This is a genomic window from Sporosarcina cyprini (assembly GCF_022048975.1).
Classification (GTDB): domain Bacteria; phylum Bacillota; class Bacilli; order Bacillales_A; family Planococcaceae; genus Sporosarcina; species Sporosarcina cyprini.
In genome coordinates this window covers 1-57,671 of sequence record NZ_JAKMHX010000024.1, presented here as the reverse complement: position 1 = coordinate 57,671, position 57,671 = coordinate 1, and the positions used below count along the sequence as shown (strand labels likewise).

At 45.8% G+C, this 57,671-nt stretch carries 44 protein-coding genes and 1 pseudogene (1 of these 45 running past the window's edge); 36 read left to right on the top strand and 9 right to left on the bottom strand.

Annotation, left to right across the window (positions count from 1 at the left end; translation table 11 throughout):
- On the bottom strand, positions 1-5,305 hold the 5' portion of the coding sequence (locus L7D49_RS10035; protein WP_238080699.1) for an S-layer homology domain-containing protein. It extends 188 nt beyond the left edge of the window; 5,305 of the gene's 5,493 nt are visible here — the first part of the coding sequence; its start codon is at positions 5,303-5,305; the stop codon falls past the left edge of the window.
- A gap of 408 nt (positions 5,306-5,713) precedes the next feature.
- Here L7D49_RS10035 and L7D49_RS10030 point away from each other — a divergent pair, with 408 nt between their 5' ends.
- Positions 5,714-6,691, top strand: a complete 978-nt coding sequence (locus L7D49_RS10030) for an NAD(P)H-quinone oxidoreductase (protein ID WP_238080698.1) — start codon at positions 5,714-5,716, stop codon at positions 6,689-6,691.
- 135 nt (positions 6,692-6,826) lie between these two features.
- Complete coding sequence (locus L7D49_RS10025; RefSeq protein ID WP_238080697.1) at positions 6,827-7,123, top strand: enoyl-CoA hydratase/isomerase family protein; 297 nt, start codon at positions 6,827-6,829, stop codon at positions 7,121-7,123.
- A 303-nt stretch (positions 7,124-7,426) separates the two neighbouring features.
- Here the strand turns inward: L7D49_RS10025 and L7D49_RS10020 are convergent, their stop codons facing one another.
- Both L7D49_RS10020 and L7D49_RS10015 read right to left on the bottom strand, forming a co-directional pair.
- Entirely contained in the window at positions 7,427-7,765 is a 339-nt protein-coding gene (locus L7D49_RS10020; protein ID WP_238080696.1) for a hypothetical protein, read from the bottom strand.
- A 44-nt stretch (positions 7,766-7,809) separates the two neighbouring features.
- The gene (locus L7D49_RS10015; RefSeq protein ID WP_238080695.1) at positions 7,810-8,925 is read right to left on the bottom strand and encodes a hypothetical protein; all 1,116 of its coding nucleotides are present in this window, start codon (positions 8,923-8,925) and stop codon (positions 7,810-7,812) included.
- Between the two features lie 620 nt (positions 8,926-9,545).
- Here L7D49_RS10015 and L7D49_RS10010 point away from each other — a divergent pair.
- The 13 genes and pseudogenes from L7D49_RS10010 to L7D49_RS09950 all read left to right on the top strand — a co-directional run.
- Positions 9,546-10,040 carry a sigma-70 family RNA polymerase sigma factor gene (locus L7D49_RS10010; RefSeq protein ID WP_238080694.1) on the top strand — a complete coding sequence of 165 codons (495 nt, stop codon included), beginning with the start codon at positions 9,546-9,548 and terminating at the stop codon, positions 10,038-10,040.
- Between the two features lie 1,224 nt (positions 10,041-11,264).
- Positions 11,265-11,816, top strand: a complete 552-nt coding sequence (locus L7D49_RS10005; protein ID WP_238080693.1) for a competence protein ComK — start codon at positions 11,265-11,267, stop codon at positions 11,814-11,816.
- A gap of 191 nt (positions 11,817-12,007) precedes the next feature.
- Complete coding sequence (locus tag L7D49_RS10000) at positions 12,008-13,552, top strand: class I adenylate-forming enzyme family protein (protein ID WP_238080692.1); 1,545 nt, start codon at positions 12,008-12,010, stop codon at positions 13,550-13,552.
- Positions 13,553-13,929: 377 nt separating this feature from the next.
- On the top strand, positions 13,930-15,510 hold the full coding sequence (locus L7D49_RS09995; RefSeq protein ID WP_238080691.1) for a PucR family transcriptional regulator: 1,581 nt from the start codon (positions 13,930-13,932) through the stop codon (positions 15,508-15,510).
- Between the two features lie 161 nt (positions 15,511-15,671).
- Positions 15,672-16,319 (top strand): aspartate/glutamate racemase family protein, encoded by a 648-nt coding sequence (locus L7D49_RS09990; protein WP_238080690.1) that lies wholly within the window; start codon positions 15,672-15,674, stop codon positions 16,317-16,319.
- Positions 16,316-17,881, top strand: coding sequence for an OPT/YSL family transporter (locus L7D49_RS09985; RefSeq protein WP_238080689.1), 1,566 nt, complete (start codon positions 16,316-16,318; stop codon positions 17,879-17,881). Before L7D49_RS09990 ends, L7D49_RS09985 begins: the two co-directional genes overlap by 4 nt.
- A gap of 13 nt (positions 17,882-17,894) precedes the next feature.
- Positions 17,895-18,944 (top strand): DUF917 domain-containing protein, encoded by a 1,050-nt coding sequence (locus tag L7D49_RS09980; protein WP_238080688.1) that lies wholly within the window; start codon positions 17,895-17,897, stop codon positions 18,942-18,944.
- Between the two features lie 16 nt (positions 18,945-18,960).
- Positions 18,961-19,899, top strand: a complete 939-nt coding sequence (locus L7D49_RS09975) for a DUF1177 domain-containing protein (protein ID WP_238080687.1) — start codon at positions 18,961-18,963, stop codon at positions 19,897-19,899.
- A complete protein-coding gene (locus tag L7D49_RS09970; protein WP_238080686.1) occupies positions 19,899-20,570 on the top strand; it encodes an AroM family protein in 672 nt (223 codons plus the stop codon). Before L7D49_RS09975 ends, L7D49_RS09970 begins: the two co-directional genes overlap by 1 nt.
- A gap of 41 nt (positions 20,571-20,611) precedes the next feature.
- Entirely contained in the window at positions 20,612-21,481 is an 870-nt protein-coding gene (locus tag L7D49_RS09965; protein ID WP_238080685.1) for a DMT family transporter, read from the top strand.
- A complete protein-coding gene (locus L7D49_RS09960; protein WP_238080684.1) occupies positions 21,478-22,386 on the top strand; it encodes an aminopeptidase in 909 nt (302 codons plus the stop codon). Before L7D49_RS09965 ends, L7D49_RS09960 begins: the two co-directional genes overlap by 4 nt.
- Positions 22,387-23,137: 751 nt before the next feature.
- Positions 23,138-24,379, top strand: coding sequence for an S-layer homology domain-containing protein (locus tag L7D49_RS09955; protein WP_238080683.1), 1,242 nt, complete (start codon positions 23,138-23,140; stop codon positions 24,377-24,379).
- Between the two features lie 212 nt (positions 24,380-24,591).
- Positions 24,592-24,769, top strand: a pseudogene (locus L7D49_RS09950) (IS1595-like element ISSpps1 family transposase); the annotation flags it as partial.
- A gap of 68 nt (positions 24,770-24,837) precedes the next feature.
- On the opposite strand, the gene L7D49_RS09945 reads toward L7D49_RS09950, so the two are convergent.
- The 4 genes from L7D49_RS09945 to L7D49_RS09930 all read right to left on the bottom strand — a co-directional run bounded on the left by L7D49_RS09945 (position 24,838) and on the right by L7D49_RS09930 (position 29,921).
- On the bottom strand, positions 24,838-25,740 hold the full coding sequence (locus L7D49_RS09945; protein ID WP_238080682.1) for a hypothetical protein: 903 nt from the start codon (positions 25,738-25,740) through the stop codon (positions 24,838-24,840).
- A gap of 223 nt (positions 25,741-25,963) precedes the next feature.
- Entirely contained in the window at positions 25,964-26,440 is a 477-nt protein-coding gene (locus tag L7D49_RS09940) for a hypothetical protein (RefSeq protein ID WP_238080681.1), read from the bottom strand.
- A 78-nt stretch (positions 26,441-26,518) separates the two neighbouring features.
- A complete protein-coding gene (gene ggt, locus L7D49_RS09935; protein WP_238080743.1) occupies positions 26,519-28,213 on the bottom strand; it encodes a gamma-glutamyltransferase in 1,695 nt (564 codons plus the stop codon).
- A gap of 328 nt (positions 28,214-28,541) precedes the next feature.
- Positions 28,542-29,921, bottom strand: coding sequence for a purine-cytosine permease family protein (locus L7D49_RS09930; protein ID WP_238080742.1), 1,380 nt, complete (start codon positions 29,919-29,921; stop codon positions 28,542-28,544).
- A gap of 534 nt (positions 29,922-30,455) precedes the next feature.
- Between L7D49_RS09930 and L7D49_RS09925 the strand changes: the two genes are divergently transcribed.
- The 11 genes from L7D49_RS09925 to L7D49_RS09875 all read left to right on the top strand — a co-directional run bounded on the left by L7D49_RS09925 (position 30,456) and on the right by L7D49_RS09875 (position 44,974).
- Complete coding sequence (locus tag L7D49_RS09925; protein ID WP_238080680.1) at positions 30,456-31,781, top strand: hypothetical protein; 1,326 nt, start codon at positions 30,456-30,458, stop codon at positions 31,779-31,781.
- Between the two features lie 339 nt (positions 31,782-32,120).
- Positions 32,121-33,431 (top strand): CapA family protein, encoded by a 1,311-nt coding sequence (locus L7D49_RS09920; protein WP_238080679.1) that lies wholly within the window; start codon positions 32,121-32,123, stop codon positions 33,429-33,431.
- Between the two features lie 46 nt (positions 33,432-33,477).
- On the top strand, positions 33,478-35,040 hold the full coding sequence (locus L7D49_RS09915; protein ID WP_238080678.1) for an ABC transporter substrate-binding protein: 1,563 nt from the start codon (positions 33,478-33,480) through the stop codon (positions 35,038-35,040).
- 89 nt (positions 35,041-35,129) lie between these two features.
- Positions 35,130-36,080, top strand: coding sequence for an ABC transporter permease (locus L7D49_RS09910; RefSeq protein WP_238080677.1), 951 nt, complete (start codon positions 35,130-35,132; stop codon positions 36,078-36,080).
- Positions 36,081-36,095: 15 nt separating this feature from the next.
- Entirely contained in the window at positions 36,096-37,001 is a 906-nt protein-coding gene (locus L7D49_RS09905) for an ABC transporter permease (protein WP_238080676.1), read from the top strand.
- 39 nt (positions 37,002-37,040) lie between these two features.
- Complete coding sequence (locus L7D49_RS09900; RefSeq protein ID WP_238080675.1) at positions 37,041-38,057, top strand: ABC transporter ATP-binding protein; 1,017 nt, start codon at positions 37,041-37,043, stop codon at positions 38,055-38,057.
- The gene (locus L7D49_RS09895) at positions 38,044-39,069 is read left to right on the top strand and encodes an ABC transporter ATP-binding protein (RefSeq protein WP_418895873.1); all 1,026 of its coding nucleotides are present in this window, start codon (positions 38,044-38,046) and stop codon (positions 39,067-39,069) included. The genes L7D49_RS09900 and L7D49_RS09895 overlap by 14 nt, the downstream gene beginning before the upstream one ends.
- Positions 39,070-39,098: 29 nt before the next feature.
- Positions 39,099-40,913: a S9 family peptidase gene (locus L7D49_RS09890; RefSeq protein WP_238080674.1), complete on the top strand. Its 1,815-nt coding sequence runs from the start codon at positions 39,099-39,101 to the stop codon at positions 40,911-40,913.
- Positions 40,910-42,181 carry a M20/M25/M40 family metallo-hydrolase gene (locus L7D49_RS09885; protein ID WP_238080673.1) on the top strand — a complete coding sequence of 424 codons (1,272 nt, stop codon included), beginning with the start codon at positions 40,910-40,912 and terminating at the stop codon, positions 42,179-42,181. The genes L7D49_RS09890 and L7D49_RS09885 overlap by 4 nt, the downstream gene beginning before the upstream one ends.
- Positions 42,168-43,550 (top strand): M20/M25/M40 family metallo-hydrolase, encoded by a 1,383-nt coding sequence (locus L7D49_RS09880; RefSeq protein WP_238080672.1) that lies wholly within the window; start codon positions 42,168-42,170, stop codon positions 43,548-43,550. Before L7D49_RS09885 ends, L7D49_RS09880 begins: the two co-directional genes overlap by 14 nt.
- Positions 43,550-44,974, top strand: coding sequence for an aspartate ammonia-lyase (locus L7D49_RS09875; protein ID WP_238080740.1), 1,425 nt, complete (start codon positions 43,550-43,552; stop codon positions 44,972-44,974). Before L7D49_RS09880 ends, L7D49_RS09875 begins: the two co-directional genes overlap by 1 nt.
- A gap of 97 nt (positions 44,975-45,071) precedes the next feature.
- Here L7D49_RS09875 and L7D49_RS09870 read toward each other — a convergent pair whose 3' ends face one another.
- Positions 45,072-45,725, bottom strand: a complete 654-nt coding sequence (locus tag L7D49_RS09870) for a GntR family transcriptional regulator (protein ID WP_238080671.1) — start codon at positions 45,723-45,725, stop codon at positions 45,072-45,074.
- A 137-nt stretch (positions 45,726-45,862) separates the two neighbouring features.
- Here L7D49_RS09870 and L7D49_RS09865 point away from each other — a divergent pair, with 137 nt between their 5' ends.
- The 7 genes from L7D49_RS09865 (at position 45,863) to L7D49_RS09835 (ending at position 53,187) form a co-directional block, all read left to right on the top strand.
- The gene (locus tag L7D49_RS09865; RefSeq protein ID WP_238080670.1) at positions 45,863-47,041 is read left to right on the top strand and encodes a CaiB/BaiF CoA transferase family protein; all 1,179 of its coding nucleotides are present in this window, start codon (positions 45,863-45,865) and stop codon (positions 47,039-47,041) included.
- Between the two features lie 13 nt (positions 47,042-47,054).
- Positions 47,055-47,906 carry an HpcH/HpaI aldolase/citrate lyase family protein gene (locus L7D49_RS09860; RefSeq protein WP_238080669.1) on the top strand — a complete coding sequence of 284 codons (852 nt, stop codon included), beginning with the start codon at positions 47,055-47,057 and terminating at the stop codon, positions 47,904-47,906.
- A 12-nt stretch (positions 47,907-47,918) separates the two neighbouring features.
- Positions 47,919-49,229, top strand: coding sequence for a 2-hydroxycarboxylate transporter family protein (locus L7D49_RS09855; protein WP_238080668.1), 1,311 nt, complete (start codon positions 47,919-47,921; stop codon positions 49,227-49,229).
- A 282-nt stretch (positions 49,230-49,511) separates the two neighbouring features.
- The gene (locus L7D49_RS09850) at positions 49,512-50,861 is read left to right on the top strand and encodes an MFS transporter (protein ID WP_238080667.1); all 1,350 of its coding nucleotides are present in this window, start codon (positions 49,512-49,514) and stop codon (positions 50,859-50,861) included.
- A 15-nt stretch (positions 50,862-50,876) separates the two neighbouring features.
- Positions 50,877-51,653, top strand: a complete 777-nt coding sequence (locus L7D49_RS09845) for a sugar phosphate isomerase/epimerase family protein (protein ID WP_238080666.1) — start codon at positions 50,877-50,879, stop codon at positions 51,651-51,653.
- Between the two features lie 39 nt (positions 51,654-51,692).
- Positions 51,693-52,394 (top strand): MgtC/SapB family protein, encoded by a 702-nt coding sequence (locus L7D49_RS09840; protein ID WP_418895872.1) that lies wholly within the window; start codon positions 51,693-51,695, stop codon positions 52,392-52,394.
- 16 nt (positions 52,395-52,410) lie between these two features.
- Positions 52,411-53,187, top strand: a complete 777-nt coding sequence (locus L7D49_RS09835; protein ID WP_238080665.1) for an HAD-IIA family hydrolase — start codon at positions 52,411-52,413, stop codon at positions 53,185-53,187.
- Here L7D49_RS09835 and L7D49_RS09830 read toward each other — a convergent pair.
- Positions 53,182-53,745, bottom strand: a complete 564-nt coding sequence (locus L7D49_RS09830) for a glycerol-3-phosphate responsive antiterminator (protein WP_238080390.1) — start codon at positions 53,743-53,745, stop codon at positions 53,182-53,184. The two genes, L7D49_RS09835 and L7D49_RS09830, sit on opposite strands and share 6 nt — an antisense overlap.
- Before the next feature lie 213 nt (positions 53,746-53,958).
- Between L7D49_RS09830 and L7D49_RS09825 the strand changes: the two genes are divergently transcribed.
- The 3 genes from L7D49_RS09825 (at position 53,959) to L7D49_RS09815 (ending at position 57,578) form a co-directional block, all read left to right on the top strand.
- Positions 53,959-55,557, top strand: a complete 1,599-nt coding sequence (locus L7D49_RS09825; protein ID WP_238080648.1) for a glycerol-3-phosphate dehydrogenase/oxidase — start codon at positions 53,959-53,961, stop codon at positions 55,555-55,557.
- A 213-nt stretch (positions 55,558-55,770) separates the two neighbouring features.
- The gene (locus L7D49_RS09820) at positions 55,771-56,115 is read left to right on the top strand and encodes a thioredoxin family protein (protein WP_238080391.1); all 345 of its coding nucleotides are present in this window, start codon (positions 55,771-55,773) and stop codon (positions 56,113-56,115) included.
- A gap of 71 nt (positions 56,116-56,186) precedes the next feature.
- Positions 56,187-57,578: a TldD/PmbA family protein gene (locus L7D49_RS09815; RefSeq protein ID WP_238080392.1), complete on the top strand. Its 1,392-nt coding sequence runs from the start codon at positions 56,187-56,189 to the stop codon at positions 57,576-57,578.
- Positions 57,579-57,671 lie beyond the last annotated feature (93 nt).

Here is a 57,671-nt window from a genome sequence, read left to right as displayed (position 1 = left end):
CTTCTTGAATCAGCTCAGGATTCTTCGCTTCCAACGCACGGACTAGCATCGTTGCCATTTGCTGGCGGGTAATCATGGCGTCCGGATCGAAGGTGCCGTCCGGTTTGCCGTGTACGATCCCTGCGCGTCTTGCCGCTTCGATATGCTGGGTAGTTGCTTTTTTGGAGGTAGGCACATCTGTAAAGTCTCCCTTCACGTCCTCAAGCTGCAATTGGAATGCGGTGGACAACCATACCGTGAATTCTGCTCTTGTCAGTTTCGCGCTCGGTGCAAACCGCGTTTCACTTTTCCCGCTTGTTACGAGGCGGGATGACAAGGAGTGGATTTCGTATTTGGCCCAATGTTTGCTCGTATCCTTGAACGTCGGCTGTTTGCTCATGACGGTCATGCGAGTTGCTTCGGTGGAAGGGAAGATCCAGTAGCCATCCTTTTTATAGCCACCTGCATAGACCCACTTGCCATTCATATATGCTGCACCTGTCGTATATCCTTTTTCCACTTCTTTTGTCAGCTTCAATTGAACAACGACTGGAGATTTAACCTTCTTGCCATCTATCTTCATGTTGACATCTACTGTATCAGCATAGCGAACTGTCTGCTTTTCAATCTCCTCTTCTTCAACAACCGCAATCTCCACGGTCATTTGGTTTCCTTTGTTGGAAGAGAACACGCTAGCTGGAACGGTTACGGAATGGCCTGCGTTTGTTTGGAACACGACTGGCTTTTTCGAATTCTTGATTGTTTTAAGTATATCCGCAGATAAAATCCAAGCCGTATCTCCCTCATTCTTCGCTTGCAAAATCACTTGCTTTTCGTTTAGGTCGAGCATATCGACTGTCACTTGAATCTGTTTATCCTTGCCAGATGGTTCCTGCTTGTTGTCGTCTGGTTTAGACGGCCCTTTATCATTATCTGGCGGAGCCGGTTTCACTGGAATATGCGGCTTGTCAGGTTTGCCTGGCTTGATCGGCTTGCCGCCATTTCCTGGCTGCTGACCAGGTGGTGTCTCTTCCTCTACAGGCGGCTTCGGCTTACTTGGCTGTCCATTTCCGCCTGCGGTCATAAATGTCCAAACTGCCGAACGGGTTTGTCCGCCAAAACCATCTGCGACGTTGACGTACCAACCGTGCTTCTTAGCAGGGGCTAGGTCATTCCATGTCGTTTCCGCAAAGTCGGCGTGTGCCACGTTTTTCTGTTCGCCGAGTTTCGTATCGGTGAAGATCTCGACTTCGAAGAAATCTGTCGCCACTAGTTTTTCTTGTGGCGCAAGGTCCATGTCAATCGTAAACTCGTCTTTCCCCGGGTACTCTTCGGTGCTGTAGTAATTGTACTTCTCCAAATACGGGGAGTACGTTTGAACATGGATTTTATTCTCGACGGGATTCACTTTCAATAGGCGCATAAAGCCTTGTCCGCCTTCAGGTCCGCCTTGGTAGTCGGCAAGCATTTGATAGACTTTCCGATCCGGAACGCCATCTCCGTCATCGTCAATCGGATCGATTAGCAGTTCGCTGTCATGGTAATGACCGCAAAGCACTGCTACGACGTTCGGATTGTTCAAAATGACTTCATTGTAAATCTGATCGCCGATGGGACTGCGATTCCCCGAGACAAGTAAGTATTCGTGGAACGACAGGAATGCCATGCGATTCGGATGCTCCGCCAATATTTTATTCATCCAGGCGATGTCCTCGTCATCCACGCCCCAGCCCATATACAGCATGATGTAGTCGTTTCCGTTCACGCTGATCAAATCGTAGTGGCCGCGGTTGTTTTTGTAGGACTCTCCATAGGTAGGCTGGTCTTTGAAACGCTTCTCACCAAAATATTCGCCGTACTTGTTATAGTCGCCTGTCTTATGGCCGACATCGTGGTTCCCGGCAAGCACGCCATACGGAATGTTCGCGTTATCAAGTGTTTTCATGTATTCATCCGCACGCGTCCATTGGATTTCCTGATCGACTTTGTCCACGAGGTCTCCTGTGTGGAATACATATTTAATGTTCAAGTCTTTCTGTTTTTCCGCTATCCATTTCGTCATGCGATCGTAAATATGCGGATAGCTTTCCGAGTAATACTGCGTGTCCGACATCCAGACGAAGGAATAGTCGAATTCGGGAGAGGCTGAGATCTCGTCTTGGATCATGACCTGGACTTTGCCGTCAGTAATGTAGGAATGGCCTTTCACCGTTCCGGTCAATTTGAAATTCCCATTGTCCTTCGCGATTTTCCAGTCCCGCAGCTCCCACTTATTCACTTCGTTGTTCCATGTATACATGGACACTTTTCTGCCGATCAATGACTTGCCTTCCCAGTTCAAGACGATTTCGTCGGTTTCATCTACCGAATCGCCGACTTCCACTTCAAACCGCTGGTACGGGAACTGGCTAGTGGATGACGTTTCATAATAGACGCCATCTGCTTTGGCCATTTTGTCTTTTCGCTTAACGATGGTTTCACCGGCAGGGATCAGTTCATTCGGCGGCTCGACATCCGTGCTGTTTTCATACACTTTCACTTGTTCATCCGCCGCATTTATTTCATGCCCTTCATAGAAGCTGACGTCCATCGCATCTTCGGTAGGATCCGAGACACGGACTTTCAGAGACACACTTGCTGGGTCGACATTTACTGCACCATCTTTTGGCGTGATCGCTACAGGTTCGTTTGGACGTTCATCGATCACCGAAAATGTGACCTTTTGAATCGATTCATTCCCTGCCTTGTCGGTCGCTGTGAACACAGCCATATGCTCTCCCGGAGATAAAAGAGCTGACGATGTCGTATACGGAAGAGTAATCTGTTCACCGTCAAGTTGTGCTTCAAGGGAAGCGATGCCTGAGAATTCATCCGCAGCTTCAGCATCAATTACAAATTCTCCTTTGTACGCTTCGCCATTATCGATAGAAGGAGAAATTGTTGGTGCTTCGTTGTCCACTGTGACATCAATTTTGGCAGACGCCTCTCCGCGTGCTTCAATGGTATGCCTTCCGTTTGCGGCTTTGGTCGTATCCCATTTATAAGCTCTCGATTTAAACTGCTCCGCCGGTACGTTGAATGCGAATTCGAAGAACTCTGTAGCGCTCGCTCCGTCCCCGACAAGAAGTTCCTTGTCCAGATCCGAAAAGAGCGGATCATAGATTGTCGTTCCGTCATCGAGGACGAGTCTGACGTTTTTCACTTGGAAGTCATCACGGTTCTCTTCCGATTCTTGATCAAACGGAGACACTTTTGTGCCGGAACGGATGGCGATTTTTGTCGCTTCCCCTACAGTGAAATACTTTGGATCAATTGGTACCGTCAATGTTTGATACGTATTGATCGTATCATCGAAAATATGAATGATTTCATCTCCGATGGTCACGCCATTTTTAAAATAAAGATTCACCTTTTTGACGTCGAATGCGAAATACGCCTGTCCGGAAAGGGAAGGGGCAGTCAGGGCAGTTACGTCTTCATTATTAATCCATAACGAAGCATTGGCCCCATATGCTTTAAGAAGCGCAATCCGTTTTAATAGCGCGCCTTGGGTAACGTTCAAACCGGTCTGCTCTTTCGATTCACTTTTAATGTCGATGGAGGCAACATCCGTTTTAGTCACAGTTCGTCCATCCGACATTTCCAGGTAGTATTGGATCGCATCACTGCCGATTAATTCCGGAGAATAAATGATGTGCGAATAGATGCTATTTTTATGTGTTAAATAGATGGAACGGTAGTCCATTTCCGTCGATGTTTTATAGAAAAAGCGTACTGTTTTTACTGAAGGCTCGCTAATGCTAAATTTCATATTCAGATTTTGCTTGTCTTTGATTGGCTCTTTGGGCGTCAAATCTTCTGCGACCAGTGTTTCAGTGGAAACGGGCAATTGCACTTTCGCATAGGGCACTTGGACAGGGGAAACGGAGCCAGGCGTAGCCGCTTCGGTGCCTGCGCTGTACTTCACCATGGTGGTAGTACCAGCTTCACGCGGGAACGTATAGAAGATTCCTTTGTCGGCTTTCGTATCATCCACATTCGGTTCGTCGAAATAGTAGGCGACGGAAATATCATCTCCGGTATTCGTTGCGATGGCGACACCGCGCATACTACTATTGGCCATACCGCCATTATAGATTTTGACGATGTCTACATCTTCCACAAGGTTTACGCCATAATTCGCATTGAAATCGGCAACTGTCTTCTCGCCATTGTCGCTATTAATGACCCAGAACACCATCGTCTTCCCAGAAGGAATGATTAGATCATTTGCCGTATGGCGCCAGATTAAATCTCCCCCTGGTCCTTCCGCCGGATACCGGTAGCGAAGCGTATAGTCGTTCAGATTAATATCTTCGGTGGAGTTGTTATAGATTTCGATAAACTCATAGCCATCGAGCTTGCCGACATTTGTGCTGTCCGGAACAAGTTCAGTGACGAGCAGATAGGGAACTTGTTGGGCGTCGTATGAGTCTGTCTCTGTTTGAGAAGGTTCGGACTGCTCCTGTTCAGGGACAGTGGTTTCCGGTGTCTCTTCTTGTTCAGGGACAGTGGTGTCAGGCGTTGATTCCTGTTCAGGGACAGTCGAGTCCGGTGTCTGTTCCTGTTCAGGAGTAGTCGTGCCTGGTGTCTGCTCCTGTTCAGGAGTAGTCGTGTCTGGTGTCTGTTCTTGTTCAGGACTAGCGGAGTCTGCACCGGGTACTTGTCCAGCATGAAGGGAGCCTGGTGTTGGATCTGAAATCTCAGAAGTTACATTCACGCCAGTGCCCTCTGCTGTGTGCTTAAATGCAATACTCTTATGTTCAATGACTTGCTCCGGCGTATACTCGACTTTCGAGTACACCTCATTTGATATGGTGGCAACCGCGAGAGAACGGGCTTGGGTGTTATGCATGCCGGCCGTCTCGATGTACGTCAAATGACTTTCCGGTATGTCTGTTTCGTAGATGTGGTTAAAATCGTCACGAGTCAGCGTAGCATTGGCGGCATTTTTCACCCAAACCACCATTGTTTCGCCCGGCTGGATCACCTTCTCTTCGATGAAATTCCAGTCCGCTGACCTTCCATCCGGATAGGCATAGATAAGCTTGATATCTTTCAACGAAACAGGCTCGGACAGGGAGTTATAGAGCTCTATGTACTCATACGCATCCGACTTTCCGACATTCAAACTATTCGGCATGAGCTCCGTAATAAGAACGGCGTCCAATCCATTTTGAGATGCGGACCATTCAACAGGGGGATTGGCTTGGACGACCGCATACGGTGCAATTCCCGAAAATACTAAACTGCCCGCCAACGCAATCGACAGCATAGGCTTTTTCACAACAACATCTCCTCTTTATCTAGTAAACAACAATTCATATTGTAGAGATGGATTGTCAAGAGGGTGTTGAGGGATTGTAAAGAGTGAGTTAAGTTCGAATGAAATGGCGAAGGGGTCCAGTGGATAGTTAGGACTAGTGATCACTGAGTTCCAGGTTCATAATTAATTCAAAAATGTTTTAGAAGCTGGCTTCTCTCAGAAAGAACTTGCCATCCTTTTAGGGTAAGGTAATACGGGGGTTACGTTTTGCGGAGGATAGATCTGATTGAAGTTAGTCAATAATGTTGTTTTAGGGTATTTAAATTATATAAAATACAAAGGATAAAGGATAAATATAGTGTGCTTTAAATACTGAGAAGCATCTTTTTTTGTAATATAGAATCAAGTAAATACCACAGGAGGTTCAACATGAAAGCAATCATTGTAAAAAAACCTGGCGGTGCAGAGCAATTACAAATTATAGAACATGATAAACCAAACCCAAAGGATGGGGAAATATTAATCAAGGTGAAAGCATCAGCTGTTAACCGAACGGATATTATTAATCGTGAAAAGAGTTTGGGGTATTTGGATAATCCCATCTTAGGTGTAGAAGTTGCTGGAATTGTTGAAGAAGTAGGCGCAGGTTCAGAAATTGAGGTAGGTACGCGCGTTATGGGGCTTGTGAATGGGGGCGGTTATGCCGAATACGTTGTAATGCCGGCTGACAGAGCGATGGTGATTCCTGAACAGCTTACATATGAGGAAGGTGCTGCTATTCCTGAAGTGTTTTTAACCGCCTATCAAACGCTATTTTGGATTGGACAATTACGTGCAAATGAGAACGTGCTGATCCACGCTGGCGGGAGTGGAGTCGGAACTGCAGCGATTCAACTTGCGAAGGAACTCGGTCAAGCGAATGTCATAACGACAGCCGGATCGGAAGAGAAGCTGGATTTTTGCCGGTCCTTAGGGGCTGATATATGTATCAACTATAAGGAACAGAACTTTGATGAGGAAATATTGAATATCACTAAAAATCAAGGGGTTGATTTGATTCTTGATTTTATTGGTGCATCCTATTGGAATAAAAATATTTCGAGTATCAAAGTAGATGGGCGGTGGGTGTTAATTGGAATTTTAGGAGGGGCAAATATAGATAACGTTAATTTAATGGATTTATTGTCAAAACGCATTCAGCTGACAGGCACATTGCTTACACCAAGAAGTGATTCATACAAGGTAGCACTGACAAATGAATTTTCCACCAAAACGATAGACCTTTTTGCCAATAACAAGCTTCGTCCGATTGTTGATCAAGTTTTTCCTTTTAATCAAATCCAACAAGCCCATGAACATATGGAGAACAACAAAAATATTGGAAAGATTATTTTAAAGATAGATTAATACGAGTAGAGGATACTTGATACTGGTGACTTTTTTGGGGGTTTCTAGAACAGAGAAGGAAATTAACTAAGGAGCTTTAACATCATAAGCCTAATTCCTCGTTTAAGATACGGAGGAGTTAGGTAGGGCTACCACATGCCCCCCGGAGACACGCCGCGGCTCGTCCATCTAATCGGAGCTGCGAAAATAAAAGAGCTTATCATGCTGGCAGAACCGATTGGCGCGGACGAAGCACTGAGAATCGGTCTGGTCAACCGCGTAGTGAGCGGCACAAGGCTGTTTGACGAAGTGCAGCAGTTCATAGAAGCCTTGAACAAAAGCCCGGCAGCCGCCCTCCCAATGACGAAAAAGCTTATCAATTCAATGATACCGGTTGGCGGTAACACCTTAGCACTGGAAAGGAAAGAAAGTGACCGTACTTTTCCGTTGTGAGGGTCCGACGTGGAGTCCACGTGACAGGCCAACCAAGAGAACACCATCCTAACATTTGTCAAAAGCGTGAACGCTGGGTATGGTGGAAACGCGAAATGCTATATGTAGATTGGATGAGTATGGCTATTGGTAAATGTGTTTCGAAGAAGAACTTGCCTCAGCAGACATACTAGTATAATTTAATCTTCTGGTTATACCTCACACTCGTTCAAAACTAGATTCTGTAAACAATAATAAAACAGCAACCATTCATATGATCCTTGAATGATTGCTGTTTTATTATTTCGTATCTTATTTCAATAGTTATTGCAGCATATTACTTTGCGACAAACCAATCCCGTTTTGATAGATCATCAAATCAAAGGCCGACATACTCGGCAACGACAGGAGAAGGGCTTGAGCAGTACGGAAATCATTAAATGAGAAGGATTCCAGCTCCTTTACGTAATGATATTCACCGTCTACTAGTAGAAAGAAACAGACTCGGATAATGTGGGAAGCATGTGTCTTTAATTTATTCTCATCCATGTTGTCTCCTACTAGAACAATGGCGATCTCTTGCTGCTCGGGATGGATGAATTCTGCCAAACATATCTTGCCTTCAAGCAAACCATCTGGTATCTTGATTTTAATTTTTTTCAATTCTACTACTCCTGACTGCTTTCCGTTTTCTTCGACATTCCTTCTTATACATTCCTTGAAACAATTTCCTGTAAAAAGAGAAAGGCTCCCTCTAAGTCTTTTTGTTCTTCCGGCAGGCCGGTAAAGTATCGGTTTTTGTCATCGATATAACGATACATATCGCCTTCCCAACTAGTCGATCGCACATCCTCGACTGTCCAACCAGATTCCAGAATAGAGAAGTCCGTCCCTTTATTGTGATAACGTGCTTTCCTCGCTAACCGCTTAGCTAGCGAATAGCCCATGTCCTGCAACTCTTTATCACTTGACCGAATGAATTGCTTGAAGTCAATATTAAACTTTAACCCGAGCTGATACGGTGTGCGGGCTTGGCTGCTGTTATTCTCTTCTACTTTCACCCAGCCAATATGGATCCGTATCGGCTCACTGTAGATGGTTGGCAGATCGAAGCGGAATGCCTTGGGGTTGGCCGTATACTTACCGTTCCATCCCAGCTCCTGCATGAACCTTAAGATGGAAGTATAGGTAGGGATGACGTTATCTGTCAACAGTAGAGGAAGCCGCTCCGGAGTTGGTTTCACCGGTCCTGGTCGCTCCATAAGGGATGTCCATGTACCGTGTTTCCATTGGCTTCCAATGACGCCTGGATTCTTCTCAAGAGGCCCGTCCCTCCAAATCTTCGCCTCTCCAACCGAGAACATAATAATAGCCCGGGTCGTAACCGTATCGGAAGGCCGGTTATTCCAAATCTCTTCTTCATCCTGATCGGACAACAAGCAGTGAATGGCTTCCTTGTTCTTTATTTTCTGCATCGTCATTTCGTACAGGGCCAGGCCATCTATATATTTTTTTCCTAATGTCATGGCCCATTGCCCAAATGCATCAGAAAGCCCGCTTGTGGCGTGCGGTAGGAATGGTGGGTAGGGAAAGCTTTCGTTTACCTTTAGTAAATATCGCCTCGCACTTAAGACCAGTTCAGTCTCCGACCATTTCCGTATTGTATTGGCATAAGTATTGAGTAGGGACCAACCGTATTTTGAGTTGTCCTGATGGAATTCGTTCCTCTTCTTAGAGATAAGCCAAACGTTGCCGATTTCATCTGTACCAATCAAATCTAATGAATCACCGGTATACTTTCCATTTTGAACTGGGAGTTCCATTGAATTTCCCCATATAAAAATCCGTCTCTTTTTGCCATGAATGAGTAACGGATGAGTAAATGTGAAAATGAGAAAATCATTCAAAAGATGTCGTTCTGATGTAGTGTCCGTGAGAATCAAAAAATCCCCCTCCTAGTTCTATTTTCTCTTTACTTACTAATAGTACATTATAACTAAAAATATTTCCACAAATAATCCAATTAAGAAAGCGGATACATTTTAATGTATGGTAAAAAACTTGTTAAATAAAGATTTATTTCATTTTTAAATACAGAAATATGTATATAGAATTAATGGTACTAAATATCTACATATAGGGTTTTGAAGGAAGGTTTTGAAAGTATGGGTCCATGCTAATGCAGTTATCTATTAGTTGGTAATTGCAAGTTTTGATTTTTAGACAAATACAGAAAAGAGGTTAAGTAAGCAAGTAAACTAGGGAGGAAAATACATACACTTTTATTATGTACCCGTATTAGAAAGAATTGAAACCTCTGTTTAAAATGATGATATTGTCCGCCAAATGGTAAAAAATTCGATTGGTGTTCAAGACCACGCCCGACTATTCTAAAGGCACCTAGGAATAAGTGGCATCGTGCACGATCGGAAAGGCCAATAGATTGAAAGACTTTGAGGACGTGTTGAAACAGTACGAGCCGATGATATCGGCGAACATCCGAAAGCTGCATATCTATAGAGATTTTGACCAGTATCGGCAGATTGGACGGGTGGCCCTATGGCAAGCCTGGCTCCGTTTTGAGGAGGAAAAGGGCAATTTCACGCCGTTTGCCTATCGGTCAATTCGAGGTGCTATGCTCGATGAGTTAAAAAGAGAGAGCCGGTTTGAGGAGAATATGATCCCGACCGAAGATCAGATGCTTACGGAGTGGGTAGAAGCAAAGGAAGAATGGTTGGAACCGAGTAATGAGACTTTGCAGTTGGCGATTGAGGCGTTGAGCCTGCAAGAAAGAGAGTTGCTCAAGTGGTTGTTTACGGAAAGACGGACACAGGCAGAGTGTGCATGTCTAGCCGGTGTCTCGGTTCCCGCTATTAAGAAACGCAGGGAACGGATTCTGTTGAAGATGAGAGGATTATTGGCAGTGTATAAAGGATGACCATGCATGGGATGAACAAGGTTGTGCAAGGTGAATAAATATAGAAACTAAAAAGGGATCGAGTGGCTTTATAAGCCGCTCGGTTTCTTGTTTTTGAAATAAATAGATGTTATGGCTTATTTAATGAATACGTTAAGTGAGGGGAAAGTAAAAAACGAAGAGGAAATAAATTGTTTGGATACTAAAAATAAAAATCTTTCAGAATGATTTGACTCTTATAATTGACTACTATATACTTGGAATCGAGTGATCAAGTAAGGAAGGATTACTACATAGATGGTATAATTAGGTATATAATAGAGGGGAGCTCATGAGATTGCAATGAGTCTATTCGTCTAAATTTTATTGCATAACAAGGAGGGCCGTCGTACATAGGTATCATATCGTTAAAATGTAAGACAGTTATCGGGGAATTGATTTGGTAAGAAATTTGAAAACGACTACGTTTAGGCGTGCAAGTTGTCTTTCTCTGAAAACACCATCTCACCACTCCTTCGATTACCAATAGTCTGATCGCTTGTTAATATAAAAACAGTGATCTTGTACCTCAGTTTTTAATAAGCGGATCACGCTCTCATTTTGCTGCATAAGTCAGTCATTGTGTTAGCCGCCTCATAGAACCATCACACATCCAGTCGGCCATTTTTTCAGGGAAGTCCTATCCATTCGTGAAAGATGCTGATGTAACAACGAACGTACCCTTCTTCTTTAGATTTATCTCAGCAAACTCCTTTCAATTTTCAACTTTTCGAATGGTCCAACGTCCCTCATTATCCATATCCAATATTGTCTATTCTTGTCCACAAAATCAAATCTTGCGGGTCATTTATGTCTAACCATCTTTCCAGTATTTAAATGCTAAATATTAACCCAATGTGAAGGTAAATGTTCTGCAGTCTCTCCAAGTTTATCACTTAAAAAGCTACTTACAGCTATCGCATAGTAGATGGGGATATGAAACGAATGATGTGAAAGCAATTCGTGGAATGTTAGGTAATTTACATAGCTTAAACGATGAATAAAAGAATAACAACACGCCTGGAAGCTTGTTCGTGCGTAAAGGGGGTGAGGAAGATGTGAAAGCGATATGTGAATAGGAAATCCCCAGGTGCATGAGTCGTGGAAGACAACACCTGAGGATTCGAGTTGGAGTATACCAACTTATAGTCAGTATACTCCTCCTGAACAAAAAATGTAAGTCAAAAAATTTAGGGGGTTGAGAAAATGAAGATTAATATGTTGAAAGTGATGAACTTTGAAGCAATGATTTATTTACCGAAGTGGAATGAAGATGGAAGCTTAAGCACCATTGTGATAAGAACGGATGGTTTACAAGAGGAAGCAATCTTTCCAACGGTGTTAATGGATGCCGCATTACGTTTTTATGGATCAAGCCTTCAGGGAGCGAAGGATGGAACAAGGTCCATTCTTGGTGAAATCAGTATGCAGCCCGTTGTCGTCAGTGATAAGTTTGGCCTTTATTGGTTTCCTAGCACTTCGCCGGCCAATTTGGACTGTGTATGGTTTGCACTTCATCATGTGGACCATTATAGGGCCATCGATGAGAAAAGGATTTCTGTTGTCATGATGAATGGTACAGAGATTACGGTGGAAACAAGCCTATATTCATTCGACCGGAAAGTGAAGCGGGCAAGCCATTTGCGATGCCAGTTGGAAGGGCGACAAGCGTATCAAGTAAAGGAAAGACAAGTGAGTTATTACATTATTAAAAAGTTGGAGGATCGAAACTACGATATCGATGAATTTTATGAGTAAGTAACGCTAGAGATAGTTATGTATGCTGGTCTTTGTTTCGATAGGCAGATGAGGCGCGAATAAATTCCTTTTGAAATGGATGTACCAAACGTCAACCAACCTTTAAAAATATCATACTATTTCGATAAAAGAAGGAGTTTGCGAGTCAACTGCCGAAACAAAGGTCATTACATGAAAAATGGGGGAGAACGATGCAACATATGTTATTTGGGGATCCGATTAGGCAAAATGCGATTCGGTATGGGGAGAAAGAGGCTTTGTCCTGTCAGGGGAAGCGGTTTACGTATGATCAATTCAACAGACGAATCAATCGGTTGTCGAATGCATTGCTGGAAGCGGGCGTGACAAAAGGGGACAAGATTGCGTTCATGCTTGTGAATTGCAATGAGTTGTTTGAGGTGATGTTTGCGTGTGCGAAAGTCGGAGCTGTGTTTGTGCCAATCAATTCGCGTTTTGTTGGTCCGGAGATTGAGTATGTGCTGAATAATTCAGAGGCGGTCGCTTTAATTTACGGAAGTGAGTTTGATGCTGAAGTTGGGACAATTGTGGACCAGGCGAAGGATGTTAAGCTTTTCGTGTCAGTTGGTGGAAGGGGAGAGGTGGCGTCGCTCGAATATGAAACTTGGATTGAGACCTGCGGAGATGGGGAACCGGTTCTCTCCTATTCAATTGAAGAGCTAGACACCGTTTGTATCATGTATACAGGAGGGACGACGGGATATCCAAAAGGGGCGGTGCGCTCTCATCGCAGTATGTACTTGGTCGCTTTGCTCTTTAGCATTGAGTTCGGAATCGGGCGCGGGGGCAAAGGATTAGTGGCGGGTCCGCTATACGGGGCGGCTGCGTTATCTACTTCTGTTCCGAATCTGCTCGTCGGGAACCCTGTGCATATTCTGCCGAAATTCCATCCAGTCGAAGTATTGAAAGCTATCGATACCGAAAAAACAACGAGCGGGTTTCTCGCTCCGCCAATGTTTGACGCAATATTTTCGTTGCCCGAAGAGGTGCTCGGTCAATTTGATGTCAGTTCCATGAAGACCCTGATCTCGGTTGGTGCCCCGCTCCACTCGAGCACCAAAGAGAAAATCATGGCATACTTCCAGGATGTTGATTTGAATGAATTTTACGGAGCGACTGAGCATGGTGGTTCGACGAATTTATTCCCAGAATATCAGGCGGATAAAGATCGATCCGTCGGGGTACCGATGCTTGGCATGGAAGTGAAGCTTGTCGACGATGAGGGGAATGAAGTGCCAGCGGGACAGCCGGGTGAGTTCTTAGTGAAAGGCCTCACGCTCTGTGATGAATACTTTAAAAATCCGGAAGCAACCGCCGAAGCGTTCCATGGCGAGTGGCTGGGCCTTGGGGATATGGGAGTCCAAGACGAAGACGGATCTTATTCTATCGTGGATCGCAAGCAGGACATGATCCTATCCGGCGCACTGAACGTCTATCCGGCTGAAATTGAGGGAGTGCTGCATCGCCATCCGAAAATAATGGATGTTGCTGTCATTGGCGTACCCGATTCGAAATGGGGTGAAGCGGTGAAAGCGATTGTCGTCCTAAAACCTGGAGAAACGGCGGATGCACAGGAGATTATCGACTTCTGTGAAGGACGGCTTGCGAGGTACAAAAAGCCCCGTTCCGTCGATTTCGTAGATGAGCTGCCGCGGAGTTTGCAAGGGAAGCTGCTGAAGTATAAGCTGCGTGAAATGATGGCTGCGGAAGTGAAATAGTACGGAGGAGGACCTTGCGTGGGATTTTGCGCAAGGTCCTTTTAAAATGGTAGTAAAGTTAAATGATGTATATTTATGTGCTCCTATAATGAATATATGGTGACCAAAATGTAAGAAATCTTAAGAGTGCTAGCCGAGTAGACACAAGTGATTTAGTATATATATTTTTCTATTTACTTAAATTGTAGTCAGTAATTATAGATGCTTTTTACAGGTATATTTTTGTGTCCAAAATCTATATTTTGTGTTTGTCCACAACCAAATTCATCAGCATTGGCGCAGGAACGATTTTGCATATATCAGGTCTGTTTGACGTACTTGAAAAGTGCTATGCTTAGTTAAATAAGTGCGTTCAGGATGAGAAAGGTGGGGGGAAAGTGGATGTTGCAGAGGCGCTGACGATTGGTGAGTTGACGAAAAGTTCGATTGTAGCTGGCCAAGGTGGGATAAGCCGTAAGATCACGACGATCGAAGTGATGGAAGTGCCGGAGGTGGTCAGTTGGGTGACTCCCGGCATTCTGGTGATGACAACGTTTTATTCGATACAAAATGATGAGCAAAAACAAATTGAAATCGTTCAGACCTTAATGGATGTGAAGGCGGCAGGGATTGTTATTAAACTAGGCCGCTTCGTGGATCATATTCCCCAAGAGATGTTACAGATTGCAAATGAGAATGATTTTCCAATTATTATTATCCCTAAAAGTGTCTCCTATATAAATGTGCTTACGCCATTGTATGAACGATTGTATGTCGAAAAACAACAGGCGGAAAGTGTAAATAATCCATTTGCTGCATTCGAGTCGAAGAGCTTTTCCTCTCTCGCCACTGCCTTGGAGGAAATCAGCGTCATCATGAATAGTCCTGTTTATATCGAAGACATGGATGGGGCTCTCTTGTACGTTTCGAATACATTTCTCGCGAATGGATGGAGGAAATCCAGCGGCCTATTTTCAAAGCCGGTGCATTCTTCGTATGAGGAAAAACTGCAAGAGTGGAAGAAGCAGTTTGTTAAAAAGGAATATGACCTTTTAAAAATAGAAGGATTCCGGGATTGTCTGGTCATGCCTCTTGTTTCCAATAAACAAGTGTTTGCCACGCTGCATATCCCATACATTGAAAAACTGGAGTCTGTTCAATTAGTGACAGGGCCATTAAAAAAGGTCATGTCCACAATTATTGAGTTGTTTATGAATGAACAGCTGTTTTTACAAAAGAAACGAATGAAGGATTTGGAGCATCTTGAAAGCTTCGTCATGGAAGAAGAGGGCGAGTCAGCAGAGAAAGATTATTTTGTTGTACGGTTTCAGGCAGCTTGGATGGAGAAATTATTTGCCTCATCCCCATATTTGTTAGATCCCTCCTGTTTAGTCCACAAAGCACTTCATGGGTACTTGGATGGACTGCCAAGCGCCACGCCGCTTGTCTTCGAAAAGTATTATCACTTTTATGCACTGTTGACTTGTCGGCCTGATGGATATGCAGGTGCATTGCAGCAACTGGAAGAACGTTTGAAAGAAAGAGGAATGTCGATCTTTGTTGCAGCGGGTCCGCCGATGAAGGATAGGAGCATGTTGGATGAGAGCATTCGGCTTGTCGATAAAATGATGGACATCGGCCGCATGTTGCGGAGCGAGGAGACATTTTACACGTACGATAAATTAGGGATTTATGAAATCTTGATCAAATTAACTTCGGATGATCTCGTTCAAAATTATGCTGGGACGATACTTAGTCCACTATTGGAAACCCCTACTCATGAATTGTTGGAAACCTTGCAAATGTATTTGAATGAAAATGGCAATGTCACGAAGACTTCTGAGAAATTGTTCATCCATAGACGGACCCTCACCTACCGAATACAAAAAATACAGGAACTCTTGAATATCAATGTTGATGATGCGGATTCCCGCTTTATTTTGAACTTTTGTTTGAAAATAAAACAGCTGGCGAAATAGCAAAAAGGATGGAGATCAAATTGATTTCCATCCTTTTTTATCTTGTCCAAGAAATCGCCAAGTTGAACAAGGTGTGCAAAAAATCGAAACTACCTTTTCACATTTCTTGCATTACGACGAATAGTTCAACTATTTATAATCAGTTGAAAGGAGTGGTTGAAATGTTAGGAATAATTCGAGTGCTTACTACCGACAACCAAGATGTGCTGCTCGAGCATGGGAAGCGAATGTGGGATACCCACGAGGTTGAAACGGTCACAAAATGTATTGATGACCAACCAAACGGTATTTATGACAGCGAGTCGGAACAGCTGGCTATTCCGAAGATTGTTGCTCTCGCAAAAGAGCTTATGCAACAGGAAGGTATTGATGCTGTTACGATCAGCTGTGCAGCTGACCCCGGCCTTGAAGAAGTGCGGAGACTTACAGACTTCACGGTATTAGGCGCAGGTGCCTGTGGTGCAACCGCTGCTTGTCTCGCTGGTGAACATGTTGCGGTGATCGGCATTACAGATAAAATTCCGCTTAACATTGAAAAGGAGTTGCAGGACAAATTCCATTCCTACACATACTCTCCTGCATTACGAAAAACAACAGACCTGTTTTCAACAGACGCACAGGAAACATTGCTCGCCCTTGCCCAAGAAGCAATTGCAGCCGGTGCAGATGTCATCTTGTTCGCATGTACCGGATTTTCCACAATCAAGTTAAAAGACTATTTAGTAGAGCATATTGCCATTCCTGTGATTGATTTAGTGGAAGCGCAAGCAATGGTATATGAGCTGGTCAGAAGGGAGGAGAAAGGATGACTGCAAAAACATTTGATTTTCCATTCATCATATTTTCTATCATCATTTCTATATTTGGTGCCATTATTGGTATGCAATTGATTACTTCACTCGGCATTACGCCGAATACATCGATTATCGGGGCATTGATTGCCATGTTAATTGCCCGCATTCCGATGAAGATGTTTTATAAGTACCGTTCGATCGAAAACCAGAATTTAATTCAAACTTCTATTTCAGCGGCGACGTTCGGCGCAGCGAATAGTTTGTTGATCCCGCTTGGAATTCCATTTGTGATGGGGATGCCTGAACTTATTATTCCCATGCTGATTGGGTCGGGATTAGCTTTGTTAATTGATGTATTCATTCTCTATAAAGTATTTGATTCCAAACTTTTTTCTTCAAACGAAACGTGGCCTCCTGGTGTGGCAACAGCTGAAGCATTGAAGGCCGGGGATGAAGGCGGATCGAAAGCGAAATTCCTTAGTATTGGTATTTTAGGGGGGCTCGTCGGTTCCCATTTTGGAATAGCGATGTCAGCTTTTGGTGTTGCGTTTATCGGGAACATTTGGGCTTTGTCGATGTTCGGTATTGGTTTATTGCTCCGAGGCTATTCCGTGCAATTGTTTGGAGTCGACTTAAATGCGTACTACATCCCGCACGGTATGATGATCGGCGCAGGATCTGTGGCCTTGCTGCAATTCATCTTCACCTTGTGGAAAGCGAAACAGGAGAAGGCTGCGGATTCGCAACAAGGGGTGCATATTAATTCACGTACTGATAGCGATATTAAGAAAGGATTCGGTATTGGTTTTGTACTTTACCTACTTGCGGCTGCCCTTTTAGCGGTGATCGGTGGTATTGTCGGCGAAATGACACTTCTTCAGACCATCATGTTTGTTCTATTTGCAGCATTTGCTGCTCTGGCAAGTGAAATCATTGTCGGCATTGCTGCGATGCACTCCGGTTGGTTCCCCGCATTCGCGGTTACGCTCATTGCGTTGTTGATCGGTATGATGCTTGGTTTTCCGCCAATCGCGCTCGCATTATTGACTGGTTTTACTGCAGCTACTGGACCGGCTTTCGCGGATTTAGGTTATGACTTTAAATCAGGCGCAATTTTACGTAAAGACCAGAAAACTGCAATGGAACTATTTGGGCGCAGGCAGCAATTGAAAAGTTCATTAATCGGTTTCGGTGTTGCCATTGTCATGGTTGCGTTATTCCATGATACCTTCTTCTCCCAAGATCTTGTACCGCCAGTGGATCGTGTGTATGCTACGACGATTGAGAGCGGTTTAACCGGTAACATTGGTATGCTGTTGCTTTTATGGGCAATCCCTGGGGCGATCATTCAATTGATCGGCGGACCGAAACGCCAAATGGGGATCTTATTTGCCACAGGCTTATTGCTTGTCAATCCGATTGCCGGCTGGGCAGTCCTGGCGGGTATTCTTATTCGATTCATCATTTTGAAAGTGAAAGGACAAGAGGCGGAAAATGCAATGTATACGATGGCAGCCGGATTCATTGCAGGGGACGCGATATATAGTTTCTTCACATCCTTATGGAAAATGAAATAATGGGGGCTTGGCTATGACAACAAAGATTTTGACGAAGGAAGACGCAAAAAACGCGGTATATGGCGGCTGTATTTTGGGTGGTGGCGGCGGAGGCTGGATTGAGGATGGTCTTGCCAAGACTGAACTGGCTTTTGCAGTCGGGTCTCCAAAACTCGTAACGGTTGACGAGCTGCAAGATAGTGAGTATGTCGCGTGTGTTTCTCTGGTCGGTGCGCCATCTGCGAAGGATGCATGGACGGATAGTGAACAACTTATTTCGACGGTTTCTAGAATGCAGAAGGAGTTTTCGCATCCTATCAAAGCGTTAATGACAAATGAGAATGGGGCAGCTACGACAGTGAACGGCTGGCTCCAAGCTGCTGCAACCGGGCTCCCTTTCTTAGATGCCCCTTGTAATGGCAGAGCGCATCCGACGGGTTCGATGGGATCGTTGAATTTGTCCGAAGTCGAAGAGTACACATCAATCCAAGCGTTTGCCGGCGGAACGGGCGCTCGAAAAGTGGAAGGCGTTGTATCCAGCACCCTTGATATTTCCTCCAATACCGTCAGATCCGTCTCAGTGCAAGCAGGCGGCATGATAGCGGTTTGCAGAAATCCGGTATCGATCGGTTATGTAAGGGAGCATGCCGCTGTCGGGGGGATTACGCAAGCGATCGAGCTGGGAGAAGTTTTCTTCTCTGTGCCCGAGGGACCTGAACGGATTGAAGCAGTCGCTTCGCATCTGAAAGGCCGGGTCATTCATTCCGGAACGGTCAGCAGCTTTGAATTGAAGGCCATTAATGGATTTGACGTCGGTTTCGTTCAAATCGACGGTCTGGAGTTAACATTCTGGAACGAATATATGACGGCTGAAATGAACGGCGAACGGAAAGGGACATTCCCAGACCTCATTATGACATTCGATGCGGAAACGGGTATGCCTCTAGTCAGTGCGGAGCTTGAAAAAGGCATGGCTATCGCTGTCATATCCGTTCCGAAAGAATATTTGAAGCTAAGTTCAACCATGTCTAATAAGAGACTGCTGCAAGCAATTGAACCGATTGTGAATAAAAAAATTCTTTGAAAAGGATGATGGAGACATGTCGTTAAAATATACAATGGAAGTTATGGAGCTATTAGATGATGTGAATGCAAATGGAGAATCCGTAGTGCGTTTATTTGACGGATTTGAACATTGTGAAGCAACGTATGATACGGTTTCCGAGCATAGCGGGTCAACCGATTTTGTGAAGGTCGTCATTAAAGGGACTGAAGGAAATAGCAGTGGCGGGAATGCCCGCACACTTGGAATTGTCGGTCGCTTAGGCGGTTTGGGTGCCCGTCCGCAGCGCATCGGTTTTGTATCGGACGGAGATGGTGCGGCAGCTGCGGTTACGATTGCGTTAAAGCTTGCCAATATGTCCGTTAAAGGAGATCGTTTGCCAGGGGATGTCATTGTGACGACGCATATTTGTCCGACTGCTCCGACGCAACCACACGAACCGGTTGATTTCATGGGCTCGCCGGTCGATATCTTAACGATGAATCAATATGAAGTCGTACCGGAAATGGATGCTGTCATATCTATTGATACGACCAAAGGGAATCGTGTCTTCAATCATCGCGGGATCGCCCTTTCCCCAACCGTTAAATCAGGGTACGTGTTGAAATTTGCGGATGAGCTGCTGCGCATCATGGAAATGACGACAGGGGACCTGCCCGTCACGTTTACAGTGACTACACAAGATATTACACCATACGGCAATGACGTATACCATATCAATAGCATTCTTCAGCCGGCAGTCGCGACCGATGCTCCGGTTGTCGGCGTGGCAATTACTGCGAAGACCGCTGTTCCTGGAAGTGGGACGGGGGCAAGCCATGAAGTGGATGTGGCACAGGCAGTACGTTTCTCTATCGAAATAGCAAAAGAATTTACTAGGGGTCAAATTGAATTTTATGATGCACAAGAGTTTGAACGTTTAGAAAAGCTCTATGGCTCCATGAAACATTTACAGACGCTAGGGACGGAAAAGTAATGGGATTGGGAACTGTAGGAGTTTTAACAATCGGCCAATCTCCACGGACGGATGTAACCCCTTCTATAGAAGCAATACTCGGACAGGCTGCAACGATTATCGAGAGCGGTGGTTTAAATAGCCTGACCGATGAAACCATTTCTTCCATTGAACCGGATGAGGAAGATACGACCTATATTTCAAGAATGCGAAACGGGAATTCTGTGAAAATAGGAAAGAGTAAATTGCTGCCTTTGCTGCAAACGGAGTTGGCTGCATTGGAAGAGACAGTTGACATCGTGCTCATGCTCTGCACGGGCGATTTTCCGACATTGCAATCGAAAAAAACGATTGTCTATCCTGACAGGGTGTTGAATCATGTGGTCAGCGCCCTTCTGCCGTCGGGCTCTCTCGGACTCATTATCCCATTGGAAGAACAGCGAGAAACACTGCTTTCAAAGTGGCAACAGAAAGACTTGAACATTTTCGTGGAAGTGGCTTCACCGTACGAGGAAAGTGATATTGCAGGCGCAGCGAGTGCTTTGCAGAAGAAAGGTGCCACTCTACTTGTTTTAGACTGCATGGGCTACAACGAACAACATAAAACAGAGGCTGTGAAAAGCAGCGGGCTGCCTGTCATCCTTCCCCGGACACTGGTGGCACGCATACTAGCAGAGTACATGGCTGAATAGATCCGGGTTTCCGGATCTTTTTTGTGATAGGGGGAAGAGAAGTGCCGATACTAGCGTTGCTTGTGTTAAGTGTATTGTGGGGGTCTACGTTTTATTTCACCAAGTTACTGCTGCCTGTGTTTCATCCGGTTTCAATTGTCTTCTATCGCTGTCTCTTCGGGGCAATCATGCTGTTGCCGATCTTTTTATTTCAACGGAATCGAGGATCAATGGCGATCAACAAACTCCATTTTCTCGTCGGCATTACGTTGCTCAGTGCGGGTGTGCCATGGATCATCATGAGTTTTAGTTTACGTAACTTGGATACGACCATTAGTGCTGTGTTAAATGCGACAGGTCCCATTTTTGGCGTATTGCTTGTGCTTTTTTTGTTTAAAGGACAAGTGAGAAAGCGGGAGATCACTAGTGTAGCAGTTGGATTCATAGGAATTGCATCTGCCTTCTTCATCGGTTCTTCCTCTTTGGAGAATTTTCGGGTTGCGAGTGCTATGTTGTTGATAGCAGCTGTTAGTTTATATGCATTATCTGCAGTGCTAACCGGGAAGTATTTGACTGGATATTCGGTTGTAACGCTTTCTTTTGTTACAATGGCAGTAGGAACGATATTTTCCGCTCCGGTTATGCTGCTCGTGCAGCCAACGAGTTGGGAAGGGCTGAAAGATTTTCGACATATCTTCTTTATTATCATGTTAGGTGCATTGAATTCAGGGATCGGAAATTTGCTCTATTATTATATTGTGAAAAAAGGCGGGCCGATTTTTGCATTATCAATTACATATTTAATGCCCATTATGACAATCTTTCTAGGCTTCTTTTTATTGCATGAACCAGTTGGGTTCGGCACTGTAATTTCGTTGATATTCGTATTGTCTAGTGTTTATTTATCGAAACGAAAGGATGTTGAAGCATGAGTGAATTGAATCAAATCGTTGCGGCATTATTGGCAAATAATTTTGCGGTGGAGGCAGATGCACGAATTCTCGTCCTGATGGATCAAAGTACGAACGAACTGGGAAAGAAATTTGCGGTAGCATTGCAGGAGGATGGGCGGCAAGTCCAGACGTATTGCATGGAAGACCGGAAAAAATCAGGGGAAGAGCCGCCTCGGGAAGCAGCGGAGGAAATGTTGCGATATGATCTCGTTTTCTGTTTGACGAAGCATTCGTTAACACATACAGTAGCACGTAAACGTGCGAATGAAGAAGGAATCAGTGTGATCACAATGCCAGGCATTACGGAAGACATGTTTTTACACGGGGCGATGTCGGCAGATTACAGCAGAGTAGAAAAGGAAACAGTTGAAATGACAGCTAAGTTGACGGAAGCAGCTACGGTTACCATCCGTACGGGCGACCATCAGCTCGTAATTCCGGTTCACGGAAGAAATGGCGTGCCAAGCACAGGCGTATTTCGAAAGAAAGGCGCGTCCGGGAATCTTCCTTCCGGTGAAGCATTCATTGCGCCGGTAGAAGGGGAAGCTGAAGGGACAATTGTCATTAATGGCTCTATTGCGGGAATTGGATTACTCAAGACGCCAGTCGTGCTCACAATTAAAAAAGGACGCCTCACGGATGCTACAGGTCAGAACGGAGAAAGATTGCTTGCGTTGCTAGGTGACGGCGATGGCCGATTCCTTTGCGAACTCGGCATCGGTACCAATCACGCGGCCCGCCTAACAGGGAATATTCTTGAGGATGAAAAAGCATATAATACGATTCACGTGGCATTCGGCTCCAACCATACTTTTGGAGGCGTGATCAAAACGAACGTTCATATTGATTGTGTAACAAAAAATCCGGTTGTTGAATGGAAATAGAATAAGAAGGCGGATTTTGTGATTTATAATAAAGAGAGCCCCACCAATTTCAATTGGCGGGGTTCTTGCTGTTTTCTGAAAGAAAACTTGAGAACAACTCCTTGCAGCCATGCATCTTCAACTTCCATTGTTTAATTTAATTGTTGAGTTGCTACTATCCTTGAAAATCTATTTAACCAACATAGTATCTAATAAAATTTTGTTCTAGTCATACTAGTTCCTTCTGCTCGTTCCACTAGGTATATGTCCTCTGTATTGTTTCTTGAGATGGATGGTACGCGGAGAAACTCAACCGACTTTTATTAAATACCATACTAATTAGATAAAAGAAGGAGTTTGCTGTTTGGCTGTCGAAATAATTGTCAATACGTGAAAAATAGGGACAATGATGCATGAGGCGTTACAATAGAGACAATATAGCGTTCATGATTGTGCGCTGCAATGAATTGTTTAAGGTCATTTTTGCACCACGAAAATAGGAAAGGGGCGGTGCTTTCTAGGTACAAAAAGCCTCGTTCCGTCGATTTCGTAGATGAGCTGCCGCGAAGTCTGCAAGGGAAACTACTGAAGTATAAACTGCGTGAAATGATGGCTGCGGAAGTGAAATAATCAATATAAGGGGATTGCATAAAAGTTTTGTCGTAATGCCCTTTTTACACATATTATAAACCGGATATCATATCATCTTGTGTTGCTGGTCATTTTGGTTTTATTCACATGCATTTTCATCAATCAAGAAAGGAATGGAGATATGAAAAAGTTCTTTATCACATTCTTCTTGTCGATCACGATGATTTTATCATCAGGCACGGTATCAACAAAGCAGGCTTCAGCGGAATTTAAAGATATTCCGAATAACCATCCGAGTTATTCAGTGATTCTGGAGATGAAGAAAGCCGGCTTTATTAGCGGCTATCCGGATGGCACCTTCCGGCCTAATGACACGATTAGCCGCAAACATGTTGCGTTGCTCTTGGATAAGGCCTTACAGTTACCAGACCCGACCGGATCAAAGAGTGTCTACAAGGACGTTCCGAAAAACCACCCGTACTATAAACCCATTATGAAAATGTCAGAGGCGGGAATCATGAGTGGAACGGGCGGCAAGTTTAACCCCGATGAACTTATTACCCGTATACAACTTGCCAAGGTGCTGGATCTAGCTTTTTCATTCGAAGCCTCTTCCTATCAGGCGTTTGACGATGTACCCGAAAGTCATTGGGGCTACAAACATGCCAATGCCCTACATGAAAACCGAGTGGTGGATGGAGTGAAAGGTAAATTTGAACCGAATGAGCCGGTTACAAGGGAATATTATGTGACTACCCTGCAGAGAGCGATCGCTGCTCAGAAAACTCGCGAACAGAGGGGAAGTACAGGGGAAGGTGAGGATCTAACCCGCCAACTTTCCAGTTCCATTGAATGGATACTGATTGAGGGAGTCAGCCAGAAAAAATCTTTTGAAGAGATTCGGCCCGAGCTTCTGAAGCACGCGACCCAGGAGTTTACAGACCGTACCTTAAAAGAATACTATCCTTATGCCTGCAATGAATGTGATACGACTTTATTTCCATTTCCGACAAACCTGACATCTGATCGTTTTGAAGTCACGCAGCCTTCCGCAAATCTGCTGTCGGTCAAAACGATTGAATTAGGAAATGCCTTGAGTGGAGGCGGGTTCATCACCTATCAGCTGAAAAAAGAAGACGGGACTTGGAAAATGGATTCGTACACGTATAAGATGGCTGGTAAGCAGAACTTTCAACTTTCTGCCGAGGAGGCCAAAACGATCCTAGAACAAAATTACCGAGCCGCTTACCAAAATGTAGCGGTGAAATTCAAGTCTACTGCCAAGGAGACCGGTAAGGACATTGTGACAGGTGAGACGTTTACCTACGACCTTTATCTATTTGAGGTGAAGGCGGATGAAGTGGAGGAGCTGGTTAGTTTTCACTCCTACAACGGCATGTATGATTACTACTGGGAAGAGTGACTTACACAAAAATGATTGCAGCTTTAATAAGCTTGCTGGAATTCAAATAACATAGAGTGATTCAGCTGGTTGGCTGGTATGCAAACGGTAAAATACCGGGGGCATGTCAGCCAATTTTTATTTTGGCTATGTTAAAGTTATTGGTTGAGTTTGAATATATCATCGTCTTTTGTGCTAATCTGACTGTATAAATTACAAAAGGGGTAATTCAAATAACTTTAACGAACATAATAGCTAACACTTCTTCCTTGCATGATAAGGATAAAGAATACATTTTAGATTATCTAACTCGTCATTTCTCGCCGTCATCCTCACAACAAGGAGCTTTAATCGGTGAATTAAGAGAGAAAGTTTTCTAATGGTTTTCATTGTCGGCATTGTGGAAGTGCATGAGTGGTTCGTTATGGGAAGCGAGATGGTCGCCAACATTATAAGTGCAAGATGCTATGGCATAAATCTCATTTGAACACATCAAAAACTTTGTTTTCACCATCTTCATATGGGCAATTAACAATTTGTAGGTGTTTCATTTCCCAGTATGAGGAGCGTAGATAGATAAATGAATTATCTAATTCTACAATATTGTGACTCGTACCATATTGTAAATCGTCGTATTGCTCATGATAGCCAGGCAATTCAATAGATTTAGGTCTATACAAATTTGATGGTTGTTGTGTGGTTTTTTTGATTAATCTCGTACTAATATCGTATTGATGAGTAAATTCATTAGACGACATAGATATATCATCATTTCCAATAAAGATTGTTGTACCATCTTGCGATACAGATGCCACCATCATTGAGATGCCATATGACTTAATTTGTTCATATGAAATTCGATTAGTAACTACTGAATCTTGCATATTATATACGACTACTCCAAATGTACCCTGCATAACCACTATTTTGTTATCGGCATATAAAAGTTGAGGCATTTCGGCACCGATATTCATTTGTTCGATGTCAGACAAGTATACCGCTAATTCTTCACCTTCGTGTAAAGTAAAGTTTCGTGCCTTATAACCAATTACTTCATTGAAATCGGGGGCAACAAGTATTAAAGGTGTATCAACTCCAACATTCTCTTCATCTTCAAAAAGAACGGTTAATATCTCTTTTCCTTCATAAGTTTTATCCCACAATTCATAACAATTATCAGCAATCACTTTCTTCACTTTTGCACTTTTCCAACCTTCTTTAGCTGTGTCATTCCAACCTTTTTTTTCGATAAACCCCCAAGCAACTTCTTTAGCTTTTTCATAACTATCTGTTTCTGTGATAGTCCCAACATTTTGATTATACGAACAACCAAATACCAACAATATCAAAAATGTCGGTATTGCTAAATATAAAAATTTCACCTTCGTATCCTTTTCACCTCCTTTTCTTATTAGTCGTTAATAATTTGTTAAAGTTTCAGACAAATCCCTTTTTCCTATAACCAACTTCTTATTTGAAGAACGACAATAACACCATTGCGTTAATCTTTTACGATAAATCAACCTTTTTCTTTAACATAGCGTTTATTTTAGATGCGCTAGTAATGGAAATATGAAATCTATTTCGGATTAATCACACAAGTAATCAATCCAATACCTCAGCAGCTTTCTTCATAGTTTCATATAAGACTGGATTCCTGAAATCATGTGCATCGATTCCTAATTGCTCCACAGCAAAATACAGGTGTTCTAGCCAGTCGCCATCATGAGCTTCAGCCGCTTTCTCACACTCTTTTTCAATGTGTGGAACACTAATGGTTGTACCTAACTCCTCAAAAAGTTGAATGGCTTCTAGAGCTCCCGGCCAATTTCTGTCTTGCAATAATCCAGCCAGTTTCGGCAAGGCTTCTTTATTCCGAGGATAGCCCATTTCCTTGAGAAGGTGAACTGCATTTTCCCAGCACTCTTTTCCGTAAGTAGGAAGTAACATCCCTACTTTTTCCGGAGGCAAGTGAGAGAGCATCTCCATTGCTTCGTTTTGAATTTCTTGCGGTAGATGCCAATTCAAGTTGTATACATAGTACGTAATTTGATCATCGTCGAAATCGTTGTAATTTGTCATTGTATTCTCCTTAACTGGATGAATCTGTTTACTAAAATTGAACCCTACCACAACAACATGGTAGGGTTCAAACTGTTATTAAAAATCAATTCCAATGGCCGTTCCATTTCGGCTCGAATCGGCAACTCCTTTGTAGATGCCCTCTTTCTGGTCGATCCAGATACTTTGGACATTGCCGATCACAGTCGGGCTTTCCCCGAATTGATGGCCTAGCTTACGCAATGCATCCATTGCCTCTTCAGGAATACCTTCCTCATATCGATAGGATGATGTGCTATTCGTATAAATTCTAGGCTCCTCGACAGCTGCTTTCAGTTCCATGTCGTAGGCAATGGAGTTGATGATCGTTTGAAGAACCGACGTGATGATTGTCGGTCCACCCGGGGAGCCGACTGTGAGAACAGGCTTGCCGTTTTCAAAGACAATCGTTGGCGTCATGCTGCTGAGTGGCCGTTTGTTCGGCTCGACTTGGTTTGCTCCGCCTGGCATGGCGTCAAAATCAGTCAATTCATTGTTAAGCATAATGCCATATCCAGGTACCATAAGGCCTGTACCGAATAGTTGCTCAATGGTAGTTGTATAGGAAACGACATTCCCCCATTGATCGGCAACAGAAAAGTGTGTCGTTTCGCCTGGCTGTCCGTCCTTCGGTTGCTCCACGATGACAGATTCCTGTTTCATGTCTTGATAAGCCCAAGGATCACCAGCCGTTGGTTTTTCGATCATCTTGTCCAGGTTGATTAAATTGAGACGTTCTTGAATATAATCAGGGTGCAATAACCCTTCCAGTGGTACATCGATGAATTCGGGATCTCCCGCATAGGCAGCACGATCCGCGTAAGCTAAATGCATCGATTCTGCAAGCAGGTGATATTTCTCCCAAGATTTCACGTCGTATTGTGACAAATCGACTCCGTCCAGAATGCCGAGCATCTGAAGCAAGAAGACTCCGCCTGAACTTGGAGGTGGCATGCTTGCAATTTGATAGCCTTTATATTCTCCCCAGATCGGCTTGTCCATTGTTACATCATATGCTGCCAAATCTTCAACTGTTAGAGAACCGCCGTATTGCTGAACAACGTCCGCAATCGCTTTAGCTATGTCCCCTTTATAGAAAGCATCAGTGCCTTCCTTTTTGATTAGTGTAAATGCTTTTGCCAAGTCCTTTTGAACAAGCAAATCGCCTTCGCGCAACGGATTTCCGTTTGGAACGAATACATTTCCGGCTGCCGTTCGATAAAGCATCGCTTTGTTATCTTCAATCGCTTGCGCTAGGACAGAGTCGATGGGAAAGCCATCTTCGGCCAATTGGATGGATGGGTCAATCAATTCTTCCATCGACATCGTTCCCCAGCGTGCAAGCGCTTCTTCAAGCCCTTTCAATGTACCCGGAACGCCAACGGCTTTGCCGCCAGTCGCTCTTTCTGCGAATGGAATAGCGTTTCCTTTATCGTCCAAGAACATATCCGGCGTTGCCCCGGCTGGTGCACGCTCCCGGCTATTCAATATTTGTGTTTCTCCTGACTCAGCATCATAGTACATAAGAAAACCGCCACCGCCAATTCCGGACATCATCGGCTCCGTGACGTTCAATGCAAATTGGATCGCAACAGCCGCATCAACTGCATTTCCTCCATTTTTCAGCACGTCAGCGCCAATTTGAGTTGCAAGCGGATGTGCCGTCGTCACCATGCCGTCTGTTCCAATCGCCACTTGACGTAGATTGTCATAACTCATGTCCCATTCCTTAGCGAAAGCGCCCCCAGGCACCATGCTAAATGTCAGCAAAATAATCAATGCTACAGCAAACCAATTTTTTACACTCTTCCTCATTGTCCCACCCCTTCAATAGTAGTTTTCAACGCTTATTTCTTCTCCCGTTATCTCCCTTCGATTTGATATGAATATTACAGAAAAAATATCTGTAATAATATGATTATATTTAATTGATTGATAAATTGCTAACTATCTACTTCGTGAATAGAAACTTTAGGGTTTCTTAAGTAAAGGAATGACAATATCTTGGGGGAGAATCGAAGACAAATTAAAGAGAGTACAGGAATAGCGTTACAATCCTGTACTCTCTTCTTTTTCGTTGCCCTCACCCGATTTTATCCTCATCCACAATATCGTCCGGTTCCTTCACCAGATAATATTTTCCTTTCGTCAGGATGGCGATGACTACCGTAAGGATGGAGGCAAGCAATGCAGCAAAGAAGGCAGCCGTTGTTTCTAAAAACAGCCCCATGTAGCCGAGAGCGGCGATGGTGCCCAGAACGCTAGCGACGATGAGTGAAATCGTGCCGACGGGATTCCACTTATATAAGTATTCTTGTCGGGCTACGTAATACGTCGGCCCGATCTTCAGCCATTTCTTGACGACCAGTGCATCGGTCACTAAAATGGCAGCCCATGCAAGCAGGAATACCCCTTGAAATGTCATCAGTGTGTCGACATGTTCCACAATATTAGAAAGCATAAGAAGTATCGCCGTCACGCCTGCGAACACGACCCAAAAACGACGGCCGGGCGTAAAGTGAAAGATGTTCTCAAAGAAGTTGGAAAGGGAGAGTGAGCTGCTGTAAATATTTGTTACGTTAATTCGCAGCTGGGTGAGCATCGTGAAAAGGGCACCGCCAATGCCGAGCAGGAGGACGATATAGACGCCGGGATCCGATTCGAGAAACCGGACGCCGAACCAGATGCCGAGTCCGCCCATGACGCCAAAGCAAAAAATCTGTGGAATAAAACCGATCGCCACAGAACCGACTTTTATGTCAGAAGGCTTTAAAAAACGTGCATAGTCGGAGGCAAGTAGAGCAGTTAATCCCATAATGCCATGGTGCATCCCGATGCAAAACAGTAAAGCTTCGCCGCCGATTTGTACACCGTCAGGCATATAAGTGAAAATAGAGCCTTGATAAATGGAAGGCTGGTAGAGGGAAACGATGATCGCTGTCAGCAGAAAGAGAATGAATAGGGGGAGAGACCATTTCTGCAATTTGTCCAATTGGTCGATTCCAAACCAATTGAGGGGAATTACGATGGATCCGAAGAGGAGAATGAGTGTCCATTTCGGTAGGGTAGGGAAAAAGTAGTGAACCGCGGAAACTAAAATGAGCCCTTCAAATGCGCAATACATGATGAAATTCGAAGCGTAGATTAATGATGTCAGGGAAGAACCGATATAGCCGAAGCCACCGCTTCGTGAGAGAAGATTAACATTCATGCCGGACTTGGCAGATAAGTAGGCAACCACGGTTCCGAGCAAACCTGCGACAACTATCGCATAAGCGGAGGAAATCATCGCATTGATCGCTCCAAATTTAAGCGCCATCACACTCCCCATTTGAAAATAAAAAATAGCTGTCGCTATTCCGAATGTAATATTCGTAATGCTCAACCAGCCTTTGGTTCGGTCCTTCCGAGGGACCCGGTCCAAAGAATAATCATCGGCAGGGGCAATCGTCGTCTCGTCCATATTTTGTTGTGTCAGTTGGATAAGCAACCAACTCCTTTTCTTGTATTTTTTAATCAACCACCCTTCCAACATAACAATTATAGGAGATAGTTTCAACCTTTCTCCCTGAGCTAACCTTTCCTCATTTTAATTCCTTGCTCTAACCCCGACCCGCGCATAAATCGCCGGCAGCCGCGCATAAGCAACTGATAGCCGCGCATACGACTCCCGCAACCGCGCTTACACACTCGGAATTCGCGCATAAACCGCCCGCCCCCGCGCATAAAGGACCCGAAAGCGCGCATAACCCCATCCACAGAAATGCGCAGTATATAATTACATTTGAAAAATACAGCAATGGTCTACTAAGGCCACACAAAACGATTTCTATCTAACGCTCCATTTCGATCCCCCCTGCCAGTTCAAAAATAGATGTCTAAAATATCCCGGAAGAAACAGATTTGAAAGAATAGTTCGTTAGTGTTAAACTGAATTACTTGCCGTCTCTCATAGGAAGATAGTTTAGAGATGGTACATGAGCAGGGGGTAGCGAAAGTGAAAATAAGACTAGGTGTAGTGGGGGCACGTGATTCGATTGGAATAGTCAGGAAGGTGGTGAAAGAGTTCCATGAAATCATCATGCTTCCTTTCCCATACGATTCGATGGAAGAAGTGTTAGACATCATTCCGAAAAATCGATTGCAAGTGGATCAATGGTTTTTTGCGGGACAAGCGCCTTATCATCTCGCGGTGGATCATCAGGTAATCCGGGCAGAAGAGGGGAGTTATGCGCCGCTCAATAGCAGCAGTATCTACAAGACACTGTTACAAGCCCAATTGCAGGAGAATCGAATTTTCCACAGTATTAGCTTGGATACGTTTCAAGGAACGGAGAGTGAGTTGCGAGCAGAACTTCCTTCAATGGAGCTCCATACCTTTCCTTATTCAGGTTATATTCCGGTTGAAGAGATCGTTAAATTTCATTTGGAGTTGTTTGAGCAAGGCAAAGTGGAAGTGGTGATTACGTGCATCAAGCGGGTGGATAATATTTTGAAGGATATGGGGATTCCTTGTTATCGTGTTGCGCCAGATGAGAATTCAATTCGGCTTATTATCCAGTATTTGAAGCAGCGCGGCGTGTCCCAATGGTATCGCAAAGCACAGATAGCAATTACAGGGATTGAAGTATTGCCGTCTACGGTCGATGAACAGTTTTCATATAAAGTAAAATACCGGGAGCTGGAGTTGAAGCGGCTGCTACTCGAATACGCTGAAAGCGTGAATGGTTCCTTTGTAGAAATGGGGGACAGCCGTTACTTCATTTATGCGACCCGCGGCGAGGTAGAGCTGCAGTTGAAGGAAAACTCTCTGTTCACATTGATTAACCAAGTGGATCTCCGCAGTAGGTTTGCCATTAAAATTGGAGTCGGCTATGGAATTACCTCCTTGGAGTCGGAACAAAACACCCGCCTGGCGATTCAATATGCGAGGAGCAAACAAGCCGGAAGTATCATTACCGTAGATGAAAACAAGAAAGTTTCAGAAATCGAACAGCAAGAATACGAAATCTCCTATGATGGCCGTTCACTTTTCGAGGAATGGGGCAATCAGCTGAAGGAAGCCAATATTAGCTCCGCCACACTTAATCGAATTCATTCGCTCGCCTTGCATTATAGAAAAATGGACATTACTTCAAATGAATTGGCGACTTGGATGAATAGTACCGACCGAAATGCGAGAAGGATTCTGATGGAATTGGAGAGTGCCGGACTCGTGGAAATAAAGGGCGAAGAACAGTCGGGCCAACGTGGGAGGCCTCGCAAAGTGTACCGTCTCGGCTTTTTGGAAAATGAAAAATCGTTTGAAAATACCAACTGGTAGATGAAAAGTCTATCAAGTTGGTATTTTTTTAATATAATAAATAGATTGTATTGACAAACAATTGCAAACAAATTAATATTAACGGAACGATAAAGGAAAATTCCTTTATTAATTTTAAACATTTATGGAAAATTAATATGAAACCTTTGAAACGCCTGTTATCACTGGTCAAACATCGGCGAAACCAATACATAGTAAAAGGTGTAAAGGCCATTTCGCCGTGGCATCGGAATGTAGGATGAATGGCCTATCATCTATCACATTGGCTTCCTTTGCCACAATTGTGGAGTCGACATACGACAGTTGGAAGAGAACATGACAAGGAATGGGGGAGAGGAATTGCGTGAAATTGTTTTTACAGCAACGGGGGACTCGTTTATTACAAGAAGGCTGCCTGAAGAGGACGAGCGTTTTGGCAAGCTGTCGTCGCTCCTGAAAGAGGCGGATGTCCGTTTTACGAACTTGGAAGTGACCATTCACGATGGGGAAGGCATTCCGGGTGCGGTGAGCGGTGGGACATGGGCGAAAGCTAAGCCTGCCGTTTTACAAGATATTAAAAGATACGGATTTAATCTCGTTGCTTGGACAAATAACCATACGCTGGACTATTCCGTGCCAGGGTTATTGGCAACGGAACGTTATTTGGAGGAACACGGCTTTGTTCACGGCGGGGCCGGAGCCGATTTGGCGAGTGCTTCAGAGCCGAGGTATTTGGAGACGACAGCAGGACGTGTTGCCATGATCGCAGCCACTTCAACGTTTCATGAGTCATGGGCAGCTGGTGATCAACGCCGGGACATGAAAGGTAGACCGGGCGTTAATCCACTGCGATTTGATACAGTGCATCTCGTTTCAAAAGAGCAGCTGGAGCATTTAAAACGGATTGCCTCTTCCACTGCTATCAATGCCGCGCAGAATCTCAGCATAAAAGAAGGATTCAAAAAAGAACGGACGGATGGCGTTTTTTCATTTGGAGCCCATCTGTTCCAGGAATCCGAACATCAGGGAAAAATGACTTCTCCTGCTGCAATAGACATGGACAGAATCATCCGCAGCATCCATGAGGCGAAAAGGCAGGCCGACTATGTGTTTGTCAGCCTCCATGCTCATGAGATGGAAGGAGAGGTCAAAGAAAAGCCTGCGCGTTTCATCGAGGATTTTTCAAGAAGATGTATAGATGAGGGAGCTCATATGGTCGTCGGCCATGGTCCCCATATACTTCGCGGAATCGAAATCTATAAGAACAGACCTATATTTTATAGTCTTGGAAACTTTATTTTTCAAAACGAGACGGTCACTCACTTGCCAGCAGACTTCTATCAAGCGTACGGGCTGACGGACCAGCATAATGTGGCCGATGCGCTAGATACAAGAAGCCGGGGCAATTCGATCGGATTCGGAATAAACCCAGCCATTTGGGAAACTGTTTTACCGATTTGGAAAATGAAAGATGGGGAACTGACGGAGCTGGTGCTACACCCGGTTGAACTCGGATTCGGAAAAAAGCGGTACGAACGCGGATGGCCGGAGCTGAGTGGCAATCAAGCGATACTGGAACGATTGTGCCGGCTGTCCAAAGAATACGGAACGGAACTAGAAATCGACGGCGGGGTAGCGAAAGTCTTGCTTCATTCGCAATTGCCGGTATAGGTTGTAAACGCTTTATTCTAATAAAACAAAACGGGAGGAATGGATCATGAGAAAGTTTGGATGGTTTCTAATGACGTTGTTGCTGTTAGTACTGCTTGTAGGTTGTAGTAATGAAGATAAGAAAAGCGCGGATACGGGCGAAACAAAAAGCGGCGGCACGCTGAAAGTTGCAATTAGCGCACAGCCTCCGACATTGGATGTGCATTTGACGACATCCTCGGATGCTATCAATGTGACTTCGAATATTTATGAAACGCTTGTCACGCAAAATGGAAAACAACAGGCGGTACCGATGTTGGCTGAATCCATCGAAACTAGCGATGATGGCTTACTGTACACATTCAAATTACGCCAAGGCGTGAAGTTCCATAACGGTAATGAAATGAAGGCGAAAGACGTTGTTGCTTCTATGAACAGATGGCTTGAAAAATCTTCCCGTGCAAAACTGCTGTTAGCTGGCGCTACATTTGAAGAGAAAGACGAGTACACGGTGGAAATGAAACTGCAAGAAGCTGCATCGGACGTGTTGGATATTATGGCAGGAAGAGGCCAGTTCCCTGCAATCATGCCAGCTGAAATCGTTGAATCAGCCAGTGATGATGGTGTTTCCGAATACATTGGGACAGGACCTTTCAAATTTGTTGAATGGAAACAGGATCAATATATCAAACTTGAGAAATTTACAGATTATGCAGAAGCGGATGGAGAACCAGACGGATTAGCTGGCCGGAAAACAGTGTATGTAGATGATGTCGAATTCCATATCGTAACGGATTCCTCAACGCGGATGGCTGGTGTGCAGACCGGCGAGTATGATATTGCCCTCAACATGCCTTTCGATAACTACGATCAATTGATGAGCATGGGCCAATTGAAGACATACGCATCATTTGATAATGGAACGATTAATGTCGCCTATAACAAAAAGTCTGGCATCATGACAAATCCGGAAATCCGACGGGCTATTAACACGGGAATCGATGCGCACGCGGTCATGCTGGCGGCAGTTGGAAATGAGCAGTTGTTCAAGCTGGACCCTGGCTATATCAGCCCTGACAACATTGACTGGGCAACGGATGCGGGTAAAGAACAGTACAACTTGGCAGACGTGGAAAAAGCAAAACAAATGCTGAAGGATGCTGGCTATAACAATGAAGAAGTCGTCCTCTACTCGACTGGTGATTATGATCACCAATACAATGCTTCTGTTGTATTAAAGGAACAGTTATCGAAAATGGGAATTAACGCGAAATTGGAGATTTACGACTGGCCGACGCTGCAGGAGAAGCGTTCGAATCCTGAAAATTGGGATGTCATGATCCTCGGGACTGGTTACGTTACGACGCCTTCCCAATTGCTAGTCATTAACCCGACATTCCCTGGATGGACAGAAGATGACAAGGTGACTGCTCTGCTCACGGAAATCCGCAAGGCGGAAACGAAAGAGGCAGCAAAGGAAAAATGGGCGGAGCTGCAGCAATACATGTGGGATGATTATATGCCACATACATTGTTCGGGCACTACGCATCCATTATCACAACAACAGACCAATTGGAGGACTTGATCATTTTCAATAATGCGCTCCTCTGGGAAGTAAAGAAGAAGTAATGACAGGAAACGGCTCTTCTTTCTCAATGAAGGTAAGGGCCGTTTTTCTAAGTGTTTGATTGTAAGCCGAATGAAGGGAGGAACTTTTAATGAAGACGTATTTTTTGAAACGGATCTTGTCGTTGATTCCTGTATTGTTTGTCGTCTCCATTGTCATCTTCTTAATCATCCATATCACACCGGGGGATCCGGCGGCCATGTTGCTTGGGGAAGAAGCAACGGATGAGGATATCCACCAGCTTCGCGTCCAAATGGGGTTGGATGAGCCGCTTGTCGTCCAATATTTCCATTGGATTACGGAGGCAGTACAAGGCGATTTGGGAACTTCCTATTTCATGAAAGAACCTGTAATGGTTTCGATTCTCAGCCATTTGGCGCCAACCATCTCAGTGGCTATCATGGCAGGCATCATTTCCTTGCTCATTTCCATACCGATCGGCATTTTGGCAGCGACGAAAAGGGGCACAAATACGGATCGTACTGTAATGGGGTTCTCCTTAATCGGCATGAGTGTTCCCAGCTTTTTGCTCGGCCTGTTTCTGATTCTGTTATTCGGAGTGAAACTGCAATGGCTCCCTGTCGCGGGATATCGTCCGATCACGGCTGGACTGTTTGAGCACATTAAATATTTGATTTTGCCATCCATCGCGCTCGGTTCGATGCATGCGGCTTTGATTGCACGGATGACTCGCTCCAGCTTGCTGGAAGTATTGAATATGAACTACATAAAGACAGCCCGCTCGAAAGGGGTAGGGGAATTCTTGCTGATCATGCGGCACACGCTGCGTAATGCATTCCTGCCTATTTTGACGGTAATCGGGCAGACGTTCGGTTCATTGATTGCTGGAGCTGTTGTGACTGAAACGATTTTCAATATCCCGGGTATTGGTCAGTTGATCATTAATTCTGTTGAACGGCGCGATTACGCAGTTATTCAGGGGGTCGTACTGTTTGTAACATTCACGTATGTACTGATCAACCTGCTTGTCGACTTATTGTATGGGGTTGTCGATCCGCGTGTCAGATTGAGCAAAAAATAATGGGGAGGGATCGGTATGCAGGTTATTCAGGAGGACAACAGTACATTCCAGGATGATTTTAAACAGGCGAAAAAGCGTTTGAAAAAACAGCAGAAACAGCTTTTGTTCCGGCGCATCATGCGGAATCGAGGTATTGTGATCGGCGGCAGTACGATGATTTTCTTATCTCTTTTCGCCTTATTCGGACCACTTATCGTTTCGTATGATCCGTATGAAATGATCGTTACCGACCGGCTGAAGGCTCCGGGAGGCGATTATCTGCTTGGGACAGATAATTTTGGAAGGGATTTGCTCACGCGTATGGCTTACGGAGCACGGGTATCCCTTAGCGTCGGGCTTTCTGTTGCATTATTGTCCTGCTTGCTTGGGATGATCATTGGATTGCTCGCAAGTTATTTCAGGTCGCTCGACAATATATTGATGCGGATTTGCGATGGATTGATGGCGATACCTGGGGTGTTGCTCGCAATTGCTTTAGTTGCTGCACTTGGCCCGAAGAAGGAAAACGTCATCATTGCTTTGACAATTGTCTTCATTCCAAACGTCGCCCGCGTTGTCCGCTCTGCGGCAATCGTTGTCCGAGAAGAGACTTATATAGAAGCAATCCGTGCGCAAGGGGCAAAGACATGGCGGATTATTGTTCTGCATATTGCGCCGAATACAGTGGCACCGCTTGTCGTACAGGCTTCCTTTATCTTTGCGGATGCCATCATCACGGAGGCAGCTTTGAGTTTCCTCGGTGCTGGAATCCCAGCGCCGGATCCGAGTTGGGGGAATATACTTCACGACGGAAAGGTCGTTATTTTCACCGCATGGTGGATGACCGTATTCCCTGGGATTCTGATCGTTCTTTCCGTACTCGGCTTGAACCTGCTGGGGGATGGAATACGGGATTATATCGATCCGCATACAACGAAATGAGGATAGAAGCCGGTGGAATGAGAAGGAGGAGGGCCTGATATGAATCCTGAAAAATTATTGGAAGTCAAACGTCTCCGAACGCATTTCAAGACGGAGACAGGAAGAGTTACCGCAGTTGATGATGTTTCCTTTCATGTGAATAAAGGTGAAATTCTCGGGATTGTCGGAGAGTCGGGATGCGGAAAAAGTGTGACATCCCAAAGTATCCTCCGGTTATTTGACGAAAAGTACTTAGTGAAGTACGAAGGGGAAATCATTTTTAAAAACGAAATAGATCTGTTAAAGCTGTCGAAAGCACAAATGCGCCAGGCGAGGGGCAATGAAATATCAATGATCTTTCAAGATCCGCTCAGTTCATTGAATCCTGTACTGACGATCGGCTTTCAAATCGCGGAAGCCATCATGCTGCATGAGAATACATCAAAGGAAGAGGCGATGGCGCAAGCGGTCGAAATGCTAAGGCTGACCGGCATTCCATCTCCGGAAAAACGGGTGCACGACTATCCGCACCAATTGTCAGGCGGGATGAGGCAGCGCGTGATGATTGCGATGTCCCTTGCCTGCAAGCCGAGATTGCTGATTGCTGATGAACCGACGACCGCACTGGATGTGACGATCCAGTCGCAAATCTTGGATCTCATTGAAGATATCAACAAGAGGTTCGATATGGGGGTCATTTTCATCACGCATGACCTTGGTGTCGTGGCGGAGTTGTGCGATCGGGTCGTTGTTATGTATCTCGGCCAGATTGTGGAGGAAGCGGATATTTACAATTTGTTTGAAAATCCAAAGCACCCATATACAAAAGGGCTGATCCAATCGATTCCGCATATGGATGGGGACCGCGAAGAGGAATTGCATGTCATTGCCGGCACTGTCCCGTCGCTTGAAAATGTGCCAGTTGGTTGCCGATTTGCTCCACGATGCCAGTTTGCCGATGAGCAATGCAATAGCCAGGCACCGGAGCTACGAGGAATCGGCGATGGCCAAAAAGTGCGATGCTGGCATGCGGAACAAATCGCTGAACGGAAGGAGGAAGTGTATGCGACAAGCTGAAATGGCACCGGACCGTTTATTGAAGGAAGGCGCAAGACAAGAAAACGTTCTGCTTGATGTCCAAGGGCTGACTAAGCATTTTCCTGTCAAAGGTTCATTGGATGCTTTTAACCGAAACCGGCCGTCCGTGAAAGCAGTGTCCAATGTGAGCTTCCAATTGTTTGAAGGAGAAACATTTGGTCTAGTCGGAGAATCGGGTTGCGGCAAAAGCACGACGGGTCGAACGCTGATGAGGCTGATCGAGCCAACAGAAGGCAAAGCGATTTACCGCGGAAAGAACATTTTTGAGCAATCAAGCAAAGAACTCCGCAAAACGAGAGAAGAAATACAGATGGTCTTTCAAGACCCCTACTCCTCCTTGAATCCAAGAAAGCGGATAGGGAGTATATTACAGGAACCGCTCATTATCCACTCCATCGGCAAAAGAAATGAACATACTGACCGGGTGATGGATATCATGCAAAAAGTCGGCTTGTTGCCAGAGCAGTACTACCGGTTTCCCCATGAGTTTTCAGGCGGCCAGCGGCAACGAATCGGGCTTGCACGAGCATTGATCGCAAATCCGAAACTTGTCATTTGCGATGAACCTGTATCGGCGCTGGATGTCTCGATCCAGTCCCAAATTATTAATTTGCTTAAGCGCATGCAGGGTGAATTCAATTTAACGTATTTGTTTGTCGCCCACGATATTAGTGTTGTGCGCCATATTTCTGATCGAATCGGCGTCATGTATTTGGGCAATATGGTGGAAGTGGCACCAACGGACAGCTTGATTCAAAATCCGCTTCACCCTTATACGAAGGCGCTACTTTCCGCCGTTCCGATACCGAACCCAAGAATTAAAAGGGAACGAATTGCATTGAAGGGGGAAATTCCGTCTCCATTGAATCCACCGGCGGGCTGTGTGTTCCATACCCGGTGTCCATTCGCGACAGATCGATGCAAACAAGAGGTGCCGGAAAGCAGGGAAATGGCTCCGGGCCATACGGTCGCTTGCCATTTATACGATTAATAAGAAGGACAAGGATAGGGGGTAATGAGTTGAAAGAGGAAGAAAAGATTTTATTGGATTTTCTAAAGGTAGATTCTGCGTATGATGCCAGTGTCATCCCAGGCACTGAAGATTTCACATTCATTACAAAGAAAAGCGGCCTTCCTCAAGTGTGGAAGCTGGATGAGAAAGGGGACTCGTTTCAATTTATCGAAGTTCACGACCGCGTAATGAGTGTGTTTCATTCTCCTGATGGGGAAAAGATGGTGCTCGGAGTTGATTCAAAAGGGAATGAAAAGCAGCAACTCTATCTAACTGGCCGAAAAGGGGAAAACCTTGAAGTGCTTGTGGAGTCGCATGAGCATTTTCATTACTGCGGTGGCTGGTCCCGAGATGGCCGGTATGTGTCATACTCGAGCAACCGGCGGCATCCAGGCTATTTCGATGTTTTTGTTCTGGACGTTGAGACGAAGGAAACGCAGCAAGTATTCACTACCGATGCAAACTGTGTGCCGCTTGGATGGTTGAACGAGGAGAAGCTATTCATCTCGGTGAAGGAAACGAATATTGACAGTTCCCTCTACATTGTAAATATCCATGATGGGGAAAAGGTGCGTATCGGAAACAGCGGCACGGCAGCGCGTTATGAGTCTCCAATCGTTGGAAAAGGAGTTCGACACGGGTATGTTCTATCTGATTACCAAGAGGACACCGTTCATATTTGCAAATTTCCTATCGATAATCCGGAGCAATTGGAAAAGCTGATTCATTGGGAGAAATGGGATATAGACGAGATCGCCTTATCGCCGGGAGGCGAGTCGTTATCGTTTTGCCTGAACGAAGGCGGCATATCCAAATTGGGCATTTATCAAACGGAGACAGGCAACTGTGTGCTTGCGGAAGATTTGCCCGAGGGCGTCATCAGTTCCATGTCGTGGCTATCTGATGAATCCATCCTCTTCACCTTGAAGACCCCTGTCAACCCAGGGGATATTTGGGTGTATCATTTGCCTGCCCAAAAAGCGGAGAGGCTTACTTTCATAGGGAAGTCGGATACTGTCGGGCATCTTTGGAAGCGTCCTGAACTGCATACGTATTCCTCTTTTGATGGACTGGAAGTTCCTTATTTCATTTATTCATCTGGTGAGGAAAAAGATAAGCCGGCCGTCATTTATGTCCATGGGGGTCCGGAAGGCCAGACAAAAGCGGAGTATAACCCGGTACTCCAATATTTGCTCTATAAAGGGTTCGTCGTTGTTGCTCCAAATATTAGAGGCAGCAATGGCTATGGAAGAAAGTATCTCAAGCTGGATGATGCGGACAAACGCTTGGATGCAGTTGCCGATTTGGCCAGTCTTGCAAAGGAATTGGTTTCGGCACATGATGTGCATCCGGATAAAATCGGCATTATGGGACGCAGCTATGGAGGATTCATGGTGCTTGCGGCATTGACTCATTACCCTGAAGTGTGGGCGGCAGGTGTAGATATCGTCGGCATGTCGAACTTGAAGACGTTCTTGATGAACACAGGTGAGTGGCGCAGATATTTGCGGGAGAGTGAATACGGCTCCCTTGAAAAGTACAGCGATTATTTTGATGAAATCGCGCCAATGAACTTAACGCATCGCATCGAAGCACCGTTGCTCGTTTTCCATGGAAGAAATGACACACGAGTTCCAGTTAGTGAGGCGGAGCAGCTCGTACGGGATTTGCAAGAACGGGACAGGGAAGTGCAGCTCATCATCTTTGAAGATGAAGGCCATCAGACGGAACGGATTGAAAACCATATTACGATGCATACCGAGACAGTGGCATTTTTCAGCCGCTATCTTGAAAAAGCGAACCCAAAGGAGTGTTTACAATGAAGGAAGCACATTTGGACATCAGAGGGTCAATCACACGTTTACTAGAAGAAGAGGCGGTACAAAAAGGGCTGTCATTCATTAAGGCTGACAACGACAGAACGACGGAAGAGCAAATTGAACTGACAGAAATTGAGGCACCGACGTTTCAGGAGCAGGTGAGAGGAAACGTTTATAAGGCGAAATTAGAGGAAGTGGGCATCAAGGACATCACGATCGATGAGGTGGGCAATGTTTTTGGTACCCGCAAAGGAAAAGGGGACGGCCCGGCGCTAGTCCTCTGTGCCCATTTGGACACCGTGTTCCCAAGTGGCACCGATGTGAAGGCAAAGTGGCGGGATGGAAAAGTGTTCGCGCCTGGCATTGCGGATGACGGCAGGGGATTAGCTGTCGTGCTTGCCATCGCTAAGGCGCTGCAGCATACCGAGATTGAGACGGCAGGCGACTTGATCATTGGAGCGACAGTCGGTGAAGAAGGATTGGGCGATTTGCGCGGAGTGAAGCATTTATTCAGTTCTCGTCATGATATCGATGGTTTTATTTCCGTGGAGCCGGGAGAACCGGAACGAACGACGTATCTAGGAACCGGCAGTAAGCGCTATGAAGTGACCTACGAAGGGCCGGGCGGACATAGTTTTGGCGCCTTTGGCACTGCGAATCCGATTCATGCGTTAGGAAAAGCGATAGCCAAAATTTCTACCTTGTCGGTCCCCGCAGAGCCGAAAACGACATATAATGTCGGCATCATCCATGGAGGAACGTCGATCAATACGATTTCGGAAACGGCGACCATGTTTGTCGATATGCGTTCCAACTCCCAAGAGGAATTGCAGAAATTAGAGTCAACCGTACTGCGAATGATTCAGCAGGCAGCGGACGAGGAAAATGCGTTCCGCGGCAAGTCGAATGAAATTACGGTGACGAGTAAATTGGTCGGCGACCGGCCGGCTGGAAGTCAATCGTCGGAGTCGGCCATTGTGCAAGTCGCACAAGAAACGACCGCTGCGCTCGGATTTACGCCAGTATTGGATTCAGCATCGAGTACAGATTCCAACGTTCCGATTCACTTGGGAATTCCAGCTGTCACCCTTGGGGGCGGAGGGAAAGCAGGTGGCTTCCACACGTTACAGGAATATTATGATCCGACAGATGCCTATATCGGCGTTCAAAAAGTCTTCCTTACTGTACTCGCATTGCTTGGCTGCGCGGGTGTGACAGAACCTCTACTGGAAAAAAGGGAGAAGGCGGTGACATCGCATGGAACTTACTGAAAGAGGGACGCTGGAGCAGGTGTACCGTTATATCGATGAGCACAAGGAAACCTATCTGAAGTGGCTTTTCGAGTTATGCGAGATTCCGAGTGTCGCTGCCCAGTCGAGAGGAATTGATGAGGCAGTGGAAGCTGTGAAAAATAAGCTTCTCGAACTGGATGCCGAAGTTCAGGTGATCAAAACGCCGGGAAATCCAGTGGTCTTCGGGAGTCTCGCGACACCACGGACGACGCAGACATTATCGTTTTACAACCATTATGATGTACAGCCGGAAGATCCGCTCGATATATGGGAAAGCCCTCCTTTTTCACCGACCATCCGTGATGGAAAGATCTTTTGCAGAGGCGTTGCAGATAATAAAGGAACTTTAATGGCAAGGCTCTGTGCTGTCCATGCATACAAGCAAGTGTTGGGTGAATTGCCTGTGAACCTGAAATTCATCGTGGAAGGCGAAGAGGAGATCGGCAGTCCAAATTTGGAGACATTTGCGGATGAGCATATCGATTTGATTCGCGCCGATGCGAATATTTGGGAAAATGGATTCAAAGATATTGACGGAAATCTTCAAGTGAGCCTGGGGTGCAAAGGGATGCTCTATGTGGAATTGCACGCGCATGGAGCAAACACAGACTTGCATTCCGGAAGGGCGGCTATTGTAGAAAATCCTGCATGGCGGCTCGTGTGGGCATTGGCCACCTTGAAAAACGAGAAAGACGAAATCTTGATTGACGGGTTTTATGACAAAATCCGACCGATGACTGATGCGGAACGAAAGCTGACAGAACAGATGGAGTATAACGAAGAGGAGGACCTGAAGCAATTGGGGATCCCTCGTTATATTAACGGATTAACTGGATTTGATCTGCAGGAGAAGTTGATTTTCCAGCCGACCTGCACGATTTGCGGAATTGAATCGGGCTATACGGGTGAAGGGTCCAAAACGGTTCTTCCTTGTGTCGCAAAGGTGAAATTGGATTTCCGACTCGTTTCGGATCAAGATCCGGATGAAATTCTGGAGCTTCTCCGCACTCATTTAGACAAACATGGATTCGAAGACATCGAGATTGTTCCTTTGAAAGGGACACGGGCGGCGACGACTGCGCTGGAAGATCCGCTCGTTAGTAAAATTGAGAAAAGTGCCATGGATTTCTACGGCAAGCCACCAAAAGTATTGCGTTCCCAAGCAGGGACGGGCCCAATGTATTCATTCTGCCAAAAGTTCGGCATTCCATCAGCAGGCTTCGGCGTAGGTCATGCGGATTCCAGAAACCACGCACCTAACGAGAGTATCTTTGTGGATGATTATATAGAAGGAATCAAATTTATGGCGATGTTCCTGCACCAATATGCCGAGGAGGAAACGAGTTGATTGAAGAAAAGCAAAGGGAGGCTGTGATAATCGAGGAACGGGTAGAACGCGATTTCCTTGGCGAGCGGAATCTGCCTAAGGATGCGTACTACGGCATTCAATCCTTACGTGCGCTTGAAAACTTCCCGATTACTCACGAACGCATCCACCCGCAATTAATTCGTGCGCTTGGCATGGTGAAGAAGGCAGCAGCTGAAGCGAATCATGAAGTGAACGGTCTGCCCGCTGATAAATGCAAAGCTATCGTGGAAGCCGCACAAGAAGTGATGGACGGCAGATTCGACGATCAATTCATCGTCGATCCGATCCAAGGAGGAGCCGGCACATCCATTAATATGAATGCCAATGAAGTGATTGCCAATCGTGCGTTGGAACTGCTCGGACATCCAAAAGGAGACTATGGCATAATCAGTCCGAACAATCATGTCAATATGTCACAGTCCACCAATGATGCGTTCCCGACAGCTGTCAAAATAGCGGTTCATCAACTGCTGAATGAACTGATTGACTCGATCGGATACCTGGTGGAAGAGCTTCAAACGAAAGAGGCGCAATTCGATACCATTATTAAAATGGGAAGAACGCATCTTCAGGATGCCGTGCCCATCCGGCTTGGACAGGAATTCGGAGCGTACAAACGAGTGGTGGAGAGAGATCTCAAGAGAATTCGGCAGGCCCGCCTTCATCTCGAGGAAATTAACATGGGAGCGACGGCGGTCGGTACTGGACTCAATGCATCGGTACGCTATATCCAGCGAGTGACAGAACAGCTTTGCCAAAGCAGCGGATTTCCACTGCGAACAGCCGAGCATCTCGTCGATGCAACACAGAACACGGATTGCTATACAGAAATATCAGCAGCCTTGAAAATCTGCATGCTCAATCTGTCCAAAATGGCGAATGATTTACGATTGATGGCTTCAGGCCCGCGCACAGGGTTCAATGAAATCAACCTGCCCGCCCGACAACCGGGTTCTTCCATCATGCCCGGAAAAGTAAATCCGGTCATGGCAGAAGTTCTCAATCAAATCGCTTTTCAAGTGATTGGAAACGACCACACGATTAGCCTTGCTTCCGAAGCCGGACAATTTGAATTGAACGTAATGGAACCGGTTCTGGTCTATAACTTGCTCCAATCCATCACGGTCATGAAGAACGGCATCGACGTCTTCCGCCGCTACTGCCTCGCCGGAATTACTGCCAACGAGGAACAACTAAGAAGCAACGTGGAAAACAGCATCGGCATCCTGACCGCGCTCATTCCGGCCATTGGCTACGAAACGTCTTCCCAGATCGCGCGTGAAGCGTTTGCTACGGGTGTGCCCGTACGGGAACTCTGTTTGAAATATGATGTGGGAAGTGCGGAGGATGTGGATCGTTTATTGCGTCCGTATCCGATGACGGTTTTGCAGGGGGAGCTTTGAAGGTAGTGAAAGTGCGTGTAGTACCCTGGAGTTTTAGATGAGAGAGTGTATTAGAAAAGCCTAGCAACTGTAGAAGCTGCAAGGCTTTTTCCTGTGCTTAATAATTCTCTAGAAAATCCGTCATACTCCGTCGAATATGAGCTTCTGTCGCTTCTCTTGCCTTATCGGCATTGCCTTCTAGAATGGCGCTTACGATGACCTGATGTTCCTTGATCGATTTGATCATTTGTTCTTCCACCATTTCTGCTAAGTGAGGAGGAAGGCCATTCCACATTTGGTCAAGGAAAGATTGGAGTCGTTCGCTTTCGGAAGCTTTCCAAATGATGCGGTGGAAATGTTCGTTGGCGACGATATAATCATTGACCTGACGGTTAGCAACCGCGTTTTCAATGTCCTGCTGAATCTCCAACAATTCCTGTTTATCGAAGTCCTTTAAGCTTGCCCGTGCAGCTGCTTCGCCTTCTAACATGGCTCGAATATCGTAGTGGTCTTGAATATCGTCTCTCGTAAAGCCTTTAACGGTGACGCGGCGATTTTGATTGGTCAGGAGCAAGCCTTCGCGCTCTAGCGCATAAAAGGCTTCGCGAACAGGCATACGGGAGACATTAAGTTTTTTGGCGATTTCCTCTTGGATTAATTCCTCGCCTTCCTTCAAATCTCCGTTGAATATCGCTTTCCGCAAAGTTGCGATGACTTGGTCCCGAGTGGATTGTTTTGCAATTGGCTCCATACCGTTTCGACACTCCTTCATTCTATTACTCCTATTATATCGATAAAAAGAAGCAATTGTACAACGATGTAAAAATTGATTGACAACTTAAAAGAGTCACTATAAACTAAATGTATTCTGTATCCAAAATCCAAAATAGAAAAGGAAGGGGTAGTCGAATGTTGCCTCTTGAAGGAATTACAGTAGTTTCTCTTGAACAAGCGGTCGCCGCTCCATTTGCGACTAGACAGTTTGCAGACCTCGGAGCGAGGGTTATTAAGATTGAACGGCCAGGTGATGGGGACTTCGCCCGACACTATGATACGACTGTGAATGGAATGGCAAGTCATTTTGTTTGGATCAATCGGTCAAAAGAATCGTTGACATTGAATTTGAAAAGTGAAGAAGGAAAAGAGATTTTGCATACGCTGCTTGCGGAAGCAGACGTGTTTATTCAAAATCTGGCGCCTGGTGCTGTCGATCGGCTGGGATTCAGTCCGCAGCAATTGAAGGAAAAGTATGATCAGCTGATTGTCTGTGGTATTTCAGGCTATGGATCGTATGGGCCTTATGTAGATAAAAAAGCATATGATCTGCTCATTCAATGTGAAGCTGGACTCGTTTCCATTACAGGAACTGATGAAACTCCATCCAAGGCGGGGATTTCTGTAGCCGATATTGCGGCTGGAATGTATGCATATACCGGCATTTTGACGGCGTTGATACAACGAAGTAAAACCGGCAAAGGGTCCGTGTTTGAAGTGTCCATGCTCGAAGCGCTTGGCGAGTGGATGGGATATCCGCTCTATTATTCACATTATGGCGGGAAAGAGCCGGCCAGGACGGGTGCAAGGCATGCGACGATCTTTCCGTACGGTCCATTCCCTGCTAATGATGGCAAGTATGTGTTCTTGTCGATTCAAAATGAACGGGAATGGGCCCGTCTTTGTGAGACGGTCATGAAACGTCCAGAATTGATTGGCGATGAAAAATACAGTACGAACTCGGCTCGAGTTGAGAATCGGGAAGCTTTAAAGGAAATCATTGAAAGCGCTTTTACTGCATATACAGCTGCGCAGCTAGTCAATTTGCTGGAAGAAGCGAAGATTGCGAATGCTAGGTTGAACTCTGTAGAAGAGTTTGTTCAGCATCCACAATTGCAGGCTAGAAATCGCTGGCGAAATGTCGACACGCCGAACGGTCCGATCAAGTCGTTGTTGCCTCCTGCAACATTTCAAGAGTTTGAGCCTGTCATGGAGGCGATTCCGGAAGTCGGTCAAAATACAGATGCCATTTTGCAGGAATTTGGTTTTGATGAGGCGTTCATCCAGAAATGCAAGGCAACTCATGCGATATAAGGAGGAGTCGACTATGATCATACGCTCGTTGTTGTTTGTACCTGGAAATAATGAAAAAGTCATTGCGAAAGCTGAGCAATTACCGGCCGATGTTATCATCTATGACTTGGAAGATGCCGTCGCACCTGAACAAAAAGCGGAGGCACGGGCCAGAGTTTGCAAGGCGTTGGCTGCTTCTCGCAAATCGGTCGTTGTTCGGATCAATTCGATGGAGACGCCGTATTTTGTTGAAGATGTTCGGGCAATTGCTGAGTTGAGCACGGATGCTTTGAAGGGCATCATGCTGCCAAAGTCTAATCGCGGCTCTGATGTAATAATGCTGGAGCGGATGCTAGATTCATTGGATGTGCTCGAGTCGGTGGAGATTATTCCGTTGCTCGAGTCGGCTTCAGGTGTTTACCATTCATTTGAAATTGCAGACTCTTCCAAACGGGTGAAACGGTTGGCATTTGGTTCTGTCGATTTCGCCCTGGATATTGGGGCGACGTTAACAAAGGAAGGGACGGAACTATTATTCGCTCGTTCCCAGCTCGTTGTGGCCTCCCGTGTCGCTGGGCTGGAGCAGCCGATTGATACCGTTTATGTTGATTTTAAAGATTCGGAAGGTCTGGTGAAGGAAGCCGCTATGGTGAAGGGCCTCGGATTTGGAGGCAAGCTCGCTATCCATCCTTCACAGTTAGAAGGCATTAACAGGACTTTCCAATCGTCAGAAGCGGAGATCCAAGAGGCAGAAGAAATTATGGCGCATGTAAGGGAATACGGCGCTTCCGTTTTTCAGCTGAATGGAAAAATGGTTGATGAACCAATCATCCAACGTGCGAAACGCGTGCTGGAACTTGCCGGAAAGTTAAACTTGGGAGAATAAGGGGGAGTAAGGATGGCATCGATTAATCAAAAAGAGGCTTTTGGCGTGGGGACGGGTTCATTGGCTTCACCCAAAGTGACAATTTTTAATTTGCCTGTCGGCTGGTTTTTAGCATTTGCCGCAATCGCTATAGCGTGTATGTATATGGAGTTATTGCCGCCAGGATTGATTGGCGCGCTATTGATCATGATTGTACTTGGAGAGTTGTTAGGCTGGTTAGGCGATCATACTCCAATTGTCAAAAGCTTCTTAGGGGGCGGTGCCATTATCGCCATCTTTGGTTCGTCGTATTTGGCTTATGCTGGTCTCATGCCCGAAAGCACCATCACTACGATTACGGATTTCATGAAGGCTGGAGATTTCCTGAATTTCTACATCGCTGCCTTAATTACAGGAAGTATCTTAGGAATGAATTCAAAAGTGTTAGTTCAAGCAGGCTTAAAGTATGCATTTCCTTTATTGGCTGGTGTGGTAGGGGCAATTGTCTTGGCTGGCTTGGTTGGCTGGCTCGTCGGCTTCACGCTGCAAGATTCCGTTCTTGTCATGACTTTGCCTATCATGGGTGGCGGACTTGGAGCAGGTGCAGTTCCAATGGCGCAGGTCTACTCTGAACTGTTAGGCAAAGACACAAGTTATTATATGTCCTTATTAATACCTGCCCTCGCACTTGGGAATGTGTTCGCCATCATTTTCGCTGCTGGCTTGAATGTGCTAGGTAAGAAGTTTCCGAAGTTGACAGGGAACGGGCAACTGATCCAAGGCTTCACCTATGAGCAGAAGGAGCTGCAATTGGACTTTGGCAAGATGGGAATTGGTTTGCTTGCAGCGGCTTCTTTCTATATGGTGGGAACGTTGCTCGGAGAGTTTATTCCAATTCACCCGTATGCGATCATGATCATTTTAGTCGCAGTTGTTAAAGCATTGAACGTGTTGCCAGCATCAGTGGAAGAAGGTGCGAGCCAGTGGTATCAATTTGTCGCAAAGAATTTTACATTAGCCTTACTGATCGGAGTTGGTGTTGTTTATACCGATCTAGGAGCTATTCTTGCGGCATTGAGCATTCAATATGTCGTCATCGTAGTCGCAGTTGTACTTGGGGCGATTCTTGGCTCTGCCATTGTTGGTAAACTTGTCGGTTTCTACCCGATTGAAGCTGCTATCACAGCCGGTCTATGCATGGCAAATATGGGTGGAACCGGAGATGTTGCAGTCTTGTCTGCAGCTAAGCGGATGGAACTCATGCCGTTTGCCCAAATATCTTCACGGCTTGGTGGCGCGTTAATTATATTACTGGCCGGTTTATTAGTTAATTTGTTTGTGTAGGAAAGAATCTCATAAAAACTAAATAGATTATTGACACGAATTATCAAAATTGTTATCCTAGTTTCAATCCCGTTTCTTGCGGGAATTGAATAAGACATTTCCGGGTAGAGACGATGAGAACCCGGCGAAGCCAGTCATGCAGCCTGTACAAGGGCCCTGCATTTTTTAGGCTTTGCCGGGTTTTTTGTGTTCATCAAAGGGGGGAGCTTGGAGACGCAGGCAGGCAGCAGGGGAAGCACAGTATATCAGTTTGAAGAAGATTAATGGAAAAGGGGAGTATGTATGGCATTCGATTATTTAGATTCGCCTGCAGACGCGAAGAAACTGGAGAAGTTTCAGCGCAAGGTGAAGATTGTTTCGGCGGGGGGTACATTTCTAGACGGCTTTGATTTGACGATCATTGCAGTTGCGATGCCGCTTATTTTGAGACAGTGGAGTATTTCGCCAGGGGAGCAGAGCTTCCTGACGGCTTCTGCCATTATTGGTTCGTTTATCGGGGCGGCGTGGCTCGGCCGGTTGACGGATTCATTTGGCCGGAAAGCGATGATTACGATCGATTTGATCGCATTTGTTTTATTTGCAGTTTTGACAGCGGTTGCACCGAATGTGCTTTGGCTCATTGTCTTCCGATTTTTACTTGGTATTGGGATTGGCGCGGACTATCCGATTTCCGCGACACTTGTTTCGGAGTTCAGTTCGACCAAAAATAGGGGTAAGCAGGGGACGTTCCTTGCTGCGATGTGGTTTGTCGGCGCGGTTGTCGCTTATTTGAGCGGTATTCTATTTGCTCCTCTTGGTGACCATGCATGGCGTTATATGTTCTTATTGGGCGCGATTCTTGCTTTGATTATCTTCCTGTTCCGGATCGGTTTGCCGGAATCTCCGCGTTGGCTTGTTTCCAAAGGCCGTGAGAAGGAAGCGCAAGATGTTATTTTCAATATCACGGGCAGCAAAGTAGAGTTGAAACCTGAACCGAAAACGAAGAAGGTTCCACTTAGCTTATTGTTCTCTAAAAAGTTGATTAAACGAACGATTTTCGTTTCAGGATTCTGGTTCTGTTATTCCACTTCGTATTATGGTATTTCGATGTATACACCGACTATTTTGTCAGCATTTACGCAAGGAGATTTACATAAGACCTATGTTGCTTCTTCAATCGTTAGTATTCTCGGACTGTGTGGGGCCATCATTGGGATGAACCTCGTTGAACGGTGGGGACGCCGTCCGTTGCTAATCACGTCATTCGCAGGGTTGACAGCGGGCCTTGCGGTTCTGACATTCAATCCGCATCCGACACTAGTATTCTTGGTTGTTCTGTTTAGTATCGCGGTTCTCTTCGCTAACATGGGTGGCGGTATTTTGAACTTCGTTTATCCGACGGAATTGTTCCCGACGAGCCTTCGGGCAGGGGCATCCGGATTTGCGACTTCTGTTAGCCGGATCGGGTCCATCATGGGCGTTTTGGTCTTCCCGAATGTCGTGGCTGTATGGGGCAATTCCGCTGCGCTTGGCGTTTTTGCCGGTGTTGCGCTGATTGGCCTTCTGATCACTTACACGCTTGCACCGGAAACGAAGGGTATTAAGCTGGAAGAAATTAATGCAGAGTTTGAAACAGCGAAAGACTTGAACTAAGAGGAGGAATTTCAGATGGAAAAATGGCTAAGTCTTTGGTCGGCCGGCCAGAAAAAGACAGCGGAAGATATGGCGGCATTAAAAAACGCCGGATTTGACGGCGTCGAAATTTGGGCAGAGCATCTGACGGCTGAGAAGGATATGGAGCTGGCGAAGGAAGCAGGACTGAAAATCGGTTTGCACCTTCCTTTTCATGATTTAAATCTAGCCTCTCCTTTTAAGGAAGTAGAAGATTTGATTTTCCGCGTGAATCAGGAATGGCTCGAGAAGCTTCAGGCGTATGGAGGAGGACATGCTGTCATTCATGGCGGCATGGCTTGGGCTTCAGAAGGACATGCAGAGGCAAAGCGCCTTGTGATTGATCGCCTCAGCCGCACTCGTCAAATGGCGGAAGAGCTTGGCTGTACGATTTTATTTGAAAATCAAATTCCGGACGGGTTGAACTATACACATATTTTCCCTTCGTCCGTCGATGAATGGCTCGAGATTTTGGATGCTACCGGTACAGCAGCATGCCTGGACACTGGCCATCTGGCAGTGCTCGGCGCTCCGCTAGAAGAAACGGTAGCTCGCTTAGGAGAACGCCTCGTTTCTGTGCACTTCTCCGACAATGATGCAAAGGGAGATTTGCATCAATTGCCTGGTGAAGGTGTCACAGGACTGGATACGGCAAAACTCATGCACATTCTAAACGAAAACGAGTTTGACGGACCAATAGTGTTTGAAATCAATCCATACACATATAATTTGGAAGATATCATTCGGCATCCATCTGCGCAATTCTCGAATTGATGACAGAGTGCCAGGATGAGCGGATCAGGGGGTGAGCGGATGGAATGGTTGCAGTTGGCTGATGTTGAAATGCTTACAAAGCTCAGTATTTCGGCGGTTCTTGGTCTGGTGATCGGATTGGAGCGGGAGTTGAAGAGAAAGCCGCTTGGGTTGAAAACGAGTCTCGTCATTTCGATTATCAGCTGTTTGCTGACCATCGTTTCTGTGGAAGCGGCCTATACGTTCCCGGGCAGTGAAGATGTCCGGATTCAGATGGATCCGCTCAGACTGGCAGCACAAATAGTATCCGGCATCGGTTTTCTTGGCGCTGGGGTTATCCTGCGCCGGGATAACGAACGGATATCCGGCCTGACTACGGCGGCAATGATCTGGGGAGCGGCAGGAATCGGCATCGCAGTTGGAGCAGGATTTTATATCGAAGCGGTTTTCGGTGTGCTCCTCCTGCTCATCGGTGTGGAACTGATTCCGCTTCTCGTTATCCGTTTTGGGCCAAAACACTTGAAAAAAAGAGATTTGACGATCCGGGTTACCGTCAGTCAGCCAGAAGGCATTGAGACGGTGATGGATGAATTAAATAAGCAGAAGTTCTCCATTTCGCAGTCCCGCATTAAGGATTTGCAAGGGGAAGAGCAGCAACTGATCGAAGTGAAGACGAGAGTGAATGTGAGACATTCAGTACCTCAAATCTACACGATGATCAAGAAAATCAATTATGTGCAAAACGTAGAAATTATTAGCTGACAGCGAGGGGAGCAGGTTGACAAAAGGTTTTATTTTTGATCTGGATGGAACCATTTATCTGGACGATAACACAATTCCAGGTGTTCCGGAAGCCATCCAGGCATTGAAAAATAGAGGGGACAAAGTCGTCTTTTTGACGAATAAATCGATTGCTCGCCGTACGGATTATGTTTCGAAACTAAACCGCATGGGAATTGAAGTCGAGTTGGATGAGGTGATTAATTCCAACTACATTACAGCCCACTATTTAAAAAACAATATGGCGGAGGGCGATGCTGCCTACGTGATCGGGGAGCAGCCTTTATTCGACGAATTGCAGGAAGCCGGTATCCAGCTCGCATCCGAAGCGGCAGACGCATCCCATGTCGTACTCGGATGGGATCGCCAGTTTAACTATGAGAAATTAAATGATGCGTTCCAGGCGTGGCGGAACGGGGCAGAGATCATTGCGACGAACCCAGACCGGACGTGTCCGGTAGAAGGCGGGGAAATCCCTGACTGCGGCGCGATGATCGGTGCGTTAGAAGGGGCGACAGGGCAGCCTGTGAAACAGATTACGGGCAAACCCTCTGCTTTGATGTCCTCGTATGTCTTGGAGCAAGTATTGAAAATGGAAGCGGACCAATGTTATATGGTCGGTGACCGCTTAGAAACCGATATCCGGATGGCGAACGAAGCCGGCATCCATTCTGTTTTGGTGATGACTGGCATTACGACTTCCGCTATGCTGGAAGCCGCAACGGACCGTCCTTCGTATGTGCTGGAAAGCGTGCGGGATATCGCCTCTTTATAAATCGAAATTCCACATGGCGGGATTGCCGGAAGAAACCGCTAGTGCACCCGCTTCCAGTGCGGCATGAACCTCTGAAATATCAGTGATGAGCCCGCCTGCGATAATGGGGAAATCCAGTTCGCTGCATAGCTGATCGATGATTTTCGGCATGATGCCCGGCAGGATTTCAACAGCATCCGGCTTGCAAGATTTGACCATTTCAATTCCTTTATTAATGGCACCCCAATCCAGCAGGAAGATACGCTGGATCGTCTGCAATCCGACTTCATTCGCCATTTTTACAATATGGCTTTTCGTTGTGATGATGCCGGTAGGGTTCCAATACTCCTTCACATAGCTGAGTGCATTTTTGGAGTTGGAAAGCCCGTCAATAAAGTCGAGATGGAGAAAGACATGCTTATTAGCTGCCCGTAATTGTTTTATGTATTCAGCGATCGTCATCAGGTTTCCCGTCAAAAGGAATACGATGTTAGAGTTGGACGTTAGCGCCGCTTGCAAATCCTCTTCACTTTTGACAGATGCGATCATTTGGGACTCGACCATATCGACTAGACGCAAGTTGTTTCACCCTTTCTTGTAGATAGCCTAATCCTATACTATCACAGGGAAAGTATGAAAATATAGAATAGAATATTAGGTCAAAGAGTAAAGAGAAGGCCATTGCAATCCCCGCATTTTTTGCAGGGCTCTTGTGATGGCCATTTTCTATGAAGGAGCGTGTTAGATTTGAAAACTTTTTCATATGAGGATCGGAAAGCTAGCTTAGCTGCAATGGATAATCGACACTACGACGTGGTCATCGTCGGAGGCGGGATTACGGGTGTCGGCATTGCCCTTGACTGTGTCTCCAGGGGACTTAAAACGGCTTTGATTGAGATGCAGGATTTTGCTGCGGGAACGTCAAGCCGGTCGACGAAATTGGTCCACGGGGGCTTGCGTTATTTGAAGCAGTTCGAAGTCGGCATGGTGGCGGAAGTCGGCAAGGAGCGGGAAGTTGTCTACCGCAACGCGCCGCATGTGACGCATCCGGAATGGATGTTGCTGCCGATTTATAAGAAAGGGACTTTCGGTAAGTACTCCACTTCGGTCGGGTTAAAGGTCTATGACTTTCTCGCGGGCGTTAAGAAGAAGGAACGCCGAAAAATGCTTGATCGGAAGCAGACATTAAGCCGGGAGCCATTGTTGAATGAGAAAGGACTGCTCGGCAGCGGATATTACGTGGAATATCGGACAGATGATGCCCGTCTGACCATTGAAGTGGCGAAGAAAGCGGCGGAGCTCGGGGCAGATCTTCTTAATTATGCGAAAGCCGAATCGTTTATTTACAATGGCCAGGGTCAGGTGAGCGGCTTGTATTTCGTGGATACGTTAACGGGCACCCGCCACCGCATCCAAGGTACCCGAATTGTCAACGCAACGGGTCCTTGGGTGGAAAGTGTCATCGGAATGGACCGGAAAATAGAAGGGAAGAGCTTGTTTCATTCCAAGGGAGTCCATATCGTCATCGATAGCCGGAAGTTCCCGCTGCGCCAAGCCGTTTACTTTGATACACCGGACGGAAGGATGGTCTTTGCCATTCCGCGGAACGGCAAAGCGTATATCGGAACAACGGACACCGAATACACGAGCGATCTGCAACATCCGCATGCTACGGAAGAGGATATTGATTACTTGCTCGAGTCCATCCACTTCATGTTCCCGGATGTCCAGGTCTCAAGAGGAGACGTGGAATCGACATGGGCTGGCGTCAGGCCGTTGATTCGCCAGGAAGGGAAAGGACCGTCTGAGATTTCACGGAAAGATGAAATCTGGACATCCGAAACCGGACTGATCACGATTGCAGGCGGCAAGCTGACAGGCTACCGGAAAATGGCGGAAACGGTGACGGATCTGTTATGTGAACAGTTGGAGTCGGAAGGTGTTTCGTGCAAGAAATCCGTGACAAAGGAACTTCGGTTGTCCGGCGGGGATTTCCATGATCCGCGGGAGTATGATCCGTTCATTGCAGCAGAATCGAGAAAGCTTGCAACGCTCGGCATGTCGATTGAAGATGCGACAAGCATAGCTGCCATGTATGGGACGAACACGCAGGTGATCGCTAGTTTAGCGGATCAAGTGAACCCGGACTCTCCGTTGCCTTTATCTATTCAACTCGTTTTGCAATATGCAATGGAATACGAGATGGCGTTGACCCCTGTCGACTTCTTCATGCGACGGACGGGTGCCGTATTCTTTGATATCGAGTGGGTGCGGAAGTGGAAGCAGGATGTCATCGATTATATGGCGGAACGCATGGAATGGACGCCGGGTGAAACGATGCAGTATGCCCGGGCGCTCGATGAACGATTGAATGAAGCGGTAAATGAATAAATACAAGATCCATAGCAACCGGATTTCCATAACATTGGGGATCCGGTTGTTTTTTATTTGAGATCCCTGGTGGAAACTGACCCAATCAACACAAAAAAAGCCCGTATTGTCAAAGGATATTGAAAACAAATTCGCGAGTCGGTAAAGTCAAAGCATTGTTAGTGATTCCGAACAGGGAATTTATGTTCCCCGAGTCGGCAAGGAGGATAGGAAATGACCGCGGTTGTAGCGATTACGGAAGAAATGTTTGCTAGGGAAGTGATCAATAGCGAAATGCCGGTATTGGTCGACTTTTATGCAGACGGCTGTGGTCCATGCGAATTCATCGCTCCGATGCTGGAGGAGTTTTGCAGCGAGTACGAAGGACAGATAAAAATTACCAAGTTACTTGTGGATATTGACGAAGTTCTGACGAAATCCAACGAGCTGGTGAACCGATATGAAATCATTGGATTTCCGACATTATTGCTTTTCCGGCATGGAGAAGTGGTTTCGTCCCATTTGGGAAGTTTGAGCCGTAGTGAATTACAAGAGTTTCTTGAAACTGTTTTGAAATAAAGAAGTGCTCGTCCGGCTGAATAACGTGTTCAGCCGGGCGTCAGCAAATAGAGAAAAGTAGGGGTGGGGACATGATACAGAAGTCTGTTGCAGAAAATGTAATTCAAGCGGCGCTTGAAACAGGCGGAGATTTTGCGGAGTTATTTATTGAAGATAAGAGGAATTCGACAATCAGCATGATTGGCGGAGTCGTCGAACGTGCACTTGCAGGACGCGATTATGGGGTAGGCATCCGGATTCTTAAAGGGGAGTACTCCGTGTACGCCTTTACGAGTGATGACAGCGAGGAGAATTTATTGCAAGTCGCCAGATCGGCAGCGCAAGCGATCCGCAGCAACCCAATCGATGTAACGTTGAATTTCCAGAAGAAAATTATTGAAAATAAACACCATATCCGCATTTTACCGAATTCCGTTTCGAAGAAGCAAAAAGTGGAATGGCTCAGACGCGCGCATTTGTCGGCGATGTCCTTTGATCCAGTGATTGCTCAGACGACTGCGACGTTCATTGATACGTTGAAAGATATTTGCATCGTCAACTCAGAAGGCTTGTTCGTCGAGGACCGCCGGGCGTATAACCGCATGGGGATCAGCGTCATTGCGGAATCCGGGAACGATCGAGAATCCGCTGATTTCGGACCGGGTTCTTTTGGCGGGTTGGAATATATGGAGCAGCTTGATATTGAAGGGATTGCGAAAGAAGCGGCACGCAGCGCGAAAACGATCCTTTTTGCGGATCATGCGCCATCCGGCAATTTCCCTGTTGTGATCGACAATGAATTCGGAGGAGTCATCTTCCACGAAGCTTGTGGCCATGGATTGGAATCACATGCGGTTGCCCGGAAAGCTTCTATTTTTGCCGATAAGCTTGGTGAATATGTGGCATCGCCTCTTGTCACGGCTTATGATGACGGCACAATTCCGAATGCCTGGGGTTCACTCAATATCGATGACGAAGGCATGGCGACGCAGCGGAATTTATTGATTGAAAATGGAATTTTAAAAGGTTATTTGATTGATAAATTAGGCAGCCGGAAGATGAACATGGATCCGACGGGTTCAGGGCGCCGGGAGTCTTACAAATATGCACCGACATCCCGGATGAACAATACGTTCATCGCAGCAGGCCAGTCGACACCGGAAGAAATTATCGCCAATACGGAGCTTGGCATTTTCGCCAAGTATATGGACGGCGGTTCCGTCAATCCGACGACGAGCGATTACAATTTCTCGGTGAGTGAAGGCTATATGATCCGCGATGGGAAGATCGCCGAGCCAATCAAGGGTGCAGCGATCATCGGAAAAGGCATCGATACGCTGAAGAAAATCGACATGGTCGGGAACAATCTTGGTCTCGGCGTCGGTATGTGCGGGGCATCGAGCGGCACGGTTCCGGTCACGGTCGGCCAACCGATGATTCGTGTTTCCGAGCTCACCATTGGCGGCAGAGGAGGGAATAGCTGATGAACATCCAAGACTTTCAAATAGAATTGTTTGCGGCTGGCGAAAAGGCTGGATTTGAGGAAATGGAACTCTTTTACTCTTCCAGCAAAGCGG

Bases quoted from the DNA above. Each gene is read 5' to 3' on its own strand.
- L7D49_RS10030 (WP_238080698.1), top strand. From the start codon at position 5,714: ATGAAAGCAATCATTGTAAAAAAACCTGGCGGTGCAGAGCAATTACAA.
- L7D49_RS10025 (WP_238080697.1), top strand. From the start codon at position 6,827: ATGCCCCCCGGAGACACGCCGCGGCTCGTCCATCTAATCGGAGCTGCG.
- L7D49_RS10015 (WP_238080695.1), bottom strand. From the start codon at position 8,925: ATGGAACTCCCAGTTCAAAATGGAAAGTATACCGGTGATTCATTAGAT.
- L7D49_RS10005 (WP_238080693.1), top strand. From the start codon at position 11,265: ATGAAGATTAATATGTTGAAAGTGATGAACTTTGAAGCAATGATTTAT.
- L7D49_RS10000 (WP_238080692.1), top strand. From the start codon at position 12,008: ATGCAACATATGTTATTTGGGGATCCGATTAGGCAAAATGCGATTCGG.
- L7D49_RS09990 (WP_238080690.1), top strand. From the start codon at position 15,672: ATGTTAGGAATAATTCGAGTGCTTACTACCGACAACCAAGATGTGCTG.
- L7D49_RS09985 (WP_238080689.1), top strand. From the start codon at position 16,316: ATGACTGCAAAAACATTTGATTTTCCATTCATCATATTTTCTATCATC.
- L7D49_RS09980 (WP_238080688.1), top strand. From the start codon at position 17,895: ATGACAACAAAGATTTTGACGAAGGAAGACGCAAAAAACGCGGTATAT.
- L7D49_RS09975 (WP_238080687.1), top strand. From the start codon at position 18,961: ATGTCGTTAAAATATACAATGGAAGTTATGGAGCTATTAGATGATGTG.
- L7D49_RS09970 (WP_238080686.1), top strand. From the start codon at position 19,899: ATGGGATTGGGAACTGTAGGAGTTTTAACAATCGGCCAATCTCCACGG.
- L7D49_RS09960 (WP_238080684.1), top strand. From the start codon at position 21,478: ATGAGTGAATTGAATCAAATCGTTGCGGCATTATTGGCAAATAATTTT.
- L7D49_RS09955 (WP_238080683.1), top strand. From the start codon at position 23,138: ATGAAAAAGTTCTTTATCACATTCTTCTTGTCGATCACGATGATTTTA.
- L7D49_RS09940 (WP_238080681.1), bottom strand. From the start codon at position 26,440: ATGACAAATTACAACGATTTCGACGATGATCAAATTACGTACTATGTA.
- ggt (WP_238080743.1), bottom strand. From the start codon at position 28,213: ATGGTGCCTGGGGGCGCTTTCGCTAAGGAATGGGACATGAGTTATGAC.
- L7D49_RS09930 (WP_238080742.1), bottom strand. From the start codon at position 29,921: ATGGACGAGACGACGATTGCCCCTGCCGATGATTATTCTTTGGACCGG.
- L7D49_RS09915 (WP_238080678.1), top strand. From the start codon at position 33,478: ATGAGAAAGTTTGGATGGTTTCTAATGACGTTGTTGCTGTTAGTACTG.
- L7D49_RS09910 (WP_238080677.1), top strand. From the start codon at position 35,130: ATGAAGACGTATTTTTTGAAACGGATCTTGTCGTTGATTCCTGTATTG.
- L7D49_RS09905 (WP_238080676.1), top strand. From the start codon at position 36,096: ATGCAGGTTATTCAGGAGGACAACAGTACATTCCAGGATGATTTTAAA.
- L7D49_RS09900 (WP_238080675.1), top strand. From the start codon at position 37,041: ATGAATCCTGAAAAATTATTGGAAGTCAAACGTCTCCGAACGCATTTC.
- L7D49_RS09895 (WP_418895873.1), top strand. From the start codon at position 38,044: ATGCGACAAGCTGAAATGGCACCGGACCGTTTATTGAAGGAAGGCGCA.
- L7D49_RS09885 (WP_238080673.1), top strand. From the start codon at position 40,910: ATGAAGGAAGCACATTTGGACATCAGAGGGTCAATCACACGTTTACTA.
- L7D49_RS09880 (WP_238080672.1), top strand. From the start codon at position 42,168: ATGGAACTTACTGAAAGAGGGACGCTGGAGCAGGTGTACCGTTATATC.
- L7D49_RS09870 (WP_238080671.1), bottom strand. From the start codon at position 45,725: ATGAAGGAGTGTCGAAACGGTATGGAGCCAATTGCAAAACAATCCACT.
- L7D49_RS09865 (WP_238080670.1), top strand. From the start codon at position 45,863: ATGTTGCCTCTTGAAGGAATTACAGTAGTTTCTCTTGAACAAGCGGTC.
- L7D49_RS09860 (WP_238080669.1), top strand. From the start codon at position 47,055: ATGATCATACGCTCGTTGTTGTTTGTACCTGGAAATAATGAAAAAGTC.
- L7D49_RS09855 (WP_238080668.1), top strand. From the start codon at position 47,919: ATGGCATCGATTAATCAAAAAGAGGCTTTTGGCGTGGGGACGGGTTCA.
- L7D49_RS09850 (WP_238080667.1), top strand. From the start codon at position 49,512: ATGGCATTCGATTATTTAGATTCGCCTGCAGACGCGAAGAAACTGGAG.
- L7D49_RS09845 (WP_238080666.1), top strand. From the start codon at position 50,877: ATGGAAAAATGGCTAAGTCTTTGGTCGGCCGGCCAGAAAAAGACAGCG.
- L7D49_RS09840 (WP_418895872.1), top strand. From the start codon at position 51,693: ATGGAATGGTTGCAGTTGGCTGATGTTGAAATGCTTACAAAGCTCAGT.
- L7D49_RS09825 (WP_238080648.1), top strand. From the start codon at position 53,959: ATGGATAATCGACACTACGACGTGGTCATCGTCGGAGGCGGGATTACG.
- L7D49_RS09820 (WP_238080391.1), top strand. From the start codon at position 55,771: ATGACCGCGGTTGTAGCGATTACGGAAGAAATGTTTGCTAGGGAAGTG.
- L7D49_RS09815 (WP_238080392.1), top strand. From the start codon at position 56,187: ATGATACAGAAGTCTGTTGCAGAAAATGTAATTCAAGCGGCGCTTGAA.